This is a genomic window from Chryseobacterium candidae (genome assembly GCF_004916905.1).
Classification (GTDB): domain Bacteria; phylum Bacteroidota; class Bacteroidia; order Flavobacteriales; family Weeksellaceae; genus Chryseobacterium; species Chryseobacterium candidae.
In genome coordinates this window covers 57,672-115,342 of record NZ_SDLV01000055.1, presented here as the reverse complement: position 1 = coordinate 115,342, position 57,671 = coordinate 57,672, and the positions used below count along the sequence as shown (strand labels likewise).

Here is a 57,671-nt window from a genome sequence, read left to right as displayed (position 1 = left end):
TTATTATATTCCTATTTTTTTACTTTTAAATTACCATTATAATATCAAAATCATGCTTTTATGGTCTATCTATATAGTTATTTCTTTTCTTAGTCCTTTCCTGATAAGTAAGTATTTTAACATTTCACATCCCCTTAAACTCAGCAAGACCGAAGATCTTATTCAAAGTATATCTACATTTGTTACTGTTCTATTCTGTGTATGCTTTAATCTTTATTACATTAAAATATTTCACAAAATAAAGGAAGATGGAGCTATAAAATCACAAAATGAAGATAAAAAGTCTTCTCTTATGCAGACATTCACGGTAAAAACAACAGACATTAATCATGAAAACCCTGATGCCCCTGAATCGGTAACTTCTGATAAATTCGAAGAACTTTATCAAAAAGCTATTTCCTGTCTCGAAGAAAAAAAACTGTGGCAGGACCCTAATTTTTCTCTTAATCAGTTTGCCGAGATCCTTTGTACCAACCGCACTTATCTTTCCAGAACATTAAAAGAAAAAGGAAATACAAACTTTTACAATCTGCTGAACAGCTATAGAATCAAACAGGTTCTTGATGATTTTGACCGTTTGGAACATAAAAATTTTACGATTGCATTCATTTACCAGAAAGCAGGATTTGCATATCAGGCAAGTTTTAACAGAGTATTTAAACAGGTTACCGGCTGTACAGCAACAGAATACTTACAGCAGGAGAAATACCAGATTTGATTAAATACTATCCTTGAGATTTCCACTTTTTTGAAATAAACTTGATTTTTTCTTGTCAAGAATCTTAAGAATAACGTATCTGTTTTTGGATCTGCATTTTTGTCCTGCCCTGAAATAAATCACTGTTAATCACCTCATTTAACATTTTTTAGAATGAAAAATCTCTTCTGGGATATTTTCCGAATGAAAACTGACGTTCAATATTTTCCTGAAATCTTTTTTTCTACTACCCAAACCAAATTAGGATTCCCGCCATCTTCGTATTCTGAAAACGCATAAACAGTAAACATTACACAATTTGCAGGCTTATTATATTGTGACTGTATCTTTAAATAATTCAAAAATCAAATCGCTTATATAGTATAAATTTATACTTTATTATAATTTAAAATAAAATTAATTACTAAATTTGTTGGTAAATAAATCCTATTATGCAAGAACAAGCCAACATCACGCAGGAAAAAATATTTGAATTATATGGAGATTATCTTTTGAATCACGGAGAAAAACCGAAAAACGTTTATCTCTTTGCTAAAGAAAACGACTTTGAAGAGAAAGAATTTTACCATTATTTTTCAGGTTTTGAGCAGATTGAAAGAGAAATGCTTAATCATCTTTTCACAAAATCGCTGGAACTCGCCTCGGAGGTTAATTCATCAAGTGAAATAACAGCCAAGGAAAAACTCCTGAATGTATATTATATTTTCTTTGAAAATCTGACGATGAACCGTTCCCTGGTGTTATCCATTCTGGGAAGCAGCAAAATCCAGAATATCAAAACGCTTCAGAAGCTTCGGGAAACCCACAAACAGTTTGTCAACACTTTGGATTTCAACGAATGGGAAATGATTGAAAAAGCGAAAGAAGACCTCCGAAAGTTCAACGAAAAATCAAGACAGGAAGCGCTTTGGCTGCATCTTATTTCATCAATTGACTTTTGGAAAAAAGATACTTCTCCCGATTTTGAAAAGACCGATATTTTTATCGAAAAAACTATAGACACTGGCTTTGAACTGATGGACAACGAACCCTTGAGAAAAGTTTTCGACCTCGGAAAATTCCTTTGGAAGGAAAAATTTAAAATGAGCTAAAGTAAAGATCTGGATTCGGTTTCAAAAAATAACTATTCATGATTGGGGCAGCTATTTCCGCCCTCCGTTCCCGCTTTTTTGTGCCAAAACTTTTCCGAAAACGTACAAAAAGAGCTCCACTCAGGTCGGGCTGCAATAAAAATGACAGAAAAAAACTTCGATAAGCCTTGCCAGACACTGAATATTTAAGCCTTTACGCTTAAAAACACAATAAACAAAATGTAAAAATGAAAACATTAGATAAAATCCCCACAGGAAAAATTGAACGGACGAGCAGTCTCTTGAAAGCTGGTGCAAAAGTAGGAGTCAATTACCTGAAATACTACGGAAACAAAATAACAAAAGACGAAGATGAAGCACGTAAGATATTAAATGAGGACAACGCAACAGATATTTACGATTCTCTGAAAGAGCTGAAAGGTTCAGCGCTCAAAGTTGCACAAATGCTGAGTATGGAAAAAAATATCCTTCCGGTAGAATACGTAGAGAAATTTTCGCTTTCACAGTTTTCCGTTCCGCCTTTGTCGGGCGCATTGGTGAAGAAAACATTCAGAAAATATTTCGGGAAAAATCCGGAAGATATTTTTGATGAATTTTCCGCCGAATCAGTCAATGCAGCAAGTATCGGACAGGTTCATACCGCAAAAAAGGAAGGTCAGAAACTGGCAGTTAAAATCCAGTATCCAGGCGTAAGAGAAAGTATCTCTAGTGACCTTAAAATGGTAAAACCGATTGCGATGAAAATGTTCAATATCAAAAAAGAAGGTTCGGAATCTTACTTTCAGGAAGTGGAAGACAAATTGTTTGAAGAAACCGATTACAATCTGGAACTTAAAAGAAGTCAGCATTTCGCAGAAGAATGCAGTCATCTTCCGAATGTAAAATTTCCGCATTATTATCCCGAATATTCTTGTGAGAAAATCATTACTATGGATTGGATGTCGGGAATTCATTTTTCAGAATTTACCAAAAGACAGAATTCGCAGGAAGATCTGAACAAAATCGGACAGACCCTTTGGGATTTTTATATGTATCAGATGCATGTCCTGAAAAAAGTTCATGCAGATCCGCATCCGGGAAATTTCCTGATTTCGGAAAATAAGGAATTGTTGGTGATCGATTTTGGCTGTATCAAAGAGATTCCGGAAGATTTCTACATTCCGTATTTTGAATTGGCTAAAGAAGAAAATCTTAAAGATCCTGAAATTTTCCGTGAAAAATTATTCACACTGGAAATTCTCCGCGAAGAAGATTCTCCGCAGGAAAAAGAGTTTTTTGCTAAACTTTTCTATGAATTGCTTGAATTATTTACAAGACCTTTTAACAAGGAAAAATTCGATTTTTCTGATGAATCTTTCTTCCAGGAAATCGCCGATCTGGGACAAAAATACGCAAAAGCAAGTGATATGAAAGGAATGAACACCAACCGCGGTTCCAGACATTTCATTTACCTGAACCGAACGTTTTTCGGACTGTATAACATGATGCATGATTTGAAATCGAAAGACGTGGTAATTAATAATTTTAAAAACTCCTTAAAGTAATTTTTTAAAGAATAAATAAAGACTTCAACAAGCTCAGCCTGACAGTAGAGAAATAATGAAGCGAAAAGTATTAGAGTTGCCGCCCTGAGCTTATCAAAGTGTCTTTAGCAGAATCAGGAAAGAGCGAAGTCAAAAATAAAAACTATAGAAATATGCCTTCAGGATTACCGTCCAAAATCTGTGAAGTCTGCGGACTGCCTTTCAGCTGGCGGAAAAAGTGGAAGAAAAACTGGGACGATGTAAAATATTGCAGCGAAAGATGCCGGAAAAACAAAAAATCAACATCCTCTGGTTCACCAAAGATTTAAGAACGAGAGATTCAGAATCCTTATACAACGCGATGCAGGAAGATCTACCTTTTCTTGCCGTCTATGTTTTTGATTGTGAATTTTTTGCTCAAAAGCAGTCCGGCTGTAGAAGAATTGCTAAATTCAGAGCCAAATTCCTGCTAGAAACGGTTGAAAATTTAAAACAGAATTTAGCCAAACAAAAGATTTCTTTTTTAGTTAAATACGGAAAAACGGCAGATATTTTCAAAGACATTTCCAAAGAATTTGAAGTAGTTAAGATTTTCTGTCAGGAAGAATGGACAAAAGAGGAAGTTGAATTACAGGCTAAAATTGAAAAAGCTGTTCCGTCTGCAATTTGGGAAAAATCGTATTCTCAGTTTTTGGTACATCCGCTTTTTGCATTTAAAGCTTTGGATAACATTCCGTTGCTTTTCACAACGTTCAGACAGAAAATTGAAAAAAATCTCCTGATTCGTCCTGAATTTGCATCGGAAAATGACATATATGACAAAGCAGATATTCACCTGAAAAGTGATGAAATTTCTTTGAAAATATTAGGTTTTGAAGCTTTTGAAACCGATAAAAGAACAGCCTTCCCTTTTTCCGGCGGAGAAAATGCAGCTTTGAAAAGATTACATTATTATTTCCCGGAAACACAGAATCTGAGCAGATATAAAGACACACGAAACGGTTTGGCGGGAACAGATTACAGTTCAAAATTTTCAGCATGGCTTTCGGACGGAAGTCTTTCTGCGGTAACGATTTATTATGAAATTAAAAAATATGAAAAAGAGTTCGGAGCTAATGATTCAACGTATTGGCTGGTTTTTGAACTGCTGTGGCGGGATTTTTTCAGGTATATTTCTTTACAGTACAAAGATTTAATTTTCCAAAAAAACGGAATCAATCATCAGAGTTATCTTGCCGAAAAAAATAAAATATTGATTCAAAAATGGAAAGATGGAGAAACTGATTCCGATTTTGTGAATGCGAATATGCTTGAACTGAAAAATACAGGCTGGATGAGCAATCGCGGTCGTCAGAATGCGGCTTCCTACTTCTGCAAAATCCTGAAACAGGACTGGAGAATTGGAGCGGCTTATTTTGAGGAAATGCTTATTGATTACGATGTTCATAGCAATTATGGCAACTGGATGTATCTCGCCGGAGTCGGAAATGATAACCGTAACAGAACTTTCAATCCCGAAAAACAGGCAGAAATGTATGATTCCCGTCAGGAATTCAGAAGATTATGGATCAAACAGTAAAACATACCGCTCAATTGATTTTTCCACATCAGCTTTTTGAGGATGTGGATTATCTGGATAAAAATCAGCCTGTATTTCTGGTAGAGGAATTTCTGTTTTTTAAACAATATTCTTTTCATAAACAGAAGATTGCGTTTCACCGGGCAACCATGAAATTTTATGAAAATGAGCTGAAAAAAGCAGGTTTTGAAGTTGAATATATCGAAAGCTCATCGAAATTTTCAGACCTCAGAAATTTAATTCAAAAGCTTGAAAAAGAAGATTTTAAAACCATAAAAACAACTGATGTCTGCGACAACTGGCTGGAAAAAAGGCTCGGAAAGACAAAACTGGAACTCGAAATGCTGGAAAGTCCGCTTTTCATCAATACCAAAGAAGATCTGAAAGATTATTTTGAAGACAAAAAATCTTATCATCAGACCGATTTTTACAAACAGCAGAGAATCAAGCGAAATATTCTGATGAAAGCCGGAAAACCGTTGGGCGGAAAATGGACCTACGACACAGAAAACCGCAAAAAATATCCGAAGAACAAAAAAGCTCCTGCTATTTATTTCCCGCGAAACAATGACTTTTATGAAGAAGCGAAACAATATACTGAGAAACATTTCGCCAAAAATCACGGGACCCTGAGCGATGAGCAGCTCTACCCGACCACTTTTAAAGAAGCTGAGCAATGGCTGGAACAGTTTCTTGAGAACCGATTCCACGAGTTTGGTATTTATGAAGACAGCATTGTGGAAAAAGAACATTTTCTCCATCACAGCGTCCTTTCTCCGTTGATGAATATCGGACTTTTAACGCCTGAAAATGTTCTGGAAAAAGCAATATCATTTGCACAGGAGAATCATATTCCGGTGAATTCTCTGGAAGGTTTTGTGCGCCAGATTTTGGGTTGGCGGGAATTTGTACGGGGCGTTTATGTTTATCAGGGAACGTATCAGCGAAATAAAAATTACTGGAAACATCAGCAGAAACTTCCGGGATCTTTTTATACTGCCCAAACTAGAATCCGGCCGATTGACAGTACACTTCAGAAAATTCTGAAAACCGGCTATGCCCATCACATCGAAAGACTGATGATTTTTGCCAATTTCATGAATCTCTGTCAGTTCAGTGCCGATGAGGTTTATCAGTGGTTTATGGAAATGTTCATTGATTCTTACGATTGGGTGATGGTTCCGAATGTGTATGGAATGAGCAGCTATTCGGATGGCGGAAAAATGAGCACCAAACCTTACATCAGCGGAAGCAATTACATTAAAAAGATGAGTGATTACAGCAACGGAGACTGGGCGGAACAATGGGATGCCCTATTCTGGAATTTTATTAATGACCATCAGGATTTCTTTGCCCAAAATCCAAGACTGGGAATGATGCTGAGAACGCTGGAGAAGATGCCGGAAGAAAAGAGAAAGCAGCATGTTAAAACAGCAAAGAAGTTTATTGGGAATGTTAAATGATTCTTTTAGCCACGCAAGAAATGTTTGAATATAAATCCTGAAAAAGAAAAAAAGGCTTCGATAAGCTCAGCCTGACAAAGCAGAATAAAAGTTAGTATAAGAGATATCATCATGAACTATTTCAGTTAAAAAAACAAAAAAATGAATAAAAACCTCAACATACAACAAATCGACAGAATCATCGAAATGGCTTGGGAAGACAGAACGCCGTTTGAAGCCATACAATTTCAGTTTGGAATGAGCGAATCGGAAGTGATTGAACTGATGCGTTCGGAGCTGAAAGAATCCAGTTTTAAGCTGTGGAGAAAAAGAGTAAACTCCGGAGTGAGCCAGAAACATCTGAAAAAAAGAAGCGAAGAAATCAACCGCTTTAAATGCAGCAGACAACGGATGATCAGTAATAATAAAATATCGAAAAGGTAATTAATCCTACCATAAAAGAATAGTTTACGAATAAGTTAGTTGTTCAAAAGAGCATAAAAGTTTGATGTAAATGGCTTCGACAAGCTCAGCCTGACAGTAGAGAAATAATTAAGCGAAAAGTATTAGAGTTGTCACACTGAGCTGGTAGAAGTGTCTCAAATTAAAAAAGCCTACGCTCATAGCGTTAAAATATCAAAAATAAATCATTATGAAATCGCCATTATTAGCTTGCTCAAACACCAATGAAGATACAGCGATTCCATGTGATCTTAAAAAACAATAAATATCTGCATATGAAAAATATCGTCATCATCGGTTGTGGAAAAGGTATCGGACTGGCAACGGCAAAAAATCTTGCACCAGAAAACAAAATCATCGGAGTTTCCAGAACAGAAAATCCGGAACTGAATCATCCGAATATTGAATTCCATACCATGGACATTCTTTCGGGAAATTTAGATGAAATCAGCTTTCCTGATGTTGTTGACGGATTGGTTTATGCGCCAGGCAGCATTAATTTGAAACCTTTCAACCGGCTTTCTTTGGATGATTTTAAAAATGATTTTGAAATCAATGTTTTAGGAGCAGTTAAAATTATTCAGAAGCTTTTGCCCCATCTTAAAAAATCTGAAAGTGCATCGGTTGTTCTATTCAGTTCGGTCGCGGCAAAACTCGGAATGCCTTTTCACGCTTCTATTGCGGCAAGTAAAAATGCTGTGGAAGGTCTTACGAAAAGCTTAGCGGCAGAATTTTCGGGCCAGAAAATCAGGGTCAATGCCATTGCACCTTCTTTAACGGACACGAATCTGGCATCACAACTTTTATCAACCCCGGAAAAAAGAGAAGCTTCTGCGAAAAGACATCCGTTACAGAGAGTGGGAACTGCTGAAGAAATTGCGGAAATTACGGCTTTTTTGGTTTCGGACAGATCTTCCTGGATCACAGGGCAGGTTATTGGAATTGACGGCGGAATGGGAAGTGTAAAACTGTAATTACAGAAAAAATATTTAGCTTAAATTTGCGCTATGAATACTGACTTTTTCATTGATTTACTGCATCAGGTAAAAGAATTTGAAAGCTCCGAAGCCTATAAACCTCACTCCACTGTTGAGGATTTCCGCTTGTGGCTGAATGATAAAAAATACAGAACGGAAAGCCCGACAAAGCTTTTTAAAAATGAAAAGCATCAGGTTTCTTTTACAGAAAATGAAATCTGCAAACAGGTTTTACTTTTGGGACGGTATTCTAAACAATTGATCAGAAAAGGCCTTCATAATTTCCCTGAATTGGCCAATGAAGAATTCACTTATCTCTACCGGCTGAAAGACGAACCGAATCTCACTAAAATTCAGCTGATTGAAAGAAACGGACACGAAAAACAGACCGGAACGCAGATTATCAAACGTCTTCTGGAATATGACCTAATCGAGGAAAAGAACGATATTGAGGATAAAAGGAGTAAACGCCTCAACATCACCGAAAAAGGAGAAGATTATTTCCACCGTTCCGTTGAAAAAGTGAATATGACGTCCAGAATTCTTGCAGGCAAGCTTGAAAATAAAGAAAAAGCAGAACTTTTAGAATTGCTCAGAAAATTGAATGATTTTCATTCACATGTATATTCAGAATACAGAAGTTTAGATATTGACAAAATCTTTGAATTGTCTGGTTCTTAAAAGGCTTTATTGAGGATCCCTAATTCCTGTTTAATTAAGCTTAAAAGAATTAAATCATCTATAAAAGTGTTTAAAGATATGCCCGTTGACTCAATTAAAAAGACAAAATGCTTATTCTGTTTAAATAAACGAAATAGAACGGTCTCAATGGTAATCTTTGATACAATTCAAAACTTTAAACAAAAAAAATCCCGGATTAACCGGGATTTTCAGTTCTTCTATTTATTTTATCTCTACAGGAACTGAGATTTTATCCCAATCCATAGTGAATCCATTATTGTTTATTTTATACACCAGATTTTCCTGTGTGGCTGGTAAAGCTTTTGTTTTTACCTCTACACGTAAAGCATCTTTAGCTTGTTCGTATTTATAAGCGCCCCACTGTTTTGGTTCTTTATTAAAAATCGCAGTCCAGGTTCCGCTCTGTTTAGGGATTAAGAAAAAGCTGTATTTACCTGCAGGTAGTTTTTTACCCTGAACAGTAATATCTTTATCCGTTTCAAAAGTAGTTGCTTCATTGGCACCCGCACGCCAAACTTTATCATAAGCTTCTAAACCGCCCCAGATTGTACGTCCTTTTACAGAAGGACTGCTATAGGCTATTGTAATAGTTGCATCTTTAATTTTTCCCGTAGCCGTAGCCGGAGGGCTGGCAGGTTTTTTAGCCTCCTGTGCAAAGGCATTCACTGAAAGTGTTACGGCAGCAAAAAGTACGGTAGCAGATTTAATCATTGTTTTCATACTATTTTTATTTGTTTATTTTTGTTATTGTTTGTTTACGAATTTACTACTTTCTGTTTATAAAACAGCATTATGATTGCCGAAAATACAATAACTGCCGCTGCACCAATTACATTAAGCCAAAGGAATGAAATGATATCAAACTGATAAACGGCAATAACTGTAATTTCTGATAAAATTGCAGAAATAAATACATTTGAGCCATTGATTTTTTTATAGTAAAATGCGACAAGAAAAATTCCCAATATCGGGCCGTAGAAAAGAGAACCCAATACATTAACCGCCTCAATGAGGGAACCCATCTGAGTGGCAAACATGGCTACTCCGATTGAGAAAATACCCCAGGCCAACGTATGCAGACGGCTGTACTTCAGCTCGGTTTTTTCATCAGGAATTTCTTTGCTGAATATCAAATGAACATCTTTTAATGAGCAGGCGGCAAGGGAATTCAGTGCTGCCGAAATGGAACCCCAGCTGGCCAGAAAAATGACAGCAAACAGTAAACCGATCATCCCTACAGGCAGAGTATTTTTCACGAAATACAGGAAAATGTAATTCGTATCCGTTTTCTCCGCATTATAGTTTGATTTATTGATCGCTTCCTCTACCCTGCCGTGCAGTGCTTTTACTTCTGTTTGTGTATTTTTAAAATCCTGAATTGTTTTTGTAAGCTGAGGAGAATGAGCTTCTTTAAGCCTTAAAATTTCTTTCGATTCTGCATTAAATTTTATTTGTAAATCCTGATGTTCTTTTTCAAAAACCGCAGCCTGTTCAGGTTTTGTTTCCTTTAAGTATTGATAGGAACGTTCGTTAAAATAAATCGGAGCCGGTTTAAGAGAAAAGAAAGCGAAAAGTAAAGCACCGATAAGAAGAATAGCAAACTGCATCGGAATTTTGACCAATCCGTTCAACAGCAGACCCATTTTCGCATTGGTATTGTCTTTCGCGGTAATATATCTCCCAACCTGGCTCTGGTCTGTACCGAAGTAAGAAAGGGCAAGAAAAAAACCACCAATTAAGCCACTCCAAATATTGTATTTATCTTTCCAGTCGAATTCTGTAGTAATTACGTTCAGCTTTCCGGATTTCCCCGCAAGATAAAGTGCATCATTAAAGCCAATTCCATTCGGCATATTCTGAATGAGCAGATAGCCTGCAAAAGCCATTGTTCCCAGAATAATCAGAAACTGTAATTTTTGGGTGTGAGCGATCGCTTTTGCTCCGCCAACATAGGTATAAATCAGCAGAATACCCCCTGTTAAGACATTCGTTAAATAAATATTCCAGTTTAAAACGCTTGATAAGATGATACTTGGAGCGTAAATGCTGATTCCCGTTGATAAACCTCTGGAAAAAAGGAATAACAGTGAAGTGAGTACCCTTGTTTTTTTATCAAAACGATTTTCTAAATATTCATAGGCCGTATACACATTCAAGCGCTGAAAAATCGGGATGAAAGTAATACAGATCACAATCATCGCCAAAGGCAGACCAAAATAATACTGCACAAAACGCATTCCGTCTGTATAAGCCTGTCCCGGTGCTGAAAGAAATGTAATGGCACTTGCCTGCGTAGCCATAATACCGATAAGCACAATGTACCAGGGCATTTTATTATCTGCTTTCAGGTAGGATTCGTTGCTTTTCTGACCACGACCGATGAATACGCCGTAAACTACCACTGCAACAAGTGTAACAATAAGAACTGTCCAATCTATAGTACTCATGCCCAGAATTTAGTAAACCCATAATAAAATGCGATCTGCAATACTAATGCAACAACCATTAGTATATACCAGGTATTCCAATTTTTAAATTGCTTGTTCATCAGTTTTTCTGCGCAGATAAAAAGTTTAAAAATAAACGTGCCGCCCCAACATTTCCCGCAGGCAGTTGCCTGAAAAATGCCAGCGATGTATAAATAAAATTACCCTTTCCGTATCGGGCATATAAAGTTGATCCCTTCAGAGGCTCTTCACCAGTATCATGCATTTCAAAAAGCGGTTCATATGCGGCATCCCATTGAGCAGGAAAATAGGCGCCACGTTCCTGTACCCAGCTTGTAAAATCATCCATAGTAATTTTGTTCGGAAAGTTCAGTAATTTATGATTGGGATTTAAAAACGTAACGGCTGCATTCTCTTCAGTAACACGCTTATTGGCAATACTGAAACTGTACATTCCCAATTGGTTAACGGTTGTATCCTGATTGGTGTTATACTGCATCACCAGATTCCCCCCACCCTTTGCATAAGACCATAAAAAAGGCATCCAGCGGCCCAGTTTTTTTTCTGTGTTATTGGCACGAACACCCAGCACTATGGCATCATATTGCGATAGCTTGTTTGGACTGCCGTTTCCAGCAGACTCATCCAAGTTACCATAAAAATCTTCGTCTTTAAGGACATCTACCTGAACTCCTGCGATACGTAGAAACTCAGGAATGAAATCTCCAGCGCCTTCTATATAACCCACTTTTTTAACCTTAGCCTGAATATCTCCTTTCATTACAACGACGGTTGCAGGAGCAAAATATTGCAAGGAAGGCAGATGCGGGTATTGAATTAATATCTGTTTTTTATTATAAGTTACTCCATCCGCAAGAAAACCGGCATCCAATTGCAAACGAGATGAGTGTATAGAAGCCAGCTTAGCTTTTGGAATAACGTAATCCACGGTAAAATCTTTACCTTTTGCTGAATTTATGTCTGCGCTGCCCAACCGTTCTCCGTTATACATCAGATTCAGAGTACCTTTATTGTACTGTTTGTCAGAATTCACCTTAACATTTAAACTCAAGTGCAAATCTTCATTTTCTTTGACAAGATAAAGTGGTTGTGTAAATTTCAGTTCCAGGGCAGGAACTATACGCAAGGCTTCAACCACATCGCCACGAACCGGATCTAATTTCTTGAAAGATAAAGGAAGTTTAACCTGAAACTTTTCTGAACCGATTTTTAAACCAAGCAAAACATTCAGGGGTGATTCTGCCTCAGGCAAACCGATTAACGTATCATTGGGAACAGAAAAAGTGGCTGCGTCCGCAGGTGGTTTTGAAAGCCAGTAAGGTTCTGTGAGTGATGCATCAGCAGGAATCTGAATGGTATGCTGAATGGTAATTAAAGAATCTTTTGATAGTTCTCTATTAAAACTCTCTGATTGACTTATCCATTTTACATTTTCTAAAACAACAGGATTTGCAGTTCTTGAAATCAGATTTAACCTGAAATTGTAATGCTCGCCGGCAACAGCTTCAGCCTGGCTGGTAACTGCCTCTCCCATAAATCCGGCACAGCTTACAATGATATTGTCGAGAGATTTCATTTTATCCCTTTTCAGGTCTGCATCTTTGATTGCCATGACCTTTTTTCGCAAAGCAAGCAAAGCAGGTAAGCTAAGATCAGGATTATTGAAATTAAAAGCGGAAATAATTTTATCCAATGCCTGGTCAATATCAGCGTTTCCCTGCGAGGTCCACGTCTTTGTTACTCCATCAAATAGTGTTGCTTTTGCGGGCTCACCGATAACGTGGGAAAAATATTCAGTTCTGATGCCGGCCACAGACTGTGTTCCTGCACCCTGGCTTTTGTGTAAACTCCTGCTTAATCCTGCCAATTCACCATAGCCCATTCCCAGCTGAGCATCATATTGCCCAACGGTAACTTTCAGTTGATTTTCTGCGGTGGTATTAACCCCGCCAAACCGAAAAGTATTCCACAATACGCGTTTTGGCTGCCATGTATTAACATATTTCAGCTGATCCGGGAAAGCCGTTTTATCGCCTGCCAGCTTAAAAGCTTTTTCCGCAACCACCGCAGAAGCCGCATGTTGTCCGTGGCCCGCAGCAGCAGTAGGAGGAAAACGACAAATGATAACATCAGGACGGAATTGACGGATTACCCAAACTACATCCGCAGTAATGCTGCCTGCATCCCACTGTTTAAAAGTATCAGTAGTATTTTTAGAGAATCCGAAATCAATGGCACGGGTAAAAAACTGTTGGGCGCCATCTAACTTTCTTGCCTCCAAAAGCTCATGTGTTCTGATTAACCCCAATGCAGCTCCCTGCTCTGTACCTAATAAATTCTGACCTCCATCTCCTCTTGTTAAAGATAAATAGCCCGTTTCTACATTTTGATCGTTGATTAACCAGGAGAGCAATCCTGTATTCTCATCATCGGGATGAGCCGCAAGGTATAAAACTTTAGGAAGGTGTTTAAGGGTTTTGAGTTCGCGGTAAATTTCAGATGATTTGGAAGGCCGAACCTGTTGAGCCGAACAAAAAACCGAATAAAAGCTAAGGACACATACGGTAATTACTTTTTTGAACATTTGAATTTGCTTTGCAGAGCAAATATAAGTAAATCGTTTTTCTTTCAAACATAAAAGAATCAGACTGTAAATTTCACAAAAAAGCTGTTTTAACTTTTTTTAAACTACAAAAGCAACAAAAGCTTTTAAATATTTAAGTTATTTACTTTGTCTGTAAGAAGTACCCTGAAGCTTTGTTGATAATCAAAGATCTTCATCATATGTGAACGTAATGGTGTTGTATTTTCTTATACTCTCTAAAGCATTAACAATGATGTTGTTTAAACTTTAATAATAACTTTTGTGACTTAATAATGAAGCGGGATGCTTATACGTATGTTTCAACGAAGCAACTTCGTTAATTTTATCCTTTGTTCTTTTATAATCAACAGTTTCAAAAATGTAAGCTTTGCGTCAGAAAATAATGTGATGCAGAGAAAAAAAATAGAATTTGATATAGACAACTTTAAACCAATATGAAACACAAAAATAAAACATAATATTACTAATTAATTAATTTTTATTAATTAAAGCCGTTTTTTATTAATTTTTCATAAAAAAAAGCTACATTTGACTTATACAAAATCACGCCTCCATATGAAAACAAAATTTATACAATTCAGTGCTATTTTTATTTCCGGAATCTCATTTGCCCAAGTAGGTATTAATACATCCTCACCCAAAACAACATTGGATGTATCTGCTACAAGAGATAATTCGGGACTGATTACGAATAACACACAACCATTCGGATTACAGGCTCCAAGGCTTACCAGAGCTGAGCTTACCGCCAATACGGCTACCTATGGCAGCGATCAAACCGGAGCATTAATTTATATTACCGATATCACTGGCGGAGATGCAACAGGACAGCGTATCAATGTTACTGCTACTGGCTATTATTACTTTGATGGAACAGTATGGCAGAGACTGACACAGGCAACCAATGCCATCGCTCCCGCCATTTCAGCATTACAATGTAGTACAGCTTATCTAAACCCCGCTACTTATACTGCCGGTACTCCTTACAGCGGAAACCTGAGAATTACTTATACCGGAGGAAACGGAGGTTCGTATAATTCCGGTACTCCTTTTACAGTAAACGGATTAACGTTTCAGCTAAGACCCGGAACGTTGGAATTTGGTGGTGGCGAACTGGTTTTCTCTGTGAGTGGAACTCCTACCACCAACAATGACATGAGTCTTCCTATAACCAGCACTGCAGTTCCTTTCTTAACAGCAGTACAAAACTGTACCGCTACAGTAGGAAATACCAGCCGTGCCGACATTTCATCTGTAGCTGTGATGGGATACCCTACCCTAACAACCGACCCCAACGGGAAACAAGCCTATACTTTACCTCTTGCCAGCCCGGATGGTAAATATTCTATCAGGGTAATATTTGATACTACAAGTGGTACAACCCTTGCCAATCCTAACGTACAATTATTTAATAATACAGGTTCCACCGTTAGTCTGTATTGGAATTATAATACCGAATATGGAGGCTATATTGGTTCAGCTGTAACCACAAACAATATTACTTCAGGTGTATGGGGTGGTATGGCAGACTCATCAACCAGCTGGTTCCCTCAGGGCACAGGGGCAATGGGGAACGCGTACTGGGGGAATATAGGGATTATAGACGGATCCGGCGGCGGACCTGAACATAGAAGATATACCTGGATAGACAGTAATGCTTCTTCAAAAACCGCTTATACCGCAACCATTATGGTAGGAGCTCCCACTTCAGGTAATGCCCAGCCCAACCTTTCTAAAATATTCATAAAGCTGGAGCAGGTAAAAGCACAATAATAAGACAGGCGCTATGAAACGGATGTTATTCATATCTTTTATCATAACCGATTGATAAATAGACTGTTTCCCAGCTCATTACAAATAAAACAAGGTCTATTTTATACAGAAACTTTGCGCTACCTTTCAGGAATTTATAAAATCATTTTTGAAAAGAGTAACGCAAAGTTTCTATTAATAATTCTGCTTTCATTAAGCGTAAAGCAATGCGACTTTGTCGCTTATCAAGTGGTACGCTTATCCATAAGCTTCAGCGAAGCAAAGAAGTTGATTCAATGCTTTGCTATCTTATCACCAACAGTTTCAAAAAATAGAAATCTTTGCGTCAGAAAAATAGGTTATAGCAGATTAATCACCTGTATCCACAACTCCCTGCTTTTTATTTACACTCAATCTTCTTCTGAACTGGTCTCAGCCATTTTCTTTTCTCTTCTTCTCTGAAGAATAAGATGTGCGGCATCCAACATTTTCACCGTATGGATGTAAGGCATCACCATATTCCTTTCCGGCAAATTTTCATAGACACCCATTGAGAAATAGACAATTCCGGACATAAAATAATCAAATTCTTTGATGGTGTATGCGCTGAATGCTTTTTTGAAAACCAGCAGAGGATTCCGGTATTCCTTCTCCGAAAGCAGACCAAGAACCCACGGGGAAATCTTTTCCGATCCGGCATCAACCGTCCATTTTCTTTCCTTCAGCATCATGAGGTAACCTGCGCGGATTAACGACCTCATCGACTGGTGAAACTCAAAAATGACTGCCGGATCTTCATGGATCCAGCTGTTTCTCTTTACCGCATAATTCATAATGTTACTAAGCCTTTCTTTGGAAACATCAAGCTCATTGAACTGAAAGAATGTTTCCATCAGCTGCAACCCGGAGTTTTTTTTATCTGCCTGAAACCGGGTATTAAAGTTTCTGCTTTTTTTCATGTGTTTTTATTTTTAGAATGCGTGAAACCACCAGCCTACCAATGTACGCTGAGTTTTATGATAAATGATGAATAGAAATAAAATCTGTGTTCCCGTGAAAGCCCTGAAGCCGCAATGGATTGTACACTCCATTGTATCTTATTCTGATACTTTATGTGGTGAAGCGGCTTAGAAAAGATAATTGTAGAAAAGCAGAACAGCATGAAATAAAAACGGCATGAAACTCTACAATATCCGTCATTGAGGCACTGGTATACCTTGCACACAGATAAGAGAGCCCACGCCTAGGTCGTGAGCATCCCGCTTATTGTCTTGTGTGTCTAAAAATTACCAGTTTTCAATGACAAGATTCTAAGCAATAGCTTCTATTATTCTTTGAAGTATCGCAAAGCTACTTTATTGTAGCTTATTTTACAAATGTAAGAATATTTTGATCATTGCGCACAAAAAACCGCATTATTTTTTTACTCTTTCTCGTAATTTGTTTTAATGGACGAAGAAAACGAAGTAACTGTTACAATCTGCAAGTACATTTATACAAACTGGGTTTCGAAAGCAAAATCGCAGAGAGACTTTGCATCTAAATGTGACATTGAAGAAAGCACTGTTAGGAAAATTAAAAATATTGCCCTAGGAACGGCAAAGACAGACTACAATATGTCTATAAAAACACTAGCAAAAATCTGTCGAAAGAAAAAAATTACTTTGGAAGAGTTTTTTAGAGAAATAAACAAGTAAAATTCTGATGAGGATTTTGAATTTAAATATATCAAAATATGGAATTACGATTTATAGGTCAAGGTTATAATACTGCAATTGGAACATCGGTAGCAGAAACTTTAATTGCCTCATTCAATAATGAAATATATCACTCATTTGTTTGTTTAGTTGCTTTCGCAAGCTACTCTGGAGTGACAGGTCTAACAAACCACGTAAATAACTCACGTAATCATTTAAGAAAGTTTAGAGTAATAATAGGCATTGATCAGAACGGTACATCAAAAGAAGCTTTAGAAGCATTATTAGAATGGGAGGTAGATTCATATATATTTAATACAAGCTCAGATTTCATATTTCATCCAAAAATTTACATATTTGAAGGTGACGATAATATCAAAATAATAATTGGCTCAAATAATTTAACGCAAACTGGTTTATCACAAAATATTGAAAGTTCAATTGAAGTTTCTTTTACCAAGGAAGATGAACAAGGGATGAGGTTTTTTGAAGAAATAAAAACATATTATAATCCAATAATTGATGGCCCTCATGTAAACTTAAAACAACTTACTGACGAACTTATTGAGGGATTATTTATTGAAGGTAAAATTCCTACAGAAAGTCAAAGAAGAAGTTTATATAATAAATCTGAAAATGCCCCATATATACAAGCGAATGAGGCTGCAATAACATTTCCTACGTTGCAAATACAACAATTGCCTCCAGGTTTTAGCCCAAGAAGATTAAATAGACCTCCTAATTTAGCACCTGTTCTATTGGAAGAGCAAACACCTTTAGATTTAACTCACAATCTGAACTGGGATTTTTCAAATGAAAATGAAGTCTTAATTGCGGAAATCGGTACCCCTACTCGCTGGAAACAGATTTCATTTACGAAGAAAAATTTTCAACTTTTTTTTAATTTACCGATAGATGTTGGAAGTAGTGGACAAATTAATCTTAAATACATTGATACTGATGGGAATCTTCAAGATGATGTTGAACAATGTAATTCTGCACGTGTAAAAAAAAGCAAAAACTATAATTTAGAACCCTTAGCCACCAGGGAATGCAATACGCCATACAATTTTGATAATAAACCAATTATATTCTTTGTAAAAATAAATACCACCCATTTTATATATCATCTTGAAACAAATGGCTCCCAAATCTATAATGAACTAAACACTTTATTAGGGGCTAAAACTGGAAACTCACTAAGAAGAAAAGTTACAACAGTTTCGGATATTCGTACAAATTGTCCAAGTATAAGCATATAAACTAAGTACATACAATTAAAACTTCAGCAAATTCAGAAGCCTCTAAGTGTTTTTCAGAGTTAGTAAGTTTACTATGTACAAACGTACCAGGAGATAAAACCTCAACATTGGAATAGTATTTATTAGCAATATTAATAAGTTTATTCATTGTTATAACTCTTGGATGCGATCCTTTCGATTCATCATAAGGAGAATATGACAAGACTAATTTCACTCCTTTAGAACTAATTTTAGAAAACATTAATTCAAAAGCTTCAGGTGCAGTACTTCTGATACAAAAAGGTGATTGATGTCTATCCTCTCTATATAAACCTCTACTCAAAAGAGTTTCTCCACCAAGTACCATCGTAGAAATTTTTGGAGTATCTCTAAGTGCTAAAGTTTCTAAAACATGATAAAACCGACTATAGTGTTCTCTTGTATAAGGTGGGTCAGCATACACAACAGTAGTATCATTAGTTAGATTGTCTAATGCGATACTAAAATCCATTTTTAAAATATCATTTTTAAAATCCTTGTCTGTTATTGAATTATATTTTTGAACCCACTTTCCAAATACATCAAAAACATTTAATGAACGATCTTTATTAACAGACTTTCCTAACGATGGTTTTATATCACCATTCGCTTTTCTTGGTCTAATAGGTTGAGCAAATTGTTTTCCAACAGTGTTTACACAATCGCTTGCAGTACTTATAAGGGCTGCTAAAAGCATATTTTTATACTTTTTAGGAGAATCTTCAATTTGCTCTAGTAAAATATCAATCTGAAGTGCTTGTTCATAAGAAAAGTATATCCCACCAAAATATCTAATGGCAAGTGTCTGATAATCTAGAATTTTTTTCTTTTTAAACTCTGTTAATGTACTCCTTAAAAGCTTTGACAATTTGGAATTTAAATTATCTTTTTTTAATATTTCAAAACTTATTAATGAACCATCTTCTAGAATTTCACAAAGTTTTTCGACCTTCTTATGATTTAGCGCATTAGATATGCATTCTTTTTCGTAGGAAATTAATGATTCTAAGGAATTTATCAAGCCTATAGAGTGCTTAGAATTCAAAGATTTTTGGAGAAATTCATCAATAAACTTTTGATCCATTTTAATTGGATTTAGTAATGCAGAACAAATAATTGTAGAATATTCTTGAATATCAACGGATGTTACAGGTCTTGTTCTTGATAACTTGAATGAAACGCTTCCTGATCCAGAAAACAAGTCACATACTCTTCCTCTTTCAAGATCAATATTATTTATAGTATCTTCAATAAAATCAAGAATTCTTAATTTGCTTCCCAGATAATGAATAGGTCTGAATACTTCCTGATTATCGGAATTTTTTACCTTAGTATTTTTTGACAATTTTTAAGTATTTAAGTATAGAGTTATTTTAAATTTTAGCTTTACTTTTGCAAAGATAAAAAGGTTATTGACTAATTAGAACATTTAATATGCTTTCGGACAAATTTAAATTTATTGATAAATATTCTATTGGAGATACGGCTATCACCGACAACTTAATAATTCATGGAGATAACAAATTGGTTTTAAACTCTATTACTGAATTTTATGGTAAAGTTAAATGCATTTACATAGATCCTCCATATAATAACGGAGAAAACTATCATCATTATAATGATCGAGATCATGAAGATTGGTTAAATGAAATTACTACTACTTTAAAATTGTTAAAACCTTATCTGACAATAGATGGTAGCATTTGGATATCAATTGATGATAATGAAATGCACTATTTAAAAATTGCTGCAGATAAAATTTTTGGAAGAAACAACTTTATTACAACTATTGTTTGGCAGCAAAGAACATCTAGGGAAAATAGAAGTGTATTTTCAAATAATCATGAGTATATACTCGTTTATGCCATAAATCCTGATAAATTTAAGAAAACAAGAAATCCTATACCGCTAACCAAAGAAATTTTAGATAGATATAAAAACCCTGACAATGATCCAAGAGGGAATTGGCAATCAGTCTCTGTTAATGTACAAGATGGACACGCTGTAAAAAATCAATTTTATAAAATCGTCGCACCAAATGGCAAAGAACACTTGCCACCAAATGGAAGATGCTGGATTTATAATGAAGAGAGAATGAAAGACGAAATTGCTAACAATAATATTTGGTTTGGTTTAAATGGGAATGGGGTTCCACGTGTAAAAAAATTTCTAAATGGTCAGAAAAAAGGATTAACTCCAGAGACACTTTGGCTCGCAGAATTTGCAGGAACTAATAAATTGGCAAAAAAGCATCTCCTTGAATTATTTCCAAATGATAAAATTTTTGACACTCCTAAACCAGAAACGCTAATCCAAAAAATCATTAACGTAGCCTCAAATGAAGGAGATATTATTATGGACTGCTATTTAGGTTCTGGATCAACAATATCTACTGCACATAAACTAAATAGAAAATATATTGGTATTGAAAAAGGTGATCATATCGTTGATGTCGTTGTGGAAAGGATGAAATTAGTTATTGAAGGTGAAAGTGGAGGAATAAGTAAAGAGATAAACTGGCAAGGAGGTGGAAATTTTTTATTTTATGAAAATGTAAATAAAAAGGCTATAACAAGTGACAGTAATAAAAATATTACTTAAAAGCAATAACCTTATTTTTACTAGCTCTATTCTATGCTTTTACACCTTTCCCTTCTTTATAACTATTATCTGCAATTTTTGGGGGAGCTGAAAGCTAATAAGCAAATCCAAGTCTATTTTTAACATGTTTACTTTCTTCCTCTCTTAATTTCTGATTGGTCATGATCTCATGTTCTCTATTTTTTTGGATAACCTTAAACCAATGTATTGCGGGAATCAGCCCGTTGGAATGTAATTCAAGCCTGATGATGAACTCATCTGTCGGCTTTCGATGGTTATTAATATATTGGCTAAGTACAGCTGGCTTCACATCCACCTCAACAGCAAAGTCTTTATCTTTTTTGTCTTGTCTGTTAACGTACTCATTTAAAAAAAATCCAAAACTAAGCGCTTCCAGATATTGGCTGCTATCTATATAGTCTTCCAATTGAAACTTTAGCTGTAACAATCTTGAATACATTTTCTGACTGTGAGTGCGATTGTCAAATTGTTTCCGGCGAACTGCCCAGAAGTCTTCCTCATCTTTTTTCTCCTTCGCATTCAAAACTTGATCAGCAGGAAAGACAAAAGCATCCGCAAGTTCTTCACCTGTAAATTTTGAAAAATCTGTTTCCTTAATTTCCTTCCTGTTTGTCTTCATAATATTCCTGAATTAATTGTAATGAATTTTCTCCTTCAGTGATCAAATATATTTTGGTTGACTGTAATCCATATTGCCGCATATAATGTTTTTCAAGCTTTGTTTTTGGCTTTAAGCATACATATCCTAAATCCTTTTTTGAAACTTTGCGAAGAGAATTAACAACCTATCTCTTCCTAATTACATTCCGCGTAAGATAGATATAATTAAACATACAAAACGTTGCTATCGCCCCGAAAGTATGCCATAAAAAGTGAGTTCCGAAACTGAACCATTCCCATTTGTCAGCGATGCGGAAGGTGAGTGCAAAAACAAATGACAACACGGCAAATCCTACCCATTTGCCCGCTTTCCATTGGGTATAGATCAAATACCTTAGTACCGAAAAAACTACAAATGAGGCCATGATGGCGTAATTGACATTGATAAAAAGAGAAGGATTACCGATCAGAATCCAGTTTCTCAAACCCAGCATCAATATAAGACATCCCAGAACCATTGCAACCGCATAATACCATCTGGTACTCTGCGCTACAAAATAAAATCCGGCAGAAAGGCAGAGCAGCATAATAGGCAGCCAATCCATCATAATAAATACCGGCCATTGCCTGAATGAGTGGTAAACCGTTCCCCCAATAGCACCAATGTATAATAAAACCAGGCAGTAGGTTAAAAAAGGATATTCTTTGTAATGACCTTTCAATTTAAGCGTCCAGAAAACGGCTATGGTTAAAAAAAACAGGGCAGTTATTGCATTGAATGGCTCAGGGAACAACTGAGTCATATCTGTTTCTTTGTATAACAGGCCTCCGTCCGGAGGTATCAGGTTTATCGGCATTGTCTTTTTTTATATTGGTATCTACAGGCAAGGCTGCGTGCAAAATAAAAACACAAGCCCTGTTTCTAAACATCACTAAAACCTATATCCTATTAAACTTCCTCTAAATATAGAAAAAATTATGGCATCATATGCCTGGATCTGCCGATTCTATTTTATAAAAATGTTAATTCTGCTCCTTATCCCAATAAACAGTTTGATGATAAAACACAGATTACTTATATTTCTGACGCATTAAGACCATTTTGGTTATTTACTTCTTCTTACAACTTCTTTTACGCCTCCTTTTGTCAGAATTATAGAATTGTAAAGGCCCGCACTGTCCGGAATAAATTCAATGGTTCTGTCATTATTATCTGCTCTGAAAAATTTGTTTTTAGATTCTGGGATGAGTTCCATTTCCACACTGTTAAAATAAAGCTTACCGTCAATTTTCAATATGTCAATTCTATCATACGTACCCATATATTGATCATATAAATCGGGGTTTATTTCAACCCTGTGATGTTTATAAGGAAGTTCCACCTCTTTTCCCAATGCAATAGCGGAAAGTCCATAACTTATAATATAGGAAAATGATTCATTATTGGAAAGTACGGTCACGAAGAGTTTGTCTTCTGTAAAGCGGTTAAAGGAAGTCATTGTGCCGAAAAAACCTCCGTCATGAGCAATTAATTGATGCCCATGATTGTAAAACGGATTGATTATAAAGCCATAGCCCCAATTTTCAGCTCCGTATGGACTAAACATGAGTTTCTTCATCTGTGCAGAAAGAATATTTGTTCCATATAAAGCTTTATCCCATAAGGCCAGATCTTCAACCGTGGAATAAACACCATCATGGCCTACATTAATCTCCCAGTTGATAAAGGGATTATGAATAAGCCCGCTTTCTGCCTGATAGTAAGCCTTTGCTTTTTTTTCAACAATCGATTCATTATTACTAACGCCTGTATTTTTCATTCCTGCTTTTTCAAATATATTCTTCTTTAAGAAAACAGCATACTTCTCGCCCGACACTTTTTCAATGATCTTAGCCAATAAATAATAGCCGATATTGCTGTATCCGCTTTTAGTTCCCGGGGAGAATTCATAAGGTATTTTCTTTATTTTGGCATACGCGGAATCTTTATCCATTGAGCTTAAAGCTATTTCTTTAAAACCCATAGCCAGCCCTGAGCTGTGCGATAATAACATATGGATTGTAACACTATCAGCCTTTGGGTAATCTGGTAAAAATTTACTCAGTTTATCATCAAGGGACAGTTTCCCTTTTTCAATCAGCAGAAGTATAGCGGTGGCGGTAAATTGTTTTGTTACTGAGGCCAGCTGAAATTTAGTATCTAAGGTATTTTTAATATTCCACTCATAATCTGCCAGACCGTACGCTTTTTTTAGTAAAACCCGGCCATTTTTCGATACAAGAACAGCTCCGCTAAAATTATTTATTTCAACCTGAGCCTGCATATATTTCGCAAGGTTTGCTGACCCATTTTTCTGCCCGAAAATAAAAACCGGGAATAAAAGTATTATCAGGATTGGCTTCATAAACTTTTGAATGACATGATTAAGCTGCAATGTTACTACTTAATCCATCATCATCATTGTATTTTTGTAAACCCTGCTAAATAAACATCCATTTTATTAATCCTTTTTCAAGTGTTGTTATTTTTGAAAAAAAGACTTTTGGCGTAAAACCTGTTAATTTTTTAAAATCCCTGATCATGTGTGACTGGTCAAAATAATCCAGACTATAAGACAAACCCGCTCTGTTTTTGTCGTCAAGCCGGCTTTGAACTGCTGCCCTGAATCTGATGATTTTTTTGAACTGAGAGGGTGTTTTACAAATATGCTGATCAAAATGTTTGTTGATCGTTGTTCGTGACCTTCCCGTTGCATAAGACAGCTTCGTCATAGATTGGTTGATATTATCTGTATGGAACATTTCTGTGAGTACTTCTGTCAGCAGGACATCTTCAAAGGGACGAAATTTTGAAAGCCAATATGATTCCAACGCCTTTATTTTTTCTTCAGGATCTTTTATGGAAAGAATAGCAGCCATGGTTTCTTTATAATCCTCATATGGACTAAAATCCGGAAAGCTCCCCTCGGAATAACATCTCAGATTATTCGGTATAAAAGGATTGATCCCCAATGGCTTGAAGTAGGTAGTAATTTCATTGATTACGCCTTCATAGCTAACCAATACCGGTTCATTAAAATCGCTTACCAGGTTTGTTTCAATTGGGTTGGACGAGCAATACCTGGTTGTTATTTTATTTTTGGTGACCAGGGTTTCTGTTTTCTCACTGGCAGTGACAATGGTATAGATACTCGGAAAGGTAAAATAAGCAGCTGAGGGTTCTTCAGAGGTCTGCTCGAGAATATAAAAGCATTCAATATATTTTTTTAGTACAGGGTTTTCAGGTCTATAGATTTTTATGGTCATTCTTTTTTGGCTTTTAAATTTATGTGAATCCAGCTCCATTAGCCAATATCTTTTTTCCTGGATTAGAAAAGGAAAGATACAAACTAAAATGCTCAACAGAATTCAAAACATAATAAATAGTTGCTAAAATCCCATCATAAAATCCCCCTATAAAAACAAAAATCAGAGTGGATGGTTCCCTACTCTGATTAAGATTTGATTAGCAATTATTTAAAATCCTGCTATGAATTATCTGAAAAAAGCATATCTTTTTCAGTGACAGGTTTTGTTACTTTATCATTTATATACATAGGTATTCCACCCACCCAGGTTTCCAGTACCGGAATGTCTCTCATTTTCATATATTGCAATGAAGGGGTATTTAATGAAAGAGGGTCTTTTTCCAAAATAACAAAATCTGCAAAGAAGCCTTTATTTAAGGAACCTACCCATTTATCAGCATAACACTGCCAGGCAGCATCATAAGTAACGGCAATCAAAGCCTGTTCCGGGGTAAGACGTTCTGCCGTGTTCAACACTTCAATATCATTAGGGTTCTTTTCCATGATTCTGGTAATTGATTGTTCCATCATTCTTAATGGTCCCAATGGACTTACCTCATTGTCGCTGTGAAGGGTAATTCTCATACCGGCAGCTAGTGTAGAACCGCAAAGATCAAGCATTTGCGCCTTTTCACCGAAGATCACTTCTTTAAAAGCGTAGCCCCAGTAGCCCACGTGCCCGATAAGGAAGCTTGGGGAAACCCCCATTTGAAGCATATTGGTAATTTGCTCCGCCGTCAGCAGTGAACAGTGTTCTATACGGTTACGAAGCTCCGGACCTCTATATTGAGCTAAACTGCGTTGATACGCATTAATGGCAAATGTTACCGCCTGATCTCCATTGGCATGAACCATTAGCGGCCAGCCTTTTACAGCTACCACGCTATTAATTAATGTATTATAGCCTGGCGGAATTGTATGGGCAGGAATACCTGCCTGCGGAAAATTAAATACTCCGGTATTGTTTGCTGGATCGCAAAGATAAGGAGTACTCTGATATCCTGTTAAACCTTGGTTAGAGCCATCTGAAACTACTTTGATATGACCGTAATAGACAGGTTTATAATGTTCCGGCTCTTTATAATGCTCCAGTTGATCAACATCTTCTTGGCTGGAACAAAGATATGCCCCGCCTGTTCTTACCCGTTCAGGGTGAGTTTCGAAATATTTGCTTAAAAGGATTTCTGAGCCTTTATTCAGTCCGGCATCATACATAAAAGTAACTCCTCTTGAATTGGCAGTATTGAAAAGATGGGTAAGATACCGGTTAATCTCTATACTCATCGCAATAATCTGAAGTTTTACTGTCTTCAGTGCCGGAGTCATTTGTAAGCCTTCCTGCAGCTGGCCTTTTGTCTCACTGATATATTTGTCAACCGTTTTATACTCGCTTTTTATATCAGGATTATGATTAAATACATACTCCAGCGCCTTTGTATTCAGATAAAGGGTGTGCATAGAGGCGCTTAACAGCATCATGGGAACATCATGATTAATGGTATCAAGTATTACATTATCAATCGTTATCAGCTCTTTTTTGCCCTCTTTTTCCTTAAAAGGCATTAAAGACGGATCCAATCCTCTGCCCAAAATAACAGCTCCGGGAATTTTGGGAATGTGACTGTTGATGATTGTTCCCACAGATGCCAGGTCATATACAGCCTTCAAATTCTGTCCTTCAAAAGGACTCAGATCCAGCCAGCCCTGCATCATTGCAGTTGGAACCATATGAACGTGAGGCTCTATCAGACCGGGAAGTAAAGTTTGAGTACCGGTTAATTCTTTTTTTTGAAATCCCTGGCAGTTCTCTTTCATATATTCTTCTACCTGATCTTTTGTACCGGTTACCACTACTTTTCCATCAGCAATTCCAACGGATTCAACAGTATCTGTTGATCCTCCAATCATAGGACGGATGATTCCTCCGCTTATCATCAGAGTTTGTGGTTTTTCGTGGATGGCTTTTCCGGAACCCGGATTTATTTTTGTCATATTTTCTGCACTGAAAAGTTCTTCTTTAAGAACATCCAAAACAGGATTGTGGCAAGAGCAATGGGTGCAGCCATGGGTGTGATTGTGTGATTTTTCCATAGGAATAATTGGATTTAAGGATTTATTTAAGCTTAATTTTGCTTGTATCAATTTTTAATTATGTCTATCCTGATGTACATAGAAATACAGGCCTCTCATCAGGTGAGGCTTATTTGTCATTTAAATTGAAAAGGATTTTTTAAGGTTCTATGTCAGGTTGAATTCGGGAACGTGAATAAATTTCATATATTTTCATGTTTTAGTTTATTTTATAAAAATAATAAAAATATTCATTCAAAATATTTTTTATCACTAAATATTGATTAAATTTCAATATCTAAAATTTTAATTTACAGTACGTTCCCGTTTAATTCACAATTACAACCTGATAACCGCCATACAGCATCAGACAATGCATGCATGAATCTTTAACTGAAAACCATCATCAAGCTATTTTCTTTCTTGTGAAATAACATATTAAATTCAACTCCAGAAGCCTTTAAATGATTACATTAGCAAAGAATTAAAATGCGCTGAGATTTCTATGAAAAATATGTTCTGTGTATTGCTTCTTTCAATGGTACAGCCTGTACTGGCACAAACCAAATTAGAAAAAGCAATTACTAATCTTGAGAATAATTACGAACAGGAAAAAGTATATGTTCTTACCGATAAATCGCAATATGCCGCTGGTGATAAGATTTGGTTCAAAAGTTTTGTGTTTGACGGTTATAACCGTTCCGCATTATCCACTACTCTGTTTGTTGAGCTGTATAATTCTGATAAAAAATTAATAGACTGGAAAACAATACTCCTTACCAATGGTGAAGGCAGCGGAGATTTTCAACTGAAAGAAGATCTTCCTGAACAGGTATATTTTGTAAGAGCTTATACTCCTTACATGACCAATTTTAATGAAGATTTCCAAATTGTCAAAACAATTCCGGTTTATAATCCAAACTCTTTGGAATCCCTGGTCATTGCAAAAAGCTCCGATTGGTCTGCCAAAGTTTTTCCGGAAGGCGGAACTTTCATTAACGGTATGCCTACAAAATTTGCGGTAAGGTTATCTTCCAATTCTTCGCTGCCGGAAAACTGGTCCGGAAAAATTATAGACAGCCAAAATCCCAACACTGCTGTTACCACATTCAAGTCTTTTGATAAAAATGTTGCTTCTTTTAAGATAACTCCGGCATCAGGAAAGAAATATCAGGCCATTATTCAGGATAATACAGGAAAAAGCCAAACAATAGATCTGCCACAAGTTGCAGACAGCGGCCTGAATATAGAAGTTTCAAGTTCCAAAGAAGGGATAAAATATAACTTAAAAGGTGTTAATCTAAAACAACAGCTTCAGGGTTATAAAATTATCGGACTCATCAATAATCATCTTGCTTACAGAGCCAATATCAACCATCTTACCAATGAAGCATCAAGTCTTATTCCCACGAAAATCAGTAATGGCGCTAACGGTATTCTGCAATTGGTTATTTTTGATGAACAGGATAATGTGGCTGCACAAAGGCTTTGTTTTATAAAACCTGGTAATTTAAAGATTGAGAAAGCGGAAATAGTAGGTCAGAGCTTAAAAACAACGCCAAGAGCTTTCAACAGTATTGATCTTTCTCCGGAATCTTATTTCAAAAACTATACGGTTTTGGTAAGTGAAGATAACGGGACTCAAACTCCGGAAGCAGATAATATTCTGAGCGCACTTTGGTTAACGGGAGATTTTACCACAAGAATAGACAGCCCGGCCCAATACTTCTCCAAGAATACCAATACTGAAGCTTTGGACGCTCTGCTTATTTCTGAAAACTGGAAAAGATTCGACTGGAGTTCAGTACTCAGCGGAACTGCTCCCGTCATTAAAACCCCATCACAAAAATACCTTTCTTACAGGGTAAAACCCATTAAAAACAATGCTCTTCTGCCCAATACGAATGTCAATTTATTAGCAAAATCCGGCCAAAACCAGCCTGCATTCAGCCAATTCAAAACAGATCAAAACGGATATATTTATTTAAATAACCTCAATAATGATGAACCGCTGGAAATTACAGCCTTTGTCAATTCAGAAAATAAAGAATCAGGAAATGATGATTTATATGTCACCATAGAACCGTTAGTTACTCCCTCTCAATTTAAAGGCAATTTCCCGGCAACTCAATATACATTGGTAAAAACGGACAAAAATAAAAACCTGCCTTCAACAATTTCCAGAGCTATCAACACTCAGAAAAACATTAAAAAGAAAGAAAGTAATGATATACAAATCCAGGCAATAGCTTTAGTAGGAAAAAAGAAAGATCCGAAAGCAGAGCTTGAAAAACAGCTGTCCAGCGGAATGTTCAGTTCCTTAAATTCAACTGTATTTGATTTCGTTAATGAAGATCAGCATATATCAGGATCAAGCAATATTTTAGACTGGCTGCAGGGAAGAGCTGCGGGCTTAACATTTCAGAAAAACAACTCAGGAGCAAGCGTACCTTATATCCGAGGCCAGCAAGCTAAACTATTTTTAGATGAAATACCTACTGATCCTACCATGATTTCCAGTCTTCCGGTTAATAATATTGCGATGGTAAAAATCATTAAAGGATCCGGATTAATAGGTGATGCCGTAGCCATCTACACGATGAAGGGGAATATGAAATCTAAAAGTAATGAAAAAGAAACGAGGAAGAACAACTCATCCATCATCAAAGGATATGATAAACCTTCTGAATTCCCTATTGAAATGATAGATGACGATGCTCCGGAAAAAATTGAAAATGATACCCGCGAAACACTGTACTGGAATCCTAATTTATTTGACAGCGACTATGTTCCTCCAAGAATCAAATTCTTTAATAATGACAGTGCAAAACAATATAAAGTGTTGATCATAAGCTTTGATGAAGACGATAATCTTCTTTATGACCAGCAGGTTTTACAATAATCATATGGGACAAGTTATATTGAGCTTGTCCCTTTTTATTAAAATGAATATTGATGTAATAAACAGGAATACTAACGTTATTTCAGAACGGTATCATAAATTGTATTCAGAAGATCCTGTCTCATTTTAGAGTTTCTCTGATCAAGAAGGATAATAATTCCCCATTTTTTAGCCCTGTTGTAACATATGATGGAAGATTGTCCCATAGAATCTCCGGATTTTAAATAGAGCGTATTTTGATCATCCGTTGAGATATTCAAACCTAATCCCATCTCTCTTTTGTCATCTTTGTAAAAGATTTTTTCCCCTATGATGGCAGCCTGCCCTACTTGGGTCTTATCATTTAGTACAGCCTTTAAAAACCTGATCATATCGGCTGAATTAGATTTTAACAATCCCGCAGGAGCAGTCACATTCCAATAGAAAAATTCCTGTATTCCTCCATCCGGATTATGGCCGGTTGTTCTGTTTTTCACATTAAAATCTTTCGTTAATGTAGTGGTCATTTTCAAGGGAGCTGTTAGTTTTTCTCTTACAATGGCATCATAGCTCTTCCTATATACCTTTTCCAGAATCTGTCCCAATAAAGTATAGCCAATGGTAGAATACCGGTATTTACCATAATCTTTCAGCTCACTGCAGGTATTGATTAAAGTGGTCAAGGTATTTTGGTTAACATTGCTTATAGGCTGCTGAGGATTCAGTTCTATTAATTTTGGAAAGTCGATGTCAGGTAAACCAGATTGATGGGATGCGAGATCTGAAATTCTGATTTTGTTTTTAAGATTTTGATGCAAAACGTATTCTTTGGGAAGGAAACGATCTATATAATCATCCAGTTTTATCTTGTGGTCTATCACTGCCTGAGCAATTAAATTGGCAGTTAAAATCTTAGTAATCGAAGCAATTTCAAACAGAGAGTTTTTGTCGATTCTGCCTTTACTTTCCTTACTTACATTCCCATATGCAGTATAGTATTCTTCATTGTTACTGATAAAGCCAACACTGATTCCTACCTCTGGATTTTTTTTATAATTATCCCGGATGATAGAATCGATTTTTGTGGAAACTTTTTGTCCGAAAGAAAAACTGCTTAAGAATAACAGTACTGCTAAAAATTGAAATGACGTTTTCATTGTATCGTTGTTTAATGTTAAATATTAATTTCGATACAAAGATGTGGAAGCTCCTCAAGACAGGCGACCGAATAAAAGTAATCGTCCCGATTGATCAGAAAAATACGTTCGAATCATTCTAAAAAAGCGTACGGGTAATTACAAATTACTGTATTACAAATTTTTACGATAAAGCGTAGGCGTAGTCCCCGTATGTTTTTTGAAGGCTGTATTAAAAGAAGATTTTGAATTGAATCCCACTTCATACAGAATTTCAAGGATCGTCACCTTACTTTTGGTTTCATCTTTTAACATATTCATTGCATTTTCTATGCGATAGGTATTTACAAAATCATAGAAATGCTGCCCCAATTGGTGATTGATCAAAAGAGACAATTCGCGCACAGGAATTTCAATTTCACCGGACACATCCTGAATGGTGAGAGAAGAATTAAGAAAAGGTTTTTTCTCAGTCATATAGTTTTTTAATCTCAAAAGCTTCTCATTATATTCTATGTCGCTTACCGCAGATTCTTCATTGCCTTTCTCTTCCGAAACCAGCTCAGACACCAGCTTCAATTTTGAATCCACATTTCTGAAAAGCTCAGGATGATTCAGTGCTTTGAAAAGATACCAGCAGATAATAAAAAGGGATAATAATAAAAGTCCAGCCTTTATCCCTTCTGAAATATGAACATACTCTGAAAATTTCAGGATGTTCTTTAAAAGAGCAATGCTATATACAATGCACAATATAACCGTAAACTGAAACAGCCAGTTGTAGGAGCTTATACTTTTCCCTGCATAATTTTCAAGATAAAGCGTCTTCGATTTTCTCAATACCCTGAAAACCGCAACAAAATAAATGATCATCTGAACATGGAGGAGAATATGATTAAACTTCAGTTCTATCATATTTTGCCGGTTTTCAATAAAGAAAATTTTGGATTCAGTATCTACACCATAAAAACGAGGCACTAAAGTAAGATTAGTAATGATAAACGGAAGCACATGCAGCAGGTGCTGAGGTTTCAGTTTGAAATCCGAATAACAAACGGATAATACATAGAGATAAAAAACCGGAATTTGCAGGAAAACAAACATGTTTTTGAACATTCCCAGATTAGACGGCCCACCTTCCATCCCATAAAATAAAGGATCACAAATATCTATAGCGTTCAGGATGAGAAAAACAGCAAATAGAACATTGCTTACCCTGTGTCTGGTCTTTACAGTAAGGAGGAAAACAGCAAGAAGTACAGAAATGAATATAGAAACCGAAGCTATAATAATTAATAAATTACTCTTATCCATTCCTTATCTTTCTTTGTTTTGGGTTATTATATTTTTAAGTTTTTATGGATATTCTGGCAGTCTTCCAAGAGCCCTGCCCCAACCCATGCAAATATAAAAATTTGATTGATACTGTCTGATTTTTTTATCTATCATATATGTGTAAGGCTGGAAGGTGGGAACTGGACGTTATGAAGGTTCTCAGAATGCCCTGCTGCCTCACGAATCCTTTCATGTGGCTTTTACGATTACAAATCACGCATTCTAAAAACAATAAAAATATCCTTGTCAAGGTTTAAAACCTTGACAAGGATACCAAAACATAAGTCTCTTTGTCTGAAACACCTACCGGGCATGCAAAAACAGTTCTTTGTCTTTTTATATAAAATGATACTAACATATTATAAAGGTGTGTAAACAACGGACATGGTAGCTTCCATCTGTCTGTATGTACTACCTTTATCACATTGGCTGTATGCATGAAATTCTTCTCCTGCATTTAATATAAAAACAGCAGTAATATTGGTATATCCATTTCCTATATAATTAGATCCGTAATGCTGGGTAAGTTTGTTTGCTGTAGTCCTTACCCCTACTGTTACTCCTCTGTAGTGGTTTTGTGCCAATGTCCCTTCAGGAACCTGGTCAAAGTGGGCTGTGATATTTATGGTGTATAATCCTGTCTTGACTGCCTTAAACGTGCCGTTATCAACTCTCGTCAGATAGGTATTATCAGAAAGACGGGTATTTTCAAACCACATGATGGCCGAGGAGCCATCTCCCGGTTTAGCGGAAGGACCTGTTCTTGTAGCAACCAAAACACTGGCCGGTGTTGTGATGTCTACTTTTTTAGCAACTCCGTTAGCATCCAACGCCATTAACATGTCCGTACTATTCAACATGGATGCCGGAACATCTCTGAATCTTACATTTCCGTCTACATCCAGCTTTTGCGTGGGAGACATTGCATAATTGGCATCGGAACGCCCTATTCCCATACTCCCGTTCTCGTTAATTACAACAGCGGGCCGGTCACTGGTAGAAAATGTAAGAGCTGAAGAATTGCTTGTCCCGTTTCCCCAGTAATTAGCTTTTATCCCTGCTAATGGAAAATTAGCTCCTGAAATCTTTCCATTAAAGGATAATTTTCCAAGCTCTGTTCCGGAAGATAAATTAGTGCTTCCTGTTCTTTCCAGATTAATCAACGGAGAACTATTGGTTGCTTGAACCTTCAGCTGATTACTGTTAGCGTTGTCGTTTTCTTTTATATGCAGGGCTGTATCAGGTAATTCAGTTCCTATCCCCACTCTTCCGTTGTCTTTAATAACGAAATCGGTGTTGGAAGATCTGGCGGCTCCGGTAGAGGCTGCTCCTAATTTTACCATTGTATTGGACGGATCATCAATGAAAGCATCTGTTGTAGGATCCCCAACGGTGACAGCTCCCGAGTTCAGTTTTTGCCAGCGGTTCAGGTTGCTGTCAAAATAAAAATACCCTGTGCTGGTAACCTCTGCTGTCTGCCCGCCGGGAGCTGTATCAGCAGCTGTTACATACACCATTGCCCCTTGCTGTTTTGGGGTATATGTCTTTTCTCTGAGTTGTGCTCCCGTAATTCTGGGAGCAATAATACCATCGAATACATTAGTAGAGGTGGGCTTACCTACTACATCCAGGCTGGCCTGAGGATTTGGTGTATTAACACCTATTTGCGAGAACACCTGAAGGCTAAGCATAAAGCCTCCAAGTAATAGAAATTTTCCTTTCATTATTTGATCATTTTGTTTTTATAAATGTAAGGAGATAAGAAATATACCAACAATATGCGCATACATCAAAAATGCATTTTTAACAAATTATTCATACATCAACAACTCATTTACCTACTACATATGTCATACGTAAGGGATATATTAAAAATATCTTTTCCTTTTGCTCTCAATATAAATATGAAAAAAAATCTTTGTCAAAGCTTTAACCCCTGACGAGGATAGCATATACATCTTTTTATCCAAAAGTTGTATTGTACTGGCAAAAACAAGACACTGTTTTTTTACTTTAGCCGTACTAATATTTTGAGACTTTTTACGTCAGGAACAATGGAGAATATTCAAAAAAAACATCATCTTTCAAAAGAAAGTCCCAAATATTCCGTTTAATTCTTAAATTTGGCTTATGCGAAAGAATTTTTATTTCATCATTATATTATGTATGCTTACCAGTTGCTATACCTACCAGGTAAAAAAGCCAGTAGATCCGGCTGCCAACAATAATCAAGGTCCTAAAAAGAATACCGCTGTAGCTAATAATACTTCCCAGCAAATGATGGATAGCAGCACTTCAGCTCCAATTCTGAGTGCACAGCCCGCCCCTGCTCCTATCAATGTTCAGGAAAAATTGGCTGCAGGTAAAAATGTCAGAATTGAAGTAGACAACAAAAGTTATAAAGTAATTGTTGACCGTTGGGAAGGAGACAGCCTGGTAGCACATCCTGTTCGAAATGCCAAAAAAAGTCTGAAGTTCCATAAGAACCAGATCAATAGCGAGAGAATTGCAGAAAAACGCTTTTCACAGCCCATTGCTGACATTCTTACTGTTACGGCTTATGCTGCTATTGGTGTCGGAATCTATCTTCTGGTCAAATAGTTTTTTAAAATATCCTATTCTTCAAAGTTTCCCTGGTTCGAACCAGTAAAAATTCTGAAAATTGACAGAATAAGAAGATCTTGAAATAAAATCCAACAAAATAGACTGTCTTGTTCAGACAGTCTATTTTTTACTACTTATTTTTTTGTTGGTTTATGGCCAGATCACTCCGGATTGTTTAGGGCTTGTCCATGGTTTTCCTGCAGCACTTGTTCCCGGATGGGCGGCAAGACATTCACTTACCCATGTGGCACCCACGGCGTGAGATTTTACTTTTTTTACGGAACAATAAGTAGTTCCGAAGTTATCTTTATACAGCTGATAGTTAGGATAAGCTCCTTTACTGACTAATTCTTCATCACTAATAAGTACAACGTCATCATTCACTTCTGCCGGATAATCCACAACCGCACCCAGAACCCATGCTATGGAATCTCTGTTGTTACCAGCCACCAGACTTGGCGGAGGACTGAGTGTAATTTTGATTGATGATTTTGAATGATCTACTGAGAAGGAAGAAGAATAAGTAGATTCTTTAACACTTGCCAGCGGAATTCCCAAGAAAGAAAGCGTAGCCGAAGAAGACTGTTCAAAGGTTTTCTGAATACTTTTATAATCTTCACCCGTTACCGTGATTTCTACAGTAGGATAATTGGAAATTGCTACTCCGTTCAGTAATCCGAAAGGCCCTTCTGGTCCGAATTTCATCCCCGGATCCGGAGAAAACTTATATCCTGAGATATGCTTTTCTTCCTCTTTGTCCCTGCTGTTGATCTGTGCTTTACGGATTGGGTCAAACCATGCCCAGTACATATTGCTGGCAATATTAAAGTCTTTTGGTCCAAAGTTCACAAGAGTAACCCCTGTAAACATCATGGATATTTTGATAGAGTTTTTACTTATCGCAATATCTTCACTGAAATAATTGGCATTCCCTCCAATTCCCAGGGTAAAGAAATCAAAGATAGGAATAGAAAAACCCGTTTTCCCTTCTACGGAAACCCGGAAACGGCTTTCGGATTCACGGCTTACCTCCATGTCGATCTGAGCGGTCTGAGAAGTATTTTTAAGGCCGTTTAAAATTTCGTTGAGCGGAGTGGTCACCTCAAAAGCAGGTAAAATACTGTCGTCATTCAGGAGCAGTCCGCCGTTTTCTTTTTTAGGATTCTGTACATTCTTCAATGCTTTGGACAGGTAGCCATTATTCATTGTCACATTATTCTGTAAAGATATTGTGGCACCCAACGCATCCAGATAATTGGCTAAGACAGGGAGAATAGGTTTACCGCTTGCCGGTGTCTTATTCAGTAACGCATCAAGGTTATCACTCTTCTGAATCTGGTACAAAGTAGTGGAAGGATTAGCCCATTCTGTAGCAATTTTATCCATAATGATATCAATAGGCTGCATGGTATCCGTAGCTGGAGGAAGCGTATTATAAGCCGCTACCCAGGCATTAAGTAAAGCCATTTGCTGATCTGTAGCCCTTGTATGGGCATCATTCAGTACAGCCGTATCTTCTACTGATAAGGAATAATTGACTTTTGAGAAAGCATCAATAAAGTAATTGGTAAATACCTGATCAAGCTGTACCGGCTCAGTATTGGCTCTAAGATTGGAAGAGATCCAGTCGTAAGTTTTTTTATTAAACTTCAGGTTAGACGGATCCTGCCAGTAATAAGGGAAATTTCCTTTTCCATTAATAGTGATTGCAGACAGGTCTGTACTTAAAACACTGGAAAGAATATCATTGGCTCTGTCTTTCAGTTCTGTAATAATTTGTGATGCTTCCACAAAGGGAGCAACATTTTCTGGATTTTTCATGATTAAAATATTTGATATGGTTCCTACTCTTTTCCTGGCTTTTCGGATGCTGCCGTTGTTCAGGGTTTTGAAGCTTCTTTTGAACATACCAAAGTAACGGCGAAAAAAGAGTGAATTTTAAGGTATAAATTTCCGATTTTGAAGCCCAGTATTTGTACTGGAGTTTACAGGCATTTGTACGTGTAAAGAACCATACCAAATATTTTAACCATAAAAATCGGGGAAATCTGTGTCATCCGTTGGAAAAGAAAACCACAAAACCACAATCGTTTTTTACAAACAGGTCATATAAACTGAAAGCATCATTATATTCAATGATGCTTTCAGTTTTAAGATGTTAAATATCAATATTTTGCCCAATAAAAAGCAAATCAATCTTTAAAGTGATAAAGGAAAATCACATCCCCTGTATAGGCGGGTTTTACATGGTCTTTAATTAGGAGTCTGGCCTCCACGACTGCTTTTACAGTACCTCTAAGATCAGTCACGGATTTTACGGTTGCCTGCAGTTTTACATCACTATTTACCGGAACTGCTTCTCCAAACTTAAGGTTTTCTATTCCGTAATTGATTTCCATTTTTACATTTCTCACATCTGCAATCTGTTTCCAGAGATAAGGAATCAAAGACACTGTTAAGTATCCATGAGCAATGGTTGAGTGAAAAGGACCTTCTCTCTCTGCTTTTTCCTGATCCGTATGTATCCATTGATGATCAAGGGTTGCATCTGCAAATCTATTGATCTGATCCTGACTTATTGTATGCCAGGCAGAATCTCCCAACATCTGTCCTTCAAGAGACTTATACTCATTAAAATTATTAATAATAATCATATCCTTTCTACACCCTTTTTAGGGATTAAAATATGTTCAGCTCAATCATCACTATAGTAAGTGGATATCAGGTCTGCATATTTATTTTCCGGGCTTCCGTCTTAATCTGTCAATATTCAGACCAATTGCCGCCTTCTTTTATTAAATTCCTGAAAAACCTCTTACCTAAAAAGTAAGAGGCTTATGAACATAATGAAAATAAAAATAATCTACATTACATCAATGTTCTTTCAAACAAAGTATCCAGATACTGAAGTTTCATGGATTTTGAATGGAAAAAATATAAAAATATGAGACTAATATGACAATGAATGCTATTATAACATATTCGCAATTGAGGTTTTTATTATGTCAACTTTACGTTAACAGCATTTAACCCTTTATCGCTTTTTTGTACATCAAAAATTACTTTATCATTTTCACGGATCAATCTTGTGTTTAATCCTGAAGAATGTACAAATATATCTTTACTTCCGTCTGTTGGAGTAATAAAACCGAAGCCCTTTGCTTCATTGAAAAATTTTACGGTGCCTTCTTGCATTGTAATTATTATTAAAAAATTGTTTATTATGATCTGTAAACGCTACAGATTTTATTTATGATATTCCGGCAGGCATTGTGCATCCCACCAGCGGTTGAATATTTTTAAGGTCCGGACGCTTCACCGTCTGCTGTATTGAAGAAGCCGGATTTGCAATAATCTCTACAGGATTATTCAGGATTGTTTTGGCAAAATATTTTAAACTTCCCGGCATTGTAGCAGAAAAAATCAGATTTTGTCTTCTATGAGAAACCAGATTCAATATTTTTTTTATATGATTAATGAATCCCATATCAAGCATTTTATCTGCATCATCTAAAACAAATAACTCAATTTTAGAAAGATCAATATGTCTCTGATTTTCTACATCAAGCAGTCCTCCAGGTGTTGCCACAAGAACATCGACTCTTTTTCTCAGTGCTGCAAGCTGGCTTCCAATGGAAACCCCTTCATAAATGGAAAGCTGGGATAATGGTAAATACTTGCTGTAGATTTTAAAATTCTCTTCTATCTGTATTGCCAGTTCCTGAGTTGGGGTAAGTATTAAAGTCCGTATTTCTTTATGATCCGGAGTTTGTCTTTTCAGCAGCTGTAAAATGGGCATAGCAAAAGCAGCTGTTTTCCCGGCACCTGTTTGTGCAGACACTGCAATATCTCTTCCTGCTAAAATATGCGGAATTGCAGAATACTGTATTTCAGTAGGTCTGGAATATCCGGCTTCTGTTACTGCACGGATAATAGGATTAATTAGATTTAAATTTTTAAAATTCATTATAAATTCCGGTTTTTTCCCGGTATTTTACAAACAAATCTGTTGATCAGAATTTGAATTGGTCTATTATAATGATAAACAAAAGAGTATTCTTTTCTGCTCATCTTTTTCTTGCCTCAGCTACAATAATATTCTTAAATATATTACTGATACCCGGCAATAACGCGTCGCTCTTATCTACAATAGAACTTTACAATCTCTTATTCCCTTTATGAAAACAAAGACTATAAATTGGTAGCTGAAAAAGCAAAACTGAAAGAAAAAAATGATTTTAAACTATGACAGAATAGCAAAGGCAGTGACCTGTTTTATAAATGTTCTGCAAACCTACGATAAAAAAACCGAACACCGCTTTATTTAATTAACTGATTATCAAAAATTTATTCGTACCTTCCGAAAATTAACCGAATTATTTGCTGACGCGGATGATTTTAAACTCCGGAATATGCAAGCTTCCTCCGCCATACCCAGCCCTTCTCCCCAAACATTAGAATCACATACAGGCCCTCATGTAAGAATTGCTTATTTCATCATGATACATCACAGACCTGAAATATTTAAAAAGATGTTTCAGAAGATCTATACAAGGGATCAGTTTTATCTTATCCATATTGATAAAAAAGCGAAACAAGATTTCATTGAAGAAATACAGCTTTATATCGTTCATTTTCCCAATGTCTATATTCTGGACAGTATGAATATAGTTTCGGGAGGCTTCAACATCGTTCAGGCAGAATTGAACGCTATGGAATTCCTCCTCAATGTTAGCAAAGAATGGGATTATTTTATTAATCTGAGCGGTGAAGATTATCCGCTGAAGTCACAAAATATTATCCGTAAATTTCTTACCGCCAATAAAGGCAGGAATTATCTTTTTTATTATGATCAGAAGTTTTACAGACCTGATACCCTGCAAAGAATACAAAATCACTTTACAGAATTGGCTTATGTAATCTCATCTCTCATCTACAAAAGATCTTTTATGAAAAATGTAATCCCTTATATAGGGGGCAAATGGTTCATTTTCACAAGAGAAACATGCTTATTTTTAACCAACAACAAAACGGTAATGGATTTTGAAGACTATTATCTTCATACTTTTTTACCTGCAGAATCATTTTTTCAGACGGTTCTTATGAATACATCATTCAGTGATATTATTATCAATGATGATAAAAGAGCGGTACTTGAGACCTCTCTCTTTCAAAATACACAGAATACATTCAACTACATTCAGTCTTTAAAATCCGGGAATCAGCTTTTCATCAGAAAGGTCAATAAAAAAACAGATGAAAGTATCACAAAATATATTGAAGACAGCTATCTCACTCCCCTTCCCTATGTGAATGAAATCGAAAGAGAACTGAAAAGAGATAACCGTCAAAACAACTGATTTTTTGAACAGCTTACCCAAGATACTTAAAACAGATACTCTTCAATGCTTTTCTGATAAATCATTATATTTGAACAAACGTCATCAAACCTGTTTTCTTCAAATTAAAAATGGAAAAGAAGCTGATACCGGAACACTTAAAGCTTGCTACATTAGACAGCCAGGGATTAACACAAAACACCCCTTTCGGAAGCGGAAAAAATGCGGTTCTTACTGCTTTGGAGCATCTCGGATATATACAAATTGATACTTTATCTATGGTAGAGCGGGCCCATCATCATACGTTATGGGTGAGAATCCCTGATTTTCAGGCAGATTATCTGGAAAAACTGGTAGAGGAACGTAAAGTATTTGAATACTGGTTTCATGCTGCTTCCTATCTTCCCATACAAGATTTCCGGTATGTTTTACCCCAAATGCTGACAATTAAAAGAGGTGGATCCCGTTACTACAATGCTGACCCCAAAGTGATGGAATACGTGACAGATACCATCCGTAATGAAGGGCCTAAAAGAGCAAGAGATTTTGAAAATGAAAGCCATAAAACAGGAAGCTGGTGGAATTGGAAACCTGCCAAACTAGCTCTTGAAAGACTTTTTATGCAGGGAGATCTGATGATCAGCGGACGCTCCGGAATGCAGAAAACTTATGATCTCGCTGAGAGAGTTCTGCCATCTTTCATTAACACTACAGAACCTACTCCTCTTGAGTTTGCAGAATATCTGGTAAAAACCAATCTGAGAGCGTATGGATTTACGACATTAAAGCAGATTACCCATCTCAGGACGGGAAATGATTTAAAGAATAACGTTAATAAGGTTTTACAAACAATGCTAGAAGAAGGATTGATATCTCAGGGCAAAATAGAAGGATTTTCTTCCGTCTTTGTTCGGAACGATGTTCTTGACAAGACATTTGATCTTAAAGATTCCAATATCCGGCTGCTCTCTCCTTTTGACAACGCTATCATCCATCGGGATAGAATCAGACAGATTTTTGGTTTTGATTTCCGGCTGGAATGCTATACTCCAAAAGAAAAAAGGCAGTACGGCTATTTCTGTCTGCCTATCCTGTTTGGAGATCAGTTTATAGGAAGGGTAGACTGTAAAGCTCACAGAAAAGAAAAAAAGCTGGAGCTTATTCATTTACATATTGAAAACCATACTCTAGACGTAGAGTTATGGCTGAACCCTTTCATAGAAACAGTAAAACGTTTTGCCGTTTTCAATAACTGTGAATCTTTGATTCTGACAAAAATAAGTCCGTCAAAGTTGAGTATCCCTGTAAAAAAAGAATTGTCAGGATTAAAGTTTAAAAAGTAGGTAAGATTTCTTAAAAGACAAATCGCACTAATCACTTCAATAAGTGATCTGTTGTATGGTCAAAATAATCCTCAGCTGAAAAGATCAGCTACGGATTTGTTTTTTTAACATTGTTAATTAACTGAAAACAGGACATCCACTCTTAGCTGTAAATAAAACACTGCTTCAGTAAACAGGACATTAACAAATGAAAATCAGAATCATATAAAACACAATTACTATTATTAACCGAATTTATAAATCCGCTTATATATATTTTTTCACATAATAAATTATAATTTAAATTGCATTTAGAAAGTATTTATAGTAACCCTTTAAAATAATTCTGAAATGAAAAAAAATTTAACTGTGCTGAATATATTATTTTGCAGCATGCTTTTCTCCCAGGTAGGTATTAATACAAACACTCCTAAATCCACTCTAGATGTGGTAGGAAAACCATCTGACCCTTCCATATTTGATGGAATTATTGCTCCAAGAATTACAGGAGCAGATCTTAAAACAAAAACATACACTGCACAACAAACCGGAGCGCTGGTATATGTTACAGCAGCTGACCCTTCCCCTTCAGGACAAACAGTGGATGTTGTTTCTTTGGGGTATTATTATTTTAATGGTGATGCTACCATCAATAAATGGATCAAAATCGCAGCCGGCCCATTCGATCAGACCAATGATGAATGGACCAATGTTCCTTCAGGCAGTAAAATTGAAATAGGGAAACTTTCAGACGGCACAACATCCAGACCTGCGGGCACTGAATTTATAGTGGCAGATAATGGGAGAACCAGTATCGGCTCCGCTGACAACAGTGCAATGGTTACCATCAATACAGTAAATACCAATTCGATTCTTAAACTGATCGGGCTGAGCAATAGCAATAACAAAACAGCTTCATCCATCAATTACAATAGAACGCTCCCCTTGCATGCTGACAATAATGGAAACATCTTTTCCAAGTTCAGTATAACGTCAGGCAGCACTAACGCACTCACTTTTGATGGTAATTATACAAGTACCCCTACTGCTCAGACCTTAGTAACGACTAACCAGGGATCAATTGTAAAATTCACCGTTCATTCAGGATTTGCATTTGGTGTTCCAGGCTCTGGTGCTGTAGTGTATGGTGAAGTTGTATGGTCTCCTACTAATAAATTCCAATGCAGGTATTATGGATCGGCACCAGGAACAGGAACCAACAACCTTACTGTAAGCGGTGAAGGTACAGATATTCTTACTTTTGATTTTGATCTTGGTGTAGACTTTATTCTTGAAAAAACAGCTGCAGGTATTACCTACAGAAATACAAGTCCATCCACCAATATAGGCTTTAGTATTTACGACAGCTTCAGATCACGATAAACAGCATATAAAATATTTTTGATAGTCCGTATATCAACCTAAGGCTTCGGCAGGATCAGTCTTACATCACTAAAAATCAAGCATTTAGCGTTAGAATTATCACACTGAGTTTGTCGAAGTGTATATTCTAAATCTTTGATTTTCAGATTAAACCACATATTAGGCTATTTGCGGATATTCAAAAAAATCTTAAATAAAAGAGGTCTTAAATTTTTCAATTTAAGACCTCTTTTATTGGTAAGCGTGATCTGAATATTTTATTCTGCGGAATTTATAACTTTCATTTCTTCTATCGGATCAGGCATCTCCCTTTTAAGTAGAGAATTGATGAATTCTGATGGAGTCATATTTTCAAACTGTTTAAATGTTTTATTAAATGTAGACTGATGTCTGAAACCGGCTGAAGTATAAATATACATCAAGGTGTACCGGTTATAATTATTATCTTTTTTCAATTCTTCTTTAATATAATTGATCCTGTAGCTATTTACAAAAGTTTTAAAATTCATTCCCGTATTGATATTGATAGCTCTGGAAATATATGTTGTATTCGTATTAAGGCTCTCTGCAAGGTCCTGAGCCAAAAAATCAGGGTCTTTCCACGGCTCGCTTTTAAAATGATCAATAATCTGTTCATACAGTGCTGTATAAGTTTCATTTATAGCAGCTGTATAATCTTCCTCATCTAAAGTAGTATCATTTTTATGCATAATACTACTATTCCTCAAATAAATTTTAACCTTTTCATTTGAAATCAAAATATTATAATAGAGAAGAAATATTCCTATAATAAAAAAGGTAGAAATAATTTTTATTGTCCCTACATAAGCACTATAATGAACCTGCAGAACATCGGGATAATAAGGATCCGGGAGTGAGACTATAGTCAAAAAGGACAACATTATAGTAACAATGCAGTATATAACTGTCTTGAAACTATAAAAATTATAAATTCCAAAAGGAATTAAAAGAATAAATACAGAAACCTCAGGAGTATTTTTCAAGAAAGCAAAAATCAGAATGTTCAAAAGGGTTATATGAACCACAATATAGTAGGTAATCAGATATCTGAGAATAAAATAATCCAGTTTATAAACTACCACAGTGACCAATATAAGAAAAAGTGTAAAGCTGAACATCACCATCGCAATATTGGTATTTCCTTCAAAATAGAAGAAAGTTTCATGAATGAGTAATACGGTTACTAATATTAAATTATAATGAAGAATATATCTTTTGAAAAGATTATTAAGGGAAGACATATTGTAATCTTCATTTTCTTTGATACCATTTAATTTCATCATGAGTATAACGCTTATGTTTTATACTAAATTAATCATTTTTCAACCTATAATAAATTATTCATAGAATATTTTCATAAATCAACTTAATTAAGTTACTAATATATAGAAATTTACTTTAATTCAAACACCTTTATAAACATTATCAATTTATCATATTCAGTTTATTATTCCGTCTATATTTGCGCAGACAATAAGTTTGTGAATACAAGTATTAATCGTTCATAATAACCATTATCGTTAAACACACAAAAAAAAAAGTCAAAAAATGAAAAAAAAGATTTTACTGCAGATGGCACTGTATTTTACATGCACAACTTTATTTGCACAGGTAGGAATTAATACATCTACTCCATTGGAAGCATTCCATATTGATGCAGCAAAAGATAACCCTTCATCAGGTAGTCCGACATCTACGCAGCAAGCCAATGATTTTGTTATGACCGCCAACGGATCTGTAGGAATAGGGACTATTTCACCTGATTCTTCTGCAAAGCTTGATATAAGCACATCCAGCCAGGGATTTCTTCCTCCAAGAGTAGATCTTACTTCCTACACAATGGATCTGGACGGCATAAGCGGCCAGGCAACCGGTCTTCTTGTCTACAATATAGGGACAAATCTCTCGCCCGGATATTATTACTGGGACGGAACAGGATGGAGAAGGTTCAGTCTAGGAGCGGGAATTACTCAAAATATTACCTTTGTTACCGGAAGCAGGACCTCTTCCAATCCGTATATTGTACAGGATAGTGATTATTATGTTTTTATAAGACTGTCCGGTACCATCTCAGGGCCTACCAATTCCGGATCTGCTCCGGATTTTATCAATACGAATTATAATATTCAGTTACCGAATCCTGAGCTTTTCCCCGGGCGTGAACTTTATCTGATTAATGATTCCGATGGTGCAAACGGAACAGCTTCAGGGTTACATGCATATACCAATTATCCTATTTACGGAACATATATCAACGGGATAAGTAATAACTATACAACAGGTAACGGAGGCGATTACCGAATACAAGAGAACTATCCTAAAGTAAAAATAGTAAGTGACGGCGTTAGGTGGATCGCTGTACAGGTTACTATTGTATAATAAGATCAAAATAAAGACGGTCCAATAAGCTTTTGTTCCTGTCTTCCTTATATAAGATATCTTAAAGAAGTATTTTTTTATACCCCACAGCTTCAAAAACACAAATGCCTAAATATAGTCCGGGATAATATTGATCCCGGACTGATTTTATGCAAAGTTAAGACCGGATTCAACTGTCAGGACACTTCTGAATGTCTTTGAAAACCGGATACTGCTTTTACCAAAATGATAATTAATTTAATTTCAGATTTGCTTTCTGAACAAAGTCATTCCATTGCAGATTCAGGTAATCAACAGCTTTCTTTTTCTCATTATCATTCAAAGAAGAATAAGTAATGGAATTGAAGACCAGCTTCTTCAGGGCTTTCACATCCAGTTCCCAATAGACCAGTGTAACCCAAAAATCATAGCTCAAACCTGTATATCCATACACTGATGGATCATCACTGTTGATGGAACATTGTACTCCATTACTTAATAATACTCTTGCCGGATGATTTCTCAGATCACTTACATATCCTAAGATCTGATTACTGAGTGGGCTTACTTCCACCAGTTTATTTTGTTTTCTGACCTGTTCCATTGTTTTTGGGAAGTAAATCAGATTCAGTCCGTGGCCAATTCTTTTATTGTTCAGCAGCACTACATCCAGAATATTTTTATTCAGAATAGAATTGCTTTCGCCGGCATGAAGGAAAAGAGGCAGTTCCACTTTGTACTTTTTACTAAGTCCGCTCATTTTGGCCCAGCTTTTCTCAAAAAAACTGATATTATGCCCAGCCGCTTCATCTGCCACAAGATCAAAGCCTGAGATCATATCCGGAAATTCTTTCTTCATTTCGAATGCCGTTTCCAGCTGTTTTTCAATACTTTCATTATCTAAGAATTTAAAGCTTGAATAGATCAGTTTCAGAGTAAACCGGGGATCTGATTGGTGTACTTCTTTAAGAATGTCCTGCAGATCTGTGATGGAAGTTTTCAAAGGATACTTTCCATGCTGAAAATCATAAAGCTCATCAAAAATATATCTGATTTCTACATGCTGTACTTTATCTTTTACTAAATCCTGAAATCCTTTCAGATAATATTCTTTAAAGAAAGGACGGTAGGGAAGCAGTAAACTGATACGCTTAAAACGTTTTTCAAATTCAATCCAATAATCTGTATAAGAGCAAAGGTTATCACGTTTCAGCGTAAGAAGATCCTGAAGTTTTTTTTCAAAATCAGGATTTGAAGTGAGTTTTTTATCAAGGTTTACAAATCCGTCCGGAATTTTTCCTTTTTCAAAAAATCCCAGCTGTCCGGAAATAAACTGATCATTATCTTTCTGATCGTAAACATAGCATTCCTGATATTTTCTGGCTGTTGAAATAATCCATCTCACATCTGTAATTCCACCGCTGTGGGTATGGAGCAGACCTCCTTTCGGCATTGTCTGAAGGATTTCAAACAGCTTGCTGCTTTCTATTAATGGTTTTAACTCATTAAAAGAGCTGTTATATAAAGATATTTTCTTTGCTTCGGAATCACTCAGAAACTGTTCACGAAGCTGGAATAGTTTTTTATCCAAAGCGATTTCCGCATCGGACAATTTTATATCAGCATCAAACGCCATTGCTGCATTTTCTGTCTCTGACAGCGTCAGGCTTTGCTGATAAGCAGATTTTTCAGTCACTTTACTTTGGCCCCAGAATAAGGGTGCCCCAAAAAGTGATATATAAATAAGGTATTTTTTCATCATAATAAATATAAATATTGGAGGATTTTTTTGTACTATCGGTTATGCTTTAACCTTTAAAAGTAGCTTTTTACAGCAAAAATTGTGCAAAATAAAGCTAATTCAAAAAAAGATTAATTTTTATATTGAAAAACTTTACAATATTCACTTTCCTTATATGTTTCGGGTCTATCTTCTTCCTAGCCAAAAAGGAAAATCAGGGAAACAGATCTATTTTTTAGTCAACAAACTACTTTTAACACTTTTTTAATCTTCAACGGTTGCACTTATTTTGAAGTTTACCTACCTTTGTCACTGGGATGCGGAAAAGATTTTATCAATATTTGTACAGCTTGTTATTTGCTATGCTTACCATTGTAGGATGGTATTACGGGCAAATTCAACAGTATATTTCAACGGATATTCCTTCCGATATTCATTTTACCACTGATCTTCTTATTCATAAGAAAAAGAGCTTCAAAGAATCTTTTGCATTTCTTAAAAATAATGAAGCCAATGATACTTACAATGTCAGCCATCCGCGATACAACAAAATCAGAGCTAATCTTTCTGAAAATGACAATGAAAATGACGACAATGTAGAAACCTCAGGTTCTACCCAGCTTCTTGCCCTTTTTAAAGATGGTTTATGGCATCTCATTTCAGGCTTTGTCACTACATTTCACAACAGACAAATTGCTGTTTCTCTTGCTCAATCAGAACATTTAAAAACCTTAGACGATGATCTGTACATCCAGTACAGGGTCATCCGACTGTGATTTTATACTAATTTTTTCGAAAATCTTATCTGCTTTCATACTCTGCTATGAGAGCCGGTAACTCTATTTTTTCAATTATAAATTATTATAAAAACAATATTTATCATGGTCAAGAAAAGTCTCATGTATATCAACTTGTGCCTTATTCTACTGTTTGTAGGCTGTCAATCTGAAAAAAAGGAAAAAACAGAAGCAGCTTCATTCAACGTTACAAGCCCTCTTATAAAAGATACATTGGTGAACAAAGATTATGTTGCGCAAATCCGTTCCATTAATCATATTGAGCTTCGAGCTCAGGAAAAAGGATACATCCAGTCTATTTATGCAGATGAAGGGCAGTTTGTACAAAAAGGACAGCTGCTGTTCAAAATCATGCCCAATCTTTATGAATCTGATGTAAACCGTGCCAAAGCGGAAACCAAATACGCAGAAATTGAATATCAGAATACCAAAAACCTTTCCGACAAAAACATCGTTGCTCCCCAGGAAATGGCTATGGCCAAAGCAAGATATGAAAAAGCCCAGGCCGAGCTTTCTTCAATGAATACCCATTTGAGATTCACAGAAATCCGTGCTCCGTTTGCCGGAATTGTAGGAAAATTACATGTGCGTAAAGGAAGCCTTGTAGATGAAGGTGAATTGGTAACTGAACTTTCAGACAACAGCAAAATGTGGGTATACTTCAATGTTCCTGAAGCTGAATATCTTAATCAGATGGATGCGAAAAAAGATAACAACCCATTGCATGTACGTTTAAGAATGGCCAATGGCAAAGAGTTTACCCAAGATGGTATCGTACAGACCATAGAGTCTGATTTTGACAATGAAACAGGAAATATCGCTTACAGGGCTACTTTCCCGAATCCAAAAGGACTGTTAAGATATGGAGAAACCGGAAACATTGTTATTACTTCCCCTTATTCCAATGCGATGATGATTCCACAGAAAGCTACTTTCGAAGAGCTGGAAAAGAAATATGTCTATGTGATTGGTAAAGATGGCAAAGTACATGCAAGAGAAATAAAAGTAGCTGCCGAATTACCTCACATTTATGTAGTTTCTTCAGGACTTGGAAAGGATGACAGAATCCTGCTTGAGGGTCTTAGAATGGTTCAGGAAAACCAGAAGATCAGCTCAAAGTACCAAAAGCCTGAAAAAGTAATGTCGAATCTGGATCTGTACGCCGAGTAACCCAAAAGCAGCATTATGTTTAAAAAAGTAATACACCGACCGGTTTTCGCCATTGTGATATCGGTTGTGATCCTGTTTATGGGAGGTATCGCCATGAAGCAGCTTCCTACAGAACAGTTTCCAAAAATTGCCCCAACCACAGTAGCTGTTTCTATTGCCTATCCGGGAGCGAGTGCAGATGTATTGGTAAAATCATCTTTGATTACGATTGAAAATGCTATCAATGGAGTTCAGGGAATGCGTTACATCACTACTGATGCCACCAGTGCCGGAGAAGCTACGGTAAACGTTGTCTTTGATCCCGGAACCGATCCCAATGAAGCGGTGGTTCTGGTAAAAACCAGAGTAGATCAGGTAATGCCTTTATTACCGGAACTTGTACAGAAAGAAGGAGTTGTAGTAAACCCGATTCAGCCGAGTATGCTGATGTATGTAAACCTTTACAGTACAAATAAAAGTATGGATGAAAAATTCCTCTACAACTACTCTATGGTGAATATCATCCCGGAAATTAACCGTATCCACGGGATTGCAAAATCTCAGATTCTGGGAAGCCGTAGATATGCCATGCGTATCTGGCTGAACCCTGACCGTATGCGTGCTTACTCTATTTCTGTAGATGAGGTGATGAAAGCCATTGGCGAGCAGAGTATCATCGGACGTCCGGGAAGAATCGGACAAAGTTCCGGGATTGCAGCACAGTCGCTGGAATATGTATTGACGTATAAAGGACAATATAATAAACCGGAAGAATATGAAAACATCATTGTCCGTTCCAATGCTGAAGGAGAAAATGTGAAGCTGAAAGATATTGCCAAAGTAGAGCTTGGAAGTGAATTCTTTGATATTTATTCCAATCTTGACGGCCATCCTTCCGCTTCTATCGTTTTAAAACAAAACTACGGAAGTAATGCGAATGACGTGATCAGGGATGTGAAAGCAAAACTGGCAGAAATGAAAGGAAACTTCCCTCCGGGTGTTGATTACAAAATCAGTTATGACGTTTCACAATTTCTGGATGCTTCTATTGAACAGGTAATGCACACGTTGAGAGATGCATTTATCCTTGTAGCCATCGTTGTTTTCATTTTCCTTGGCGACTGGCGTTCTACTTTGATTCCTATTATTGCCGTACCGGTTTCCCTGATCGGAACTTTCTTTGTCATTCAGTTCTTCGGATTAACCATCAATTTGGTTACTCTTTTCGCATTGGTATTGGCCATCGGTATTGTGGTTGATAACGCGATTGTAGTAATAGAAGCCGTTCACGCCAAAATGGAAGACAGTAATATTTCGCCTTACAAAGCCGTAAAAGAAGTAATGGGTGAAATTGCAGGTGCTATTATTGCTATTACGGCCGTGATGGTAGCTGTGTTCATTCCTATTTCATTTATGACAGGTCCGGTGGGAACTTTCTATCGTCAGTTTTCTATTACCATGGCAAGTTCTATTGTGATTTCTGCGGTAGTAGCCCTTACTCTGACTCCGGTTTTAGCTGCGATGTTACTGAAAAACCATCATGGAAAGCCGAAAAAAACAAATATTTTCACCAAAGCTTTAGACTCATTCAATAGCGGGTTTGATAAAATAACAGGAAAATACGCTTCATTCCTTAGAAAAATCGTGAGCCGAAAGGTGGTAACATGGGGAATTCTGATTGCTTTCTGTGCCGGAATTGTGATGATCAATAAAGTACTTCCGGGCGGGTTTATCCCGAATGAAGACCAGGGAACTATCTATGCTATTATCCAGACTCCTCCGGGTTCTACCCTTGAACAGACGAATAAGGTTTCCAGAACATTGCAGAAAATCTGTATGGGTGTAGATGGTGTGGAATCTGTATCATCGTTGGCAGGATACGAAATCATGACGGAAGGCCGTGGTTCGAATGCAGGAACCTGTCTGATTAACCTTAAAAGCTGGAACGACCGTGATCATTCTGTAAAGGAAATTATGGAAGAGCTGGAAGAAAAATCAAAAGACCTCGGAGCTACCATTGAGTTCTTTGAACCGCCGGCGGTTCCGGGGTTCGGATCTTCGGGAGGTTTCTCTATGAGGCTTCTTGACCTTAACAGAACGACTGATTATCAGGAATTTGACAAAGCCAATAAAGATTTCATCGCCCAGCTTAAAAAGCGTAAGGAACTTTCAGGAGTCTTCACCTTCTTTGCGGCTAATTATCCACAGTATGAACTGGTTTTTGATAATAATGCAGCAATGCAGAAAGGAGTTTCTATCGGAAAAGCGATGGACAACCTCAACATTCTGATCGGTAGTACCTATGAACAGGGCTTTATCCGTTTCGGACAGTTCTTTAAAGTATATGTACAGTCGTCTCCGGAATTCAGAAGACTTCCTACGGATATTATGAATCTGTATGTGAAAAATGACCGTGATGAAATGGTTCCTTATTCCGCATTTATGACCATGAAAAAGACACAGGGACCTAATGAAATCACCCGTTACAACATGTACAATTCCGCAGCAATCCGTGGACTTCCGGCTGCAGGGTATACTACTGCTGATGCTATTCAGGCTATCAACGAAACGGCTGCCAAAACACTTCCTCACGGATACAAAGTGGCATGGGAAGGATTGTCTTACGATGAGGCACAGCGTGGTAATGAAGCCATCTATGTATTCCTTGTTGTTCTGGTATTTGTGTATCTGGTTCTGGCCGCTCAGTATGAAAGTTTTCTTATTCCGTTTGCTGTACTTTGTTCACTTCCGGTGGGAGTATTCGGGTCTTTCTTATTATTAAAAGCTATGGGTCTGGAAAATGACATCTATGCACAGGTTGGATTGATCATGATTATCGGATTACTGGGTAAAAACGCGGTGCTTATTGTAGAATTTGCCGTAAAAAGGCGTCAGGCAGGAGATTCTATTCTTGAAGCGGCTGTAGAAGGCTCAAAAGCCCGTTTCAGACCGATTCTGATGACCTCTTTTGCCTTTATTGCAGGATTGGTTCCGCTTGTTTTTGCAAGAGGTGCCGGAGCGATCGGAAACCATACCATTGGGGCATCTTCACTGGGAGGTATGCTGATAGGAACGCTATTCGGAGTGATTGTAATTCCGGGGCTCTACTACATATTTGCCAAATGGTCTGATGGTAAAAAAATGATCAAAGACGAAGATGAATCTCCATTAAGCGAAGACATGATCCATTATGAATAAAAGAAAAATATATCAATATACAGGTCTGGCAGTCGTCTTATTAAGTCTTACTGCCTGTAAACCTATCGAAATCGTACAGCGTACTGAAAATAAAACAGTACCTGAAAAATACGGTTCTGCAGAAAACGACACCATCAATACAGGAAAAATGAAGTGGAATGAATACTTCAGTGATCCTCATCTTCAGGAGCTTATTAGTCAGGCCCTTCAGAATAACCAGGAACTGAATATTGTTCTTCAGGAAATTGAAATGTCTAAAAATGAAATCAAAGCCAAAAAAGGAGAATATCTTCCATCTGTAGGTTTAAAAGCCGGAGCTGGTGCAGACAAAGTAAGCCGATACACCAATATCGGGGCTATGGAAGCCAATACAGAAATAGAACCGGGCAGAGAAATGCCTGAACCTTTGTTTGACTTTGGCGTTGGCGCTCAGGCACAGTGGGAAACCGATATCTGGGGAAAGCTTCATAATGCCACAAGAGCACAGGTACAGCGGTATCTTGCCAGTATTGAAGGAAAGAACTTTATGACAACTCATCTTATTTCTGAGATTGCCGATTCTTATTATGAACTGCTGGCGCTGGATAATGAGCTTGTGATTCTGAATCAGAATATCAAAATTCAGAATGATGCGCTGGATATCATCAAAGAGTTAAAAAAGAATGCCAGATCCAATGAATTAGCTGTGCAGAGATTTGAAGCTCAGGTACTGAAAACTCAGGGCATGCAGTATGACATCCGGCAGAAGATTGTTGAAACTGAGAATAAGATCAACTATCTGGTGGGAAGATTTCCTCAACCAGTAGAAAGAAGTCAGGATTCTTTTGATTCTGTTGTTCCGCAAGCAGTGTATGGAGGAATTCCTTCCGAACTATTGGAAAACCGTCCGGATATCAAACAGGCTGAATATGAACTGGCTGCTGCCAAGCTTGACATTAAAGTGGCCAAAGCAAGGTTCTACCCTTCTCTTGATCTTTCTGCAGGAGTCGGGTTACAGGCTTTTAATCCGTTGTATGTCATCAAACCTCAGTCGTTTCTGTTTTCTCTTGCGGGAGAACTTACCGCTCCTCTGATCAACAGAAGAGCTATTAAAGCGGCTTATAATAATGCCAATGCCAAACAGATTCAGGCAGTGTATCATTATGAGCAGACTGTTTTGGGAGCTTATATTGAGGTAGCGAACCAGTTATCTAAAATTCATAATCTGGAAAGAAGTGTGAATATCAAAACGAAAGAAGTGAATGCTTTAACCAGGTCTATTGATATTTCCAACGATCTGTTCAAATATGCCCGTGCTGATTATATGGAAGTTTTACTGACTCAGCGGGATGCGCTGGAATCCAGATTTGAGCTGGTAGAAAAGAAAGTGAACCAACTTAAAGCGAGTGTTGCTGTTTACAGAGCTTTAGGTGGCGGCTGGGACCAGACACCTTTGGAAGTTCCGGATATTAAGAAAGAATAAATCCATATTTTAATCTTGTTTTCATAAGAAGTTTACCGAAAGGTAGGCTTCTTTTTTTAGGTTTTGGCTGAAGCCTGATGAATTTTTTAATCTTCGGTAAACGGGCTAAAGCCCGTTCCTATTGAATATTTTCATTTTTCCCACAGATTACACAGATCAACACAGATGTTTGAGTATATTTCTTTCATTCGCAATTCATAATTCATAATTCATAATTCATAATTCTATTCTAGCCCTGATAGCAGCGGTTACCCCGCAACAAGCGTTGATGTCTTCGGCTAAGCTGAGGGTGACAGCCAGGCGTGAGGAGTATGAGCGGATAGCAGGATAAAGCTTCTAATGCTCATTTTCATTGAATACAGCTATAAAATAAACAAAAAAGTCTACAAAATAAATAGACTTCTGATTTTAATTTTAATTCACCTTTGAAAATTAACTTTTTTATCATTTTTAAGATTTTCAAAACAGCAATCAACAGATTAAAAATCAAATATTTACGATTTAATAATTTAATTAAAATCAATTAACCTACTAATTTAGTAGACTAATATAATTTATCTCATACTCTCCTTTTACAGGGGTTTGTCAATTATTAAATAATTTTGACCAGTTAAAAAAATCATAAACTTTATTCTCATGAATAAGAATACCTTTAATTCTTACCTATGCACCATTACGGCGGCAGCTCCTGCACAGCAAAATTGTTGTGGAATGCCTGCCCTTTCACAGCACAACTGTATTTCTCAAGACATGTGCTCTGATATGATGGGCATGATAATGATGTGCTAACTTTTTAAGAGATACATTCATTACTGTAGGAATTAAAGCCAAAAAGTTCAAGGCTTCTTTCATCCGGGTACATCTCCTGTAAATTTTACTTTTCTATTTTGTAAAACCTCCCTGAAAAAGGAGGCGGAAAGTCACACTTTTTACCGGGAGATCAGCAATAATAAACAATTCAGTTTAAACCTAGATTAATATAATGAAAAAGAAACAATGCAAGCTTGGTGTATTGGCCTTACTGCTATTCGCGGAATATGGTTTTGCACAAAGTAAAGACAGCCTTTCCAAGGAAACTTCCATCAAAGAAGTAGTGGTGGTAGCCTTTGGAAAACAGAAAAAAGAAGAGATTACAGGATCTGTACAATCATTGAAGGCTAAAAATCTTTCTAATCTTCAAAACGGAAATATTCTTCAGGGAATTGGAGGAAAAGTGACGGGAGTACAGGTAATTTCTTCCGGCCAGCCAGGTTCTCAGCCTACGATCAGAATGAGAGGAATAGGCTCTATCAACGCCTCCAGCGACCCCGCTGATTGTACTGGATGGAATTCCGTACAGCGGAAACCTGAACAGTATTGCGGCATCAGATATTGAAAGTATTTCTTTTCTTGAGGACGCCTCTTCGAATGCTTTGTATGGTTCCAGAGGAGCCAATGGAGTGATTATTGTGAACACCAAAAGAGGAAAAAGTAAAGGGACGCAAAGTTTTTCTAAATTTTGAGTATAATTTTAAGGCGCAAAAAAAGTCAAAAATTTTAGCAAGAGAATGTTTAAAATTTTCTCATGATTTCAACAAGTTTTGCATAAAAATCTGCTTAATTTGCAAAATCTGTGAGAGATAAAAGAAATCAACAGATTCTTTATTTTATAATAATGTCAGACTTATAATTGTCTTTCACCAGCTCGCCATTTTTATACAGTCTCTGGTTAATCACCTTCCCTTTTTCATTAAAATAAAGCCATAAAGCATTTTTTCTTCCCAGAGAATCTATTCGTCCTATTTCCTTCGGCATTTTATTGTTATGAAGAATCTGAATCGGAAATAATCCTTTTAGATCCTTTAATGAATCCATTTTTTCAGGGATCAACTCAGATTCCTCCCCGATTTTGAAAATATATTTTTTTCTTTGATTACTCTTTAAAATCAGCTCATCGCCTGATATTTCATATTTCCCTTCTGAGAAAGGTGCTGTTACAATTTGATCATAGCTTATATGTTCTGTCTTTAAAAATTCAAAGGTTCCGTCTTTTATATAAAGTGAATAGGTTCCATTTCCAGATTCCAGTTCAGCATATTTAGGATATTCTTTATCTTTTTTGCAGGATATAACAGACAAAAGAAGGATGAGAAGACTAATGGTTTTTATTTTCATGGGAAACTAAATTATTAAATATTTGAAATAAAAGCAAAAGAGGAAATACATATATTTGGAAACATTTTAAAGTAATATCCATTTCTTAGTCTCTCAATACAAAAAAACATAATGACCTCGACAAAATTATTCTTAACAGGTGTATTTTCTATTCTTTTATCCGTTATCATAACAGCTCAGAAGAAAGACAGCTATATGGGAAAAGTAGACAGTATTATCATCTCTGCCAGCCCAATAGCATTCAACGGAGTTGTTTTGATAGCTCAAAAAGGAAAAATACAGTATCTGAAATCCAATGGTTACAAAGATTTCGAAAAGAAGATTTCTTTAAAAACAGATGATCAGTTTGAAATCATGTCAAATTCCAAGCAGATGACTGCCGTTTTAATTTTACAGGCTGCCGAACAGGGGAAACTGAATCTTCATACTCCTATCAGAAAATACCTTCCTTCTCTTACCCAAACCTGGGCCGATACGGTTACGATCCATCATCTTCTGAACCATACCCACGGGATTACCAATCCGGAAAAACCTGCAGCTTTCAAAGCCGGTTCACAGTTCAAATATGGTAATCTTTCCTATATGATGCTTGGGGAAATCCTTAAAAATACAACAGGGAAAAGTTTCGCAGAATTGGCCAATACCCTTTTCAAAAAGCTGAGAATGAATAAAACTTTCGTCTACAATACAAAGAATAATCAATCTCTCGTTCCTGGTTATATGAACAAAAATAACCGGTTTGAAAAAGTAAAGGAAACCTTTCTGAATGATAAAATAGCATCTGCTGCAGGTATCATTTCCACAGTGCAGGATCTTGCAAAATGGGATCAGGCCTTATTTAAAGGGAAACTTCTCTCTCCTGAATTTCAAAAGCTGATGCTGACGCCTTCTACCCAATCCCAGCACAATGTTTTCGGAAAAGAAAGTATGGGGTTCGGGTATAATGTAAGATTTATCAAAGAGGCTGGGCTGGATTATTTTGCGGTGACAGGTCTTGGTGATGGTTTCACCTGCCTTAACACCTATTTTCCTTCCACAGATACTACCCTCATTATTCTTGAAAATCAGATGCCTGAAAACAGTGAATACTGGAGTGGTAAAGAAGCTGCGATAAAGAATGTGATTATTAAAGCCATAGCTACCCATTGATATTTTTATTAATTAGTGTACAAAAGCTCATTTTTAACATTTATTTTTAATAAATTTTTAATTTAGCCATACCTGAGTAATTTCCAATCTGTTTTTCAACACCTTACACGATATCCAGAATTATAAACCTGATTTAAAGAAAAATAACAGTCCTTTTGGAAAACAGAATCAAAACCATGATTCACAATTCTTTACACAAACAATGAAATCCATAGCATCAGTAGATGATCTCTTATAAATATTAAAAAAAAGTGTTACTTTTGCTTTAACAAATAAAATTGTTTTTAAGCTTTTTTATGAGTAAATTTATGTGCACCAAGTTATAAAACATTAAAATTCATTCCATGAGAAAAATAATTCTACTTATTACATGTATGTTCGGTATTTCAGTTTTCTCACAGATCAAAGTGTTGAAAAATGAAAGTTTGGTGGAAATTGGTAAAGATAATTCCGTTGGTCTCTATAAAAAGGAAGATAAATTTACAGTTAACTACCAGGATCTGAACACCAGCAACCTGAATACAATCCGATCTTTTTCATTCCAGAACATTAATGGAGATGTTGCCGGATTATATAAACTTATTATGGATGGTTTTATTTCCGCTCCAGAAGAAAATGTGGTATTGGAACTGCCCAATGATATTATAGAACTTCATTATGAAAAAAACTACGGGCAGCAGACCATGCAGTTTATTCAGGTGATCAAC

General features: G+C 36.5%; 46 protein-coding genes and 1 pseudogene (1 of these 47 only partly in view). 27 read left to right on the top strand and 20 right to left on the bottom strand.

Annotated features, from left to right (window positions below):
• The first annotated feature begins 292 nt into the window (after window positions 1-292).
• The 10 genes from EK417_RS21250 (at window position 293) to EK417_RS19680 (ending at window position 8,473) form a co-directional block, all read left to right on the top strand.
• A complete protein-coding gene (locus tag EK417_RS21250) occupies window positions 293-718 on the top strand; it encodes a helix-turn-helix domain-containing protein (RefSeq protein WP_168802044.1) in 426 nt (141 codons plus the stop codon).
• Between the two features lie 153 nt (window positions 719-871).
• The gene (locus EK417_RS21620) at window positions 872-997 is read left to right on the top strand and encodes a hypothetical protein (protein ID WP_262709833.1); all 126 of its coding nucleotides are present in this window, start codon (window positions 872-874) and stop codon (window positions 995-997) included.
• A 152-nt stretch (window positions 998-1,149) separates the two neighbouring features.
• Window positions 1,150-1,809 carry a TetR family transcriptional regulator C-terminal domain-containing protein gene (locus tag EK417_RS19715; RefSeq protein ID WP_136523136.1) on the top strand — a complete coding sequence of 220 codons (660 nt, stop codon included), beginning with the start codon at window positions 1,150-1,152 and terminating at the stop codon, window positions 1,807-1,809.
• 227 nt (window positions 1,810-2,036) lie between these two features.
• Entirely contained in the window at window positions 2,037-3,353 is a 1,317-nt protein-coding gene (locus tag EK417_RS19710; RefSeq protein ID WP_110366927.1) for an ABC1 kinase family protein, read from the top strand.
• Window positions 3,354-3,505: 152 nt separating this feature from the next.
• Window positions 3,506-3,661: a DUF2256 domain-containing protein gene (locus EK417_RS19705; protein WP_076597833.1), complete on the top strand. Its 156-nt coding sequence runs from the start codon at window positions 3,506-3,508 to the stop codon at window positions 3,659-3,661.
• Window positions 3,613-4,911 carry a DASH family cryptochrome gene (locus EK417_RS19700; RefSeq protein WP_110366928.1) on the top strand — a complete coding sequence of 433 codons (1,299 nt, stop codon included), beginning with the start codon at window positions 3,613-3,615 and terminating at the stop codon, window positions 4,909-4,911. Before EK417_RS19705 ends, EK417_RS19700 begins: the two co-directional genes overlap by 49 nt.
• Complete coding sequence (locus EK417_RS19695) at window positions 4,896-6,374, top strand: cryptochrome/photolyase family protein (protein ID WP_136523135.1); 1,479 nt, start codon at window positions 4,896-4,898, stop codon at window positions 6,372-6,374. The genes EK417_RS19700 and EK417_RS19695 overlap by 16 nt, the downstream gene beginning before the upstream one ends.
• A gap of 141 nt (window positions 6,375-6,515) precedes the next feature.
• Entirely contained in the window at window positions 6,516-6,797 is a 282-nt protein-coding gene (locus tag EK417_RS19690; protein ID WP_076597822.1) for a TIGR03643 family protein, read from the top strand.
• Window positions 6,798-7,090: 293 nt separating this feature from the next.
• Window positions 7,091-7,789 carry an SDR family NAD(P)-dependent oxidoreductase gene (locus tag EK417_RS19685; protein ID WP_136523134.1) on the top strand — a complete coding sequence of 233 codons (699 nt, stop codon included), beginning with the start codon at window positions 7,091-7,093 and terminating at the stop codon, window positions 7,787-7,789.
• Window positions 7,790-7,822: 33 nt separating this feature from the next.
• The gene (locus EK417_RS19680) at window positions 7,823-8,473 is read left to right on the top strand and encodes a MarR family winged helix-turn-helix transcriptional regulator (RefSeq protein ID WP_076597824.1); all 651 of its coding nucleotides are present in this window, start codon (window positions 7,823-7,825) and stop codon (window positions 8,471-8,473) included.
• A 222-nt stretch (window positions 8,474-8,695) separates the two neighbouring features.
• Here the strand turns inward: EK417_RS19680 and EK417_RS19675 are convergent, their stop codons facing one another.
• From EK417_RS19675 to EK417_RS19665, 3 genes are all read right to left on the bottom strand, one after another.
• Entirely contained in the window at window positions 8,696-9,214 is a 519-nt protein-coding gene (locus EK417_RS19675; protein ID WP_076597825.1) for a DUF2911 domain-containing protein, read from the bottom strand.
• Window positions 9,215-9,249: 35 nt separating this feature from the next.
• On the bottom strand, window positions 9,250-10,941 hold the full coding sequence (locus tag EK417_RS19670) for a sodium:solute symporter family protein (RefSeq protein ID WP_136523133.1): 1,692 nt from the start codon (window positions 10,939-10,941) through the stop codon (window positions 9,250-9,252).
• Window positions 10,942-11,041: 100 nt separating this feature from the next.
• Complete coding sequence (locus EK417_RS19665; RefSeq protein ID WP_136523132.1) at window positions 11,042-13,546, bottom strand: PIG-L family deacetylase; 2,505 nt, start codon at window positions 13,544-13,546, stop codon at window positions 11,042-11,044.
• Between the two features lie 576 nt (window positions 13,547-14,122).
• Here EK417_RS19665 and EK417_RS19660 point away from each other — a divergent pair.
• Window positions 14,123-15,340: a phage tail-like protein gene (locus EK417_RS19660; RefSeq protein WP_136523131.1), complete on the top strand. Its 1,218-nt coding sequence runs from the start codon at window positions 14,123-14,125 to the stop codon at window positions 15,338-15,340.
• 389 nt (window positions 15,341-15,729) lie between these two features.
• Here EK417_RS19660 and EK417_RS19655 read toward each other — a convergent pair whose 3' ends face one another.
• Window positions 15,730-16,278 carry a hypothetical protein gene (locus EK417_RS19655; RefSeq protein WP_136523130.1) on the bottom strand — a complete coding sequence of 183 codons (549 nt, stop codon included), beginning with the start codon at window positions 16,276-16,278 and terminating at the stop codon, window positions 15,730-15,732.
• A gap of 489 nt (window positions 16,279-16,767) precedes the next feature.
• Here EK417_RS19655 and EK417_RS19650 point away from each other — a divergent pair, with 489 nt between their 5' ends.
• Together EK417_RS19650 and EK417_RS19645 are read left to right on the top strand one after the other, a co-directional pair.
• Window positions 16,768-17,016: a helix-turn-helix transcriptional regulator gene (locus tag EK417_RS19650; protein ID WP_136523129.1), complete on the top strand. Its 249-nt coding sequence runs from the start codon at window positions 16,768-16,770 to the stop codon at window positions 17,014-17,016.
• Window positions 17,017-17,054: 38 nt separating this feature from the next.
• The gene (locus tag EK417_RS19645; RefSeq protein WP_136523128.1) at window positions 17,055-18,278 is read left to right on the top strand and encodes a restriction endonuclease PLD domain-containing protein; all 1,224 of its coding nucleotides are present in this window, start codon (window positions 17,055-17,057) and stop codon (window positions 18,276-18,278) included.
• Window position 18,279: 1 nt separating this feature from the next.
• Here the strand turns inward: EK417_RS19645 and EK417_RS19640 are convergent, their stop codons facing one another.
• Entirely contained in the window at window positions 18,280-19,641 is a 1,362-nt protein-coding gene (locus EK417_RS19640) for a DNA adenine methylase (RefSeq protein WP_136523127.1), read from the bottom strand.
• 89 nt (window positions 19,642-19,730) lie between these two features.
• Between EK417_RS19640 and EK417_RS19635 the strand changes: the two genes are divergently transcribed.
• Entirely contained in the window at window positions 19,731-20,897 is a 1,167-nt protein-coding gene (locus EK417_RS19635) for a site-specific DNA-methyltransferase (RefSeq protein ID WP_136523126.1), read from the top strand.
• 94 nt (window positions 20,898-20,991) lie between these two features.
• Here EK417_RS19635 and EK417_RS19630 read toward each other — a convergent pair whose 3' ends face one another.
• From EK417_RS19630 to EK417_RS19610, 5 genes are all read right to left on the bottom strand, one after another.
• On the bottom strand, window positions 20,992-21,537 hold the full coding sequence (locus EK417_RS19630) for a helix-turn-helix domain-containing protein (RefSeq protein ID WP_136523125.1): 546 nt from the start codon (window positions 21,535-21,537) through the stop codon (window positions 20,992-20,994).
• A 166-nt stretch (window positions 21,538-21,703) separates the two neighbouring features.
• The gene (locus EK417_RS19625; protein WP_136523124.1) at window positions 21,704-22,375 is read right to left on the bottom strand and encodes a hypothetical protein; all 672 of its coding nucleotides are present in this window, start codon (window positions 22,373-22,375) and stop codon (window positions 21,704-21,706) included.
• 249 nt (window positions 22,376-22,624) lie between these two features.
• Window positions 22,625-23,923, bottom strand: a complete 1,299-nt coding sequence (locus EK417_RS19620; RefSeq protein WP_136523123.1) for a serine hydrolase domain-containing protein — start codon at window positions 23,921-23,923, stop codon at window positions 22,625-22,627.
• 76 nt (window positions 23,924-23,999) lie between these two features.
• Window positions 24,000-24,824, bottom strand: coding sequence for a helix-turn-helix domain-containing protein (locus EK417_RS19615; protein ID WP_168802043.1), 825 nt, complete (start codon window positions 24,822-24,824; stop codon window positions 24,000-24,002).
• A 221-nt stretch (window positions 24,825-25,045) separates the two neighbouring features.
• A complete protein-coding gene (locus EK417_RS19610; protein WP_136523121.1) occupies window positions 25,046-26,956 on the bottom strand; it encodes an amidohydrolase in 1,911 nt (636 codons plus the stop codon).
• 484 nt (window positions 26,957-27,440) lie between these two features.
• Between EK417_RS19610 and EK417_RS19605 the strand changes: the two genes are divergently transcribed.
• On the top strand, window positions 27,441-29,837 hold the full coding sequence (locus tag EK417_RS19605; RefSeq protein WP_076595640.1) for a TonB-dependent receptor plug domain-containing protein: 2,397 nt from the start codon (window positions 27,441-27,443) through the stop codon (window positions 29,835-29,837).
• Window positions 29,838-29,914: 77 nt separating this feature from the next.
• Here EK417_RS19605 and EK417_RS19600 read toward each other — a convergent pair whose 3' ends face one another.
• From EK417_RS19600 to EK417_RS19590, 3 genes are all read right to left on the bottom strand, one after another.
• The gene (locus tag EK417_RS19600; RefSeq protein ID WP_136523120.1) at window positions 29,915-30,973 is read right to left on the bottom strand and encodes a serine hydrolase domain-containing protein; all 1,059 of its coding nucleotides are present in this window, start codon (window positions 30,971-30,973) and stop codon (window positions 29,915-29,917) included.
• Between the two features lie 153 nt (window positions 30,974-31,126).
• Window positions 31,127-32,266: a helix-turn-helix domain-containing protein gene (locus tag EK417_RS19595; protein ID WP_136523119.1), complete on the bottom strand. Its 1,140-nt coding sequence runs from the start codon at window positions 32,264-32,266 to the stop codon at window positions 31,127-31,129.
• A 380-nt stretch (window positions 32,267-32,646) separates the two neighbouring features.
• Complete coding sequence (locus EK417_RS19590; protein WP_136523118.1) at window positions 32,647-34,011, bottom strand: phage tail-like protein; 1,365 nt, start codon at window positions 34,009-34,011, stop codon at window positions 32,647-32,649.
• 406 nt (window positions 34,012-34,417) lie between these two features.
• On the opposite strand from EK417_RS19590, the gene EK417_RS19585 reads away from it, so the two are divergent.
• A complete protein-coding gene (locus tag EK417_RS19585) occupies window positions 34,418-34,888 on the top strand; it encodes a hypothetical protein (RefSeq protein WP_136523117.1) in 471 nt (156 codons plus the stop codon).
• Between the two features lie 153 nt (window positions 34,889-35,041).
• Here EK417_RS19585 and EK417_RS19580 read toward each other — a convergent pair whose 3' ends face one another.
• The 4 genes from EK417_RS19580 to EK417_RS19565 form a co-directional block, all read right to left on the bottom strand.
• Window positions 35,042-36,712, bottom strand: a complete 1,671-nt coding sequence (locus EK417_RS19580) for a lamin tail domain-containing protein (RefSeq protein WP_136523116.1) — start codon at window positions 36,710-36,712, stop codon at window positions 35,042-35,044.
• Between the two features lie 371 nt (window positions 36,713-37,083).
• Window positions 37,084-37,545 carry a MaoC family dehydratase gene (locus tag EK417_RS19575; RefSeq protein ID WP_076595635.1) on the bottom strand — a complete coding sequence of 154 codons (462 nt, stop codon included), beginning with the start codon at window positions 37,543-37,545 and terminating at the stop codon, window positions 37,084-37,086.
• Window positions 37,546-37,891: 346 nt separating this feature from the next.
• Window positions 37,892-38,086: a cold-shock protein gene (locus tag EK417_RS19570; RefSeq protein WP_076595634.1), complete on the bottom strand. Its 195-nt coding sequence runs from the start codon at window positions 38,084-38,086 to the stop codon at window positions 37,892-37,894.
• Window positions 38,087-38,141: 55 nt separating this feature from the next.
• A complete protein-coding gene (locus tag EK417_RS19565; protein ID WP_228457973.1) occupies window positions 38,142-38,858 on the bottom strand; it encodes a DEAD/DEAH box helicase in 717 nt (238 codons plus the stop codon).
• Window positions 38,859-39,303: 445 nt separating this feature from the next.
• Here EK417_RS19565 and EK417_RS19560 point away from each other — a divergent pair, with 445 nt between their 5' ends.
• The 3 genes from EK417_RS19560 to EK417_RS19550 all read left to right on the top strand — a co-directional run bounded on the left by EK417_RS19560 (window position 39,304) and on the right by EK417_RS19550 (window position 42,935).
• Window positions 39,304-40,251, top strand: coding sequence for a beta-1,6-N-acetylglucosaminyltransferase (locus EK417_RS19560; protein WP_076595633.1), 948 nt, complete (start codon window positions 39,304-39,306; stop codon window positions 40,249-40,251).
• A gap of 110 nt (window positions 40,252-40,361) precedes the next feature.
• The gene (locus EK417_RS19555) at window positions 40,362-41,573 is read left to right on the top strand and encodes a winged helix-turn-helix domain-containing protein (RefSeq protein ID WP_136523114.1); all 1,212 of its coding nucleotides are present in this window, start codon (window positions 40,362-40,364) and stop codon (window positions 41,571-41,573) included.
• Window positions 41,574-41,903: 330 nt separating this feature from the next.
• Window positions 41,904-42,935, top strand: coding sequence for a hypothetical protein (locus EK417_RS19550; protein ID WP_136523113.1), 1,032 nt, complete (start codon window positions 41,904-41,906; stop codon window positions 42,933-42,935).
• 257 nt (window positions 42,936-43,192) lie between these two features.
• On the opposite strand, the gene EK417_RS19545 is transcribed toward EK417_RS19550, so the two are convergent.
• Entirely contained in the window at window positions 43,193-44,239 is a 1,047-nt protein-coding gene (locus EK417_RS19545) for a helix-turn-helix domain-containing protein (protein WP_136523112.1), read from the bottom strand.
• 265 nt (window positions 44,240-44,504) lie between these two features.
• Between EK417_RS19545 and EK417_RS19540 the strand changes: the two genes are divergently transcribed.
• Window positions 44,505-45,335 (top strand): phage tail-like protein, encoded by an 831-nt coding sequence (locus EK417_RS19540; protein ID WP_110366954.1) that lies wholly within the window; start codon window positions 44,505-44,507, stop codon window positions 45,333-45,335.
• Between the two features lie 232 nt (window positions 45,336-45,567).
• Here the strand turns inward: EK417_RS19540 and EK417_RS19535 are convergent, their stop codons facing one another.
• Complete coding sequence (locus EK417_RS19535; RefSeq protein WP_136523111.1) at window positions 45,568-47,076, bottom strand: amidohydrolase family protein; 1,509 nt, start codon at window positions 47,074-47,076, stop codon at window positions 45,568-45,570.
• A gap of 296 nt (window positions 47,077-47,372) precedes the next feature.
• Between EK417_RS19535 and EK417_RS19530 the strand changes: the two genes are divergently transcribed.
• The 5 genes and pseudogenes from EK417_RS19530 to EK417_RS19510 form a co-directional block, all read left to right on the top strand.
• The gene (locus tag EK417_RS19530) at window positions 47,373-47,831 is read left to right on the top strand and encodes a hypothetical protein (protein ID WP_168802042.1); all 459 of its coding nucleotides are present in this window, start codon (window positions 47,373-47,375) and stop codon (window positions 47,829-47,831) included.
• Window positions 47,832-47,936: 105 nt separating this feature from the next.
• Window positions 47,937-49,022 carry an efflux RND transporter periplasmic adaptor subunit gene (locus EK417_RS19525; protein ID WP_136523110.1) on the top strand — a complete coding sequence of 362 codons (1,086 nt, stop codon included), beginning with the start codon at window positions 47,937-47,939 and terminating at the stop codon, window positions 49,020-49,022.
• A 15-nt stretch (window positions 49,023-49,037) separates the two neighbouring features.
• Window positions 49,038-52,199, top strand: a complete 3,162-nt coding sequence (locus EK417_RS19520; protein ID WP_136523109.1) for an efflux RND transporter permease subunit — start codon at window positions 49,038-49,040, stop codon at window positions 52,197-52,199.
• A complete protein-coding gene (locus tag EK417_RS19515; RefSeq protein WP_136523108.1) occupies window positions 52,192-53,661 on the top strand; it encodes a TolC family protein in 1,470 nt (489 codons plus the stop codon). The genes EK417_RS19520 and EK417_RS19515 overlap by 8 nt, the downstream gene beginning before the upstream one ends.
• 982 nt (window positions 53,662-54,643) lie before the next feature.
• Window positions 54,644-55,139 (top strand): annotated as a pseudogene (locus tag EK417_RS19510) (TonB-dependent receptor plug domain-containing protein); the annotation flags it as partial.
• Window positions 55,140-55,302: 163 nt separating this feature from the next.
• On the opposite strand, the gene EK417_RS19505 reads toward EK417_RS19510, so the two are convergent.
• Window positions 55,303-55,815: a hypothetical protein gene (locus EK417_RS19505; protein ID WP_110366960.1), complete on the bottom strand. Its 513-nt coding sequence runs from the start codon at window positions 55,813-55,815 to the stop codon at window positions 55,303-55,305.
• A 111-nt stretch (window positions 55,816-55,926) separates the two neighbouring features.
• Here EK417_RS19505 and EK417_RS19500 point away from each other — a divergent pair, with 111 nt between their 5' ends.
• Window positions 55,927-56,964 (top strand): serine hydrolase domain-containing protein, encoded by a 1,038-nt coding sequence (locus EK417_RS19500; protein WP_136523107.1) that lies wholly within the window; start codon window positions 55,927-55,929, stop codon window positions 56,962-56,964.
• A 344-nt stretch (window positions 56,965-57,308) separates the two neighbouring features.
• Window positions 57,309-57,671, top strand: partial view of a hypothetical protein gene (locus EK417_RS19495; RefSeq protein WP_076595621.1) — the 5' portion only. The gene runs 198 nt beyond the window's last position; only the first 363 of its 561 coding nucleotides appear in the window; it begins with the start codon at window positions 57,309-57,311; its stop codon lies off the right edge, out of view.

Excerpts from the sequence above, each read along its gene's own strand:
- EK417_RS21250 (WP_168802044.1), top strand. The coding sequence starts at position 293 with ATGCAGACATTCACGGTAAAAACAACAGACATTAATCATGAAAACCCT.
- EK417_RS21620 (WP_262709833.1), top strand. The coding sequence starts at position 872 with ATGAAAAATCTCTTCTGGGATATTTTCCGAATGAAAACTGACGTTCAA.
- EK417_RS19715 (WP_136523136.1), top strand. The coding sequence starts at position 1,150 with ATGCAAGAACAAGCCAACATCACGCAGGAAAAAATATTTGAATTATAT.
- EK417_RS19710 (WP_110366927.1), top strand. The coding sequence starts at position 2,037 with ATGAAAACATTAGATAAAATCCCCACAGGAAAAATTGAACGGACGAGC.
- EK417_RS19705 (WP_076597833.1), top strand. The coding sequence starts at position 3,506 with ATGCCTTCAGGATTACCGTCCAAAATCTGTGAAGTCTGCGGACTGCCT.
- EK417_RS19700 (WP_110366928.1), top strand. The coding sequence starts at position 3,613 with ATGCCGGAAAAACAAAAAATCAACATCCTCTGGTTCACCAAAGATTTA.
- EK417_RS19695 (WP_136523135.1), top strand. The coding sequence starts at position 4,896 with ATGGATCAAACAGTAAAACATACCGCTCAATTGATTTTTCCACATCAG.
- EK417_RS19690 (WP_076597822.1), top strand. The coding sequence starts at position 6,516 with ATGAATAAAAACCTCAACATACAACAAATCGACAGAATCATCGAAATG.
- EK417_RS19685 (WP_136523134.1), top strand. The coding sequence starts at position 7,091 with ATGAAAAATATCGTCATCATCGGTTGTGGAAAAGGTATCGGACTGGCA.
- EK417_RS19680 (WP_076597824.1), top strand. The coding sequence starts at position 7,823 with ATGAATACTGACTTTTTCATTGATTTACTGCATCAGGTAAAAGAATTT.
- EK417_RS19675 (WP_076597825.1), bottom strand. The coding sequence starts at position 9,214 with ATGAAAACAATGATTAAATCTGCTACCGTACTTTTTGCTGCCGTAACA.
- EK417_RS19670 (WP_136523133.1), bottom strand. The coding sequence starts at position 10,941 with ATGAGTACTATAGATTGGACAGTTCTTATTGTTACACTTGTTGCAGTG.
- EK417_RS19665 (WP_136523132.1), bottom strand. The coding sequence starts at position 13,546 with ATGTTCAAAAAAGTAATTACCGTATGTGTCCTTAGCTTTTATTCGGTT.
- EK417_RS19660 (WP_136523131.1), top strand. The coding sequence starts at position 14,123 with ATGAAAACAAAATTTATACAATTCAGTGCTATTTTTATTTCCGGAATC.
- EK417_RS19655 (WP_136523130.1), bottom strand. The coding sequence starts at position 16,278 with ATGAAAAAAAGCAGAAACTTTAATACCCGGTTTCAGGCAGATAAAAAA.
- EK417_RS19650 (WP_136523129.1), top strand. The coding sequence starts at position 16,768 with ATGGACGAAGAAAACGAAGTAACTGTTACAATCTGCAAGTACATTTAT.
- EK417_RS19645 (WP_136523128.1), top strand. The coding sequence starts at position 17,055 with ATGGAATTACGATTTATAGGTCAAGGTTATAATACTGCAATTGGAACA.
- EK417_RS19635 (WP_136523126.1), top strand. The coding sequence starts at position 19,731 with ATGCTTTCGGACAAATTTAAATTTATTGATAAATATTCTATTGGAGAT.
- EK417_RS19630 (WP_136523125.1), bottom strand. The coding sequence starts at position 21,537 with ATGAAGACAAACAGGAAGGAAATTAAGGAAACAGATTTTTCAAAATTT.
- EK417_RS19625 (WP_136523124.1), bottom strand. The coding sequence starts at position 22,375 with ATGCCGATAAACCTGATACCTCCGGACGGAGGCCTGTTATACAAAGAA.
- EK417_RS19620 (WP_136523123.1), bottom strand. The coding sequence starts at position 23,923 with ATGAAGCCAATCCTGATAATACTTTTATTCCCGGTTTTTATTTTCGGG.
- EK417_RS19615 (WP_168802043.1), bottom strand. The coding sequence starts at position 24,824 with ATGACCATAAAAATCTATAGACCTGAAAACCCTGTACTAAAAAAATAT.
- EK417_RS19610 (WP_136523121.1), bottom strand. The coding sequence starts at position 26,956 with ATGGAAAAATCACACAATCACACCCATGGCTGCACCCATTGCTCTTGC.
- EK417_RS19605 (WP_076595640.1), top strand. The coding sequence starts at position 27,441 with ATGAAAAATATGTTCTGTGTATTGCTTCTTTCAATGGTACAGCCTGTA.
- EK417_RS19600 (WP_136523120.1), bottom strand. The coding sequence starts at position 30,973 with ATGAAAACGTCATTTCAATTTTTAGCAGTACTGTTATTCTTAAGCAGT.
- EK417_RS19595 (WP_136523119.1), bottom strand. The coding sequence starts at position 32,266 with ATGGATAAGAGTAATTTATTAATTATTATAGCTTCGGTTTCTATATTC.
- EK417_RS19590 (WP_136523118.1), bottom strand. The coding sequence starts at position 34,011 with ATGAAAGGAAAATTTCTATTACTTGGAGGCTTTATGCTTAGCCTTCAG.
- EK417_RS19585 (WP_136523117.1), top strand. The coding sequence starts at position 34,418 with ATGCGAAAGAATTTTTATTTCATCATTATATTATGTATGCTTACCAGT.
- EK417_RS19580 (WP_136523116.1), bottom strand. The coding sequence starts at position 36,712 with ATGAAAAATCCAGAAAATGTTGCTCCCTTTGTGGAAGCATCACAAATT.
- EK417_RS19575 (WP_076595635.1), bottom strand. The coding sequence starts at position 37,545 with ATGATTATTATTAATAATTTTAATGAGTATAAGTCTCTTGAAGGACAG.
- EK417_RS19570 (WP_076595634.1), bottom strand. The coding sequence starts at position 38,086 with ATGCAAGAAGGCACCGTAAAATTTTTCAATGAAGCAAAGGGCTTCGGT.
- EK417_RS19565 (WP_228457973.1), bottom strand. The coding sequence starts at position 38,858 with ATGAATTTTAAAAATTTAAATCTAATTAATCCTATTATCCGTGCAGTA.
- EK417_RS19560 (WP_076595633.1), top strand. The coding sequence starts at position 39,304 with ATGCAAGCTTCCTCCGCCATACCCAGCCCTTCTCCCCAAACATTAGAA.
- EK417_RS19555 (WP_136523114.1), top strand. The coding sequence starts at position 40,362 with ATGGAAAAGAAGCTGATACCGGAACACTTAAAGCTTGCTACATTAGAC.
- EK417_RS19550 (WP_136523113.1), top strand. The coding sequence starts at position 41,904 with ATGAAAAAAAATTTAACTGTGCTGAATATATTATTTTGCAGCATGCTT.
- EK417_RS19545 (WP_136523112.1), bottom strand. The coding sequence starts at position 44,239 with ATGATGAAATTAAATGGTATCAAAGAAAATGAAGATTACAATATGTCT.
- EK417_RS19540 (WP_110366954.1), top strand. The coding sequence starts at position 44,505 with ATGAAAAAAAAGATTTTACTGCAGATGGCACTGTATTTTACATGCACA.
- EK417_RS19535 (WP_136523111.1), bottom strand. The coding sequence starts at position 47,076 with ATGATGAAAAAATACCTTATTTATATATCACTTTTTGGGGCACCCTTA.
- EK417_RS19530 (WP_168802042.1), top strand. The coding sequence starts at position 47,373 with ATGCGGAAAAGATTTTATCAATATTTGTACAGCTTGTTATTTGCTATG.
- EK417_RS19525 (WP_136523110.1), top strand. The coding sequence starts at position 47,937 with ATGGTCAAGAAAAGTCTCATGTATATCAACTTGTGCCTTATTCTACTG.
- EK417_RS19520 (WP_136523109.1), top strand. The coding sequence starts at position 49,038 with ATGTTTAAAAAAGTAATACACCGACCGGTTTTCGCCATTGTGATATCG.
- EK417_RS19515 (WP_136523108.1), top strand. The coding sequence starts at position 52,192 with ATGAATAAAAGAAAAATATATCAATATACAGGTCTGGCAGTCGTCTTA.
- EK417_RS19505 (WP_110366960.1), bottom strand. The coding sequence starts at position 55,815 with ATGAAAATAAAAACCATTAGTCTTCTCATCCTTCTTTTGTCTGTTATA.
- EK417_RS19500 (WP_136523107.1), top strand. The coding sequence starts at position 55,927 with ATGACCTCGACAAAATTATTCTTAACAGGTGTATTTTCTATTCTTTTA.